This is a genomic window from Bacteroides sp. ET71 (genome assembly GCF_023336905.1).
Classification (GTDB): Bacteria; Bacteroidota; Bacteroidia; order Bacteroidales; family Bacteroidaceae; genus Bacteroides.
Map to the genome: position 1 here is coordinate 114,652 of NZ_JAMBLS010000003.1, position 57,671 is coordinate 172,322.

Consider the following 57,671-nt stretch of genomic DNA (forward strand, 5'->3'; position numbering starts at 1 on the left):
GCCCGACGGCGACCTGCTCTCGACATACAACACTTCGAGCCAGTTCTACACTTTCCGCGCCCAGACGCAGTACAACCGCGAGTTCGGCGCGCACGCCATCGACGTGCTGGCAGGCTTCGAGTATCGCCAGACACACACCACGACGGACAACGACCTGAAGTATGGTTATGACCACCAGACGCAGACCAACCTCAATTTGCAGACGGACTGGGCTTTCATCAACAATCCCTACACCGGGGTGCTTGGCTCGGACTATGGCGTCTACGGCGCGCCCAGCGACTTCGACACGAGCGACGTGTTGCACCGCTACTACTCGTACTACTTCACGGCCAACTACGTGTACGACAGCCGTTACAGCCTGTTCGGCTCGTACCGCGTGGACAAGACCGACCTGTTCGGTACCGACCCGAAGTTCCGCGGACGCCCGCTCTGGTCGGTAGGTGCCAGTTGGAATGTCCACAACGAGGCGTTCCTGAAGCCCATCGACTGGATAAATGTCCTGAAGTTGCGCGCCAGCTTCGGCCTGACGGGTAACATCGACTCCAGCGTGTCGTCCTACCTGACGGCGAGCCTCGACACCAACCGCTACAACGGCGCACTGACCGGCTCGCTCCTGACGCCGCCCAACGACCAGCTTCGTTGGGAAAAGACCGCTACGTGGAACGTCGGCCTGGACTTCGCCGTGATGAACTACCGTCTGCATGGTTCGCTGGACGTCTATCGAAAGAAAGGCAGCGACCTGCTGACCAACACCGATCTCGACCCTACGACGGGCTGGACGTCGCTGACCATCAACAACGGGAAGATGACGAACACGGGCGTCGAACTTCAACTGCAAGGAGAAATCCTCCGGGCGCACAAGAGGCAGGACTGGGGCGTGAACCTCGGATTCAACCTGGCCTACAACAAGAACAAGGTGACGAAGGTGTCGCACTACCCGGAGTCGGGCTCGGAATACCTCAGCATGTCACTGCACGAAGGCTATCCGCTCAACTCGCTCTTCTCCATCGACTACGCGGGACTGATTGAAAAGGACGGCACGTACTTCGTGGGCTGGAGGGACAAGGACGGCGAAGTGCACACGGAATCCATCGGCAGCGGTGTGTTCACGGTGGAAGACGCTGTGTTCTCCGGCTCGTACACGCCGACCATCAGCGGCGCCATCACGCCGGAGATCACTTGGAACGGGTTCAGCCTCTCCGCGATGTTTAACTTCTACGGCGGACACTACATGCGGACGGACAACGACGTGTGGACGGCCACCATCGGCAATTCGGCGGGCTACAAGGGCGCTTTCGGCGACGCCTCCGTGCCCAAGGACTACCTGCGTTACTGGCAGGGGGATACGGACGTGCCGGCCAACGGATACCTGGCGATTCATTATAACGACATGGACGACGCTGTCTACCGCCACACCAACGTGGAGCACGCCGGATACGTCAAGCTGCGGAACATCGTGCTGGGCTACGACTTCAGCAAGCGCGTCTGCCGTGCCATCGGGCTGAACGACCTGCGCCTGCGCTTCCAGGTGAACAACGTATGCACGTGGGCGCGCAACAGCAAGGGGCTGGACCCCGAGGCGGTGAACCCGGTGACGGGCGCCAACTACAACCGCGTGCCACGCAGCTACACGATGAGTCTTTTCTTTAACCTCTAAAACGTATGACACAGATGAAAGCGAAAAACATATTCCACTCCCTGCTGCTGGCGGCCGCCATGTGCTGCACCGCCTGCGACGACAAACTGGACATCGTGCCCCTGGGCAAGACGACGCTCGACACGGTGGACGACCTGGAAACGTTGCTCAACCAGACGCCCCTACTGTACATGGAAGACAATGAATTCGAAATACTCTGCAACAACCAGTACTGCAAATGGGAGGGCCTGCCGGAGTATCTGAGCAACCCGAACAGCATCATCTACGCCCTCGTCACCTACGACGAGACGGTGGACCGGGCAAACCTGGTCACTTCGAGCAGCATGTACGAAAGCCTGTACAGCAGCATCAACTACATGAACGTGGTCATCTCCAAAGCGCCCGATGCCGGGGGCGACGACGCCAAACGCCGGCAAATCATCGCCGAGGCGCGCGTGCTGCGGGCCTGGTACCACTTCCTGCTGGTCAACATGTACGCCAAACAGTATGACGAGTCGATCGCCGGCGAGCTGGGCGGCGTGCCCTACGTGGACAACACCGACGTGAGCGAGCAGAAAACCAAGCGGACGGTGGCCGAGGTGTACGAACGGATACTGGCCGACTGCAGCGACGAGGTGCTGGCCGACCTGGTGCAGAGCCACGTGAGCGACCCCTGCCGCTTCGGCCTGGACTTCGGTTATGGCGTGCGCGCCCGGGTGCTCTTCCAGATGAAGCGTTATGACGAAGCCTTGCAGTATGCCACGAGGGCCCTCCAGGTGAACAACACGATAGAAGACCGCAGCACGGTGGCCACCACCGGCGTGTGGACGCTGAACGAGACGGCGCAGAACAACTACTACGCCATCTGGAGCGACAACTCGAACCTGGGTGACTTCTACGGCGTGACCGTCACGCCCGAGGTGGCCGCCCTCATCAGCCCCGACGACTACGTGAACAAGTACTACAACGTGTCCGGCGTCCGGGCTTGGGACACGCCCTATCCGGTGCTGCCCGACGGCTGCCTCCAGTGCCAGGTGAGCGACATCAAGTACAACCTGTTCGGCATACGGTCGGAAACGATGTACTACCTCGCCGCCGAGTGCCAAATCCGGGGCGGGAACATCGCCGCCGGGCTGCAACAGGTGGACCTCGTGCAGACGCTGCGCATCGAAAACTACCAACCGCTGGCCGCCCAAGCCTCGACATTGACCGAACGCGAGGCCATGAAGCTGCTGCAAGACGCGAAGCGCGTGGAGTTCCTCGGCTGCTTCGACAACTTCTGCGACCGCAAGCGGTGGAACTCTGAGGCGGACTATGCCGAAACCATCACCCGCGACCTTGGCCCGGACTACGGCGGCACGTACTCGCTCCGGCCGGACTCGCCCCTGTGGGTATGGCCGTTCCCACAAAACGCCGTGCTGCACAACTCGTCGCTGACGCAGAACTATTAAGCACACCCCCCTCCGACACGGCCGTCCCTACGGCGGACAAGAGCCGCGGCCGTGTCGGACGCTAACCAACCAAACGCCGGACCGTAGCCCGTACGGTGGTGTGCCGGCGGCGGTCCGGCCCGGCTTATCTTCCCTGAAAACCAACCTTCAAGCATCGCATTTATGTACACCCGATTCATCCTCAGCTTCCTGCTCGGGCTGGCGCTGGGCCTGCGCTCGGCCGCCCAGATTCAGGAGCCCGTGAAGTTCAAGCACGAATGGAAACAACTGTCGGCCACCGAGGCCGAAATCGTCTTCACCGCCACCGTCGACCCCGGCTGGCACGTCTACTCCACCGACCTGCCCGACGGCGGGCCCATTGCCGCCACGTTCAACACCGACCGCCTGGAGGGCGCGGAGACGGCCGGTGCGCTGGAGCCGCGCGGCAAGGTGGTGGAGAAGATGGACCCGCTGTTTCAGATGGAAGTGAAATATTTCGAAGGGCGCACCGCCTGCTTCGCCCAACGCATCCGTCTGACAGGCGGCGCCTACGAGGTGACCGGCTACCTGCAATACGGCGCATGCAACGACGAGAACTGCCTGCCGCCCACCAACGTCGAGTTCAGCTACCGGGGCACAGGACCCGCAGGCAGCGCAGCCGCCGCCTCGACCGGCACGCCGACCGGCAGCACCCCGGCATCGGCCGCCGCCCCCGCCACCGCAACGGACAGCGGCACGGACCGCCCGGCCTACTGGGAACCCGTGGCCGACCGGTTGCAAAACTTCGGCGATACGGGCAGCACGCAGTCGCACTCATGGCTCTACATTTTCCTGGCCGGCTTCGTGTGGGGATTGCTGGCGTTGTTCACCCCGTGCGTATGGCCCATTATCCCGATGACGGTCAGCTTCTTCCTGAAGCGGTCGAAAGACCGGCGGAAAGGCGTGCGCGACGCCTTCACCTACGGGGCCAGCATCGTGGTCATCTACGTGTCGCTGGGCCTGGCCATCACGCTGCTGTTCGGCGCCAGCGCGCTGAACGACCTGTCCACCAGCGCCGTTTTCAACATCCTGTTCTGCCTGCTCTTGGTGGTATTCGCCGCCTCGTTCTTCGGCGCGTTCGAAATCACCCTGCCCTCGCGCTGGAGCAACGCCGTCGACAGCAAGGCCGACCGCACCACCGGGCTGCTCAGCATCTTCCTGATGGCCTTCACCCTGTCGCTCGTGTCGTTCTCGTGCACGGGTCCCATCATAGGCTTCCTCCTGGTGGAAGTATCCACCACCGGCAGCGTAGTGGCACCCGCGCTGGGCATGTTGGGATTCGCGCTCGCCCTGGCCCTGCCCTTCACCCTGTTCGCGCTGTTCCCCTCGTGGCTCAAGTCGATGCCCCGGTCCGGCGGGTGGATGAACGCGATAAAGGTCACGCTCGGATTCCTCGAACTGGCCTTCGCGCTAAAATTCCTTTCGGTAGCCGACCTGGCCTACGGCTGGCATCTGCTGGACCGCGAGACCTTCCTGGCGTTGTGGATTGTGCTGTTCGGACTGCTCGGCCTTTACCTGCTTGGGAAGCTGAAGTTCCCGCACGACGACGACGAGACGCGCGTCAGCGTTCCCCGCTTCTTCCTGGCACTGGCGTCGCTGGCCTTCGCCGTCTACATGGTGCCCGGCCTGTGGGGCGCTCCGCTGAAGGCTGTCAGTGCCTTTGCCCCACCCCTGCAGACACAAGATTTCAACCTGTATGACGACGAAGTGCGCGCCCGCTTCCACGACTACGACCAAGGCATGGCCTACGCCCGCCAGCAAGGCAAGCCCGTGATGGTGGATTTCACCGGCTACGGTTGCGTGAACTGCCGCAAAATGGAGCTGGCGGTGTGGACCGACCCGCAGGTGCGCCAACTGCTGAACGAAGATTATGTGCTGATTACGCTCTACGTGGACGAGAAGACGCCGCTGCCCGCCCCCATCCGGGTCGAAGAAAACGGAACGACACGCACCCTGCGCACCGTGGGCGACAAGTGGAGCTACCTGCAACGCACCAAGTTCGGGGCGAACGCTCAACCCTTCTACGTCCTGCTCGACAACGAAGGACAGCCGCTCAACCACTCCTATTCGTACGACGAAGATGTGGACAAGTACGTCGAGTTTCTCGAAACAGGGCTCAGGAACTTCAAAAATGAAGAATGAAGAATTAAGAATGAAGAAATTCCGAGCATAAGGGGCGGACGGCCTGTATTCCTCATCCCATCCCCTGCCACGCCCTGTCATCCTGAGCGAAGCGCAGCGAAGTCGAAGGATCTCCCTAAAGGCACAAAAAGCCTTAATAAGATGTCGCGACTACGCTGCGCTGCGCTCGACAAGACAGAAAAACGAATCCCCACACCTGCCACGCCCTGTCATCCTGAGCGAAGCGCAGCGAAGTCGAAGGATCCCACTAAAGGCACAGAAAAACTTAGTAAGATGTCTCGACTACGCTGCGCTCCGCTCGACAAGACAGAAAAACGAATCCTCATCACCTCCACATACTGTCATCCTGAGCGGAGCGCAGCGAAGTCGAAGGATCTCCCTAAAGGCACAGAAATCCTTAATAAGATGTCTTGACTACGCTGCGTTCCGCTCGACAGGACAGAAAAAACAATCCCCGCCACCGCCACGCCCTGTCATCCTGAGCGGAGCGCAGCGAAGTCGAAGGATCTCCCTAAAGACACAGAAATCCTTAATAAGATGTCTTGACTACGCTGCGTTCCGCCCAGCAAGACAGTACAACGAAATTCTTCATTTTTCGTTCTTCATTCTTCATTTAACCGACCTTCATCCCGTCCACCAGATGAACGGTACGGTCGGTCATCCGCGCCAAGCCCTCATCGTGCGTGACAATCACGAACGTCTGCCCCAACTCGCGGCGCAGGTCGAAGAACAGTTGGTGAAGCTCCTCCTTGTGGCGCGTGTCCAGGCTGCCCGACGGCTCGTCGGCCAACACGACCGACGGACGGTTTATCAACGCTCTGGCCACTGCCACGCGCTGCTTCTCGCCCCCGGACAATTCGTTAGGCTTGTGCTCCGCCCGCTCGGCCAGGCCCAGCAGAGCCAACATCTCGCGCGCCGCCTGCGTGGCCTCCCGACGCGGACGACCGGCGATGAGCGCCGGAATCAACACGTTCTCCAACGCCGTAAACTCCGGCAACAGTTGGTGGAACTGGAAGACAAAGCCGATGTGCCGGTTGCGGAAGGCAGCCAGCTCGCGCTCGTTCAGCCGCCCCACCTGCGTGCCGTCTATGGTGACCGTCCCCGTGTCAGGCCGGTCCAACGTCCCCATGATTTGCAGGAGCGTGGTCTTGCCCGCCCCGCTGGGGCCCACGATGCTGAGCACCTCGCCGCGCTCCACATCCAGGCTGATGCCCCGCAGCACTTGCAGGGAGCCGAAACTTTTGGTTATATCTCGTAGTTGTATCATACGCGCTTACAATCTCTGAATGACATACTCGGCCAGGTAGCACCCGAACACCGCCGGCAAGTAACTGACAGTGCCGCACGTGCTCTTCTTGTTGCGCTCTCCTGTTACGGTGCAGACGGCGTCAGGGTTCGCCTGCTCGGTGCTGAACACGACAGGCACCTTGTGGCGCACGCCCATCCGGCGGAGCCTGGTGCGGACAGCCTTGCTCAGCCCGCAGTGATACGTGTCCCACACGTCGGCGAAACGCACCTGCGTGATGTCCGTCTTAGCCCCGGCTCCCATGCTGCAGACGATGGGCACCTTGCGGCGCACAGCCTCGGCTATCAAGCGGCACTTGGGCGCCAAGGTGTCGATGGCATCGACCACGAAGTCCGGCCGCGTCTCGTCCAGCAGGGGGGGGACGTCGTCTTCCTGCAAATAGACAGGACGGACGTCCAGACGGAGGTCGGGGTTGATGTCGCGGAAGCGCTCGGCCAGTACCTCGGCCTTGGCCCGGCCCAGGGTCGAACGGAGGGCGGGCAGTTGTCGGTTGAGGTTGGTGGGTTGCACGGTGTCGGCATCGACCAGGGTCAGGCGGCCCACGCCGGCGCGGCACAGCATCTCGGCCGCGTAGGCGCCCACGCCGCCCACGCCCACCACCAGGACGTGCGCCCGGCAGAGGCGTTCCATCTTTTCATCGCCCAGCAAGAGGCGCGTGCGTTGCATCCAGTCTTGTTCCATGACGTTAGTTTTCTTCTTTTTTGAACCACTTGTAGAACCAGCGTCCCACTTGCTCGTAGTGCTGGCTCTCGTTGTTGCCCTGCGGGTTGGCGAAAGAGATGGCATCCTGCGGCTCGCCAATCTGGTCGGGATAGAGCACGATGACGCTGTTGTTGGTGAAGTATTTCCCCAGTTGTCCGGGCAGCTTCTCGAACGCGCTGTCGTAAGAGATGGAGCCCCGTCGGGCAGTGACCACCACCAGCAGATGGTCGTAGTTGACCTGGCCGGTCAGCAGAAGCAAGTCGTCCCAACTGTCCAGGCGCGAGAACTCCGTCATCGTGCCGGTGTACTTCTTCTTCACGAGGGCTTGCAGCAAGGCAGTGGTCTGTTCGTTGGCAAAGAAGTGGACGCGGCAGTTCAGCGAAGCGCCCATGCGGCAGAAGTGCTCCACCCATTTCTGGAAACCCGCCTCGTATTCCGCCTTGGGCGGGACGGCCACGATGATGCGCCGCAACGTGTTCAGCGGGATGAGGAAACGGGCCACCATCACCTCGCGGTGCAGGCCCTTCAGCAAGCTTTCGGTCAGTTTGCCGAAGTAAGAGTCGACGAGGTTCACCTTATAATGAAGTCCGATGATGACGTCTGTCACGTCATACTCGCGCGCGGTGTGGATGATGCCCGCGGCAATGTTGAGGTCGTAGCGGCTGATGCAGCGCAGCGACAATCCTGCGGCGGCAGCCGTCTTGGCCGCCCGTTCCAGGTAACGTTTGCCCTGCTGCTCGAGGCGGTCGGAGTCGCTGTGGTCGTTGATGACGTTCAGGGCCACGAGGTTGTTCTTCTGCTTGGGGTCGCGGATGAGCAGGGAGAGGGACATCAGGTAGTCTATGGTGGCGGGATTGGCCACGGGGATGAGAATCTTCTCGGGCAGGCGCGAAGGGTCTTCCTCTTCGGGATGCGCCTCGCCCATGGCGATTTTGCGCGCTGCCCGTTCCGTGGTGAACGAACTGACGACGCACGTGACAAGGATGAGCAGCACGGTACCGTTGAGCACGTCTTCGTTCAGCAGGCGTTCGCCGTTGGGCTGGATGAGGTTATAGCCCACCAGGACGGCGGCCAGCGTGGCAGCCGCCTGGGCATTGCTCAGTCCGAACATCAGCTCGCGCTCCAGTACGGACATGCGGTATATCTTCTGCGTCAGCCACGAGGCTATCCACTTGCCCGTCAGTGCCACCACTATCATGACAGCGGCCACCTTCAGCGCATCGCCCCCGCCGAAGATGACGTGGACGTCTATCAGCATCCCGACGCCGATGAGGAAATAGGGGATGAAAAGCGCGTTGCCCACGAACTCCAGGTGCCCCATCAGCGGGGAGACGTGGGGGATGAGACGGTTCAGGACCAGACCCACGAGGAAGGCGCCGAGGATGCCTTCCATGCCGATGAACTCCATCAGCCCCGCACCAAGGAACACCAGGGCGAGGACGAAGATGAACTGCATGACGTTGTCGTCGTACCTGCGGAAGAACCAGCGGGCGATGCGCGGGAAGAGGTACATGATGCCCACGCCGAGCACGACGACCTTCAGCACCAGCCAGAGCCAGAACCATCCGCCTCCCTCGCCCCGGAACAGTCCGCTGATGACGGCCAGCACCAGCAGTGTGAGCGTGTCTGTGACGGCTGTGCCGCCCACCGCGATGCTGACGGACCGCTGCCGCGAAATGCCGTAGCGGATGACGATGGGGTAGGCCACGAGCGTGTGCGAGGCATACATGCTGGCCAGCAGTACGGAGGTCAGCAGGGTGTATTTCAGCAGGAGCATGTTGGTGACGAGGCCGATGCCGATGGGGATAACGAAAGCCAGGAGGCCGAGCATCACTGCCTTGCCGCGGTTCTTCTTGAAGTCGGACATGTTCATTTCGAGGCCGGCCAGGAACATAATGTAGTAGACGCCCACCTTGCCGAACAGTTCGAAACTGCTGTCCCTGGCCAGGATGTTGAACCCGTGCTCGCCGATGACCAGCCCGGCCAGAATCATGCCGATGATGTGCGGGATGCGCAGTTTGGTCAGCAGGATGGGGGCGAACAGGATGATGAGCAGCACCAGGAGGAAAATCCAGGTTGGGTCGGTGACGGGTAGCTGGAGACTGAAATGAAACAAGTCCATCGGGCGGCGGTTTTTCGGGTTTCAAACTGCAAAATAACGAAAAACTTTTCATTCGGCAAACCGACGTAGCACATTTTGTTATACATTTGCAGCCGGAAAGGCGCGAAGCCTTCCGCGTGAACTTATTAATATCAACCCTCAACAAAAGAAAGAAGAAAGAAGATGAAAGTAGCGATTGTGGGAGCAAGCGGAGCCGTGGGACAGGAGTTCCTGCGGGTGCTCGACGAAAGGAATTTTCCGTTGGACGAACTCGTTCTTTTTGGTTCGCCGCGCAGCGCGGGGACGAAATACACGTTCCGTGGTAAAGACATCGAAGTGAAACTCCTGCAACACAACGACGACTTCCGCGGCGTGGACATCGCCTTCACGTCGGCCGGAGCCGGCACTTCCAAAGAATATGCCGAAGACATCACCCGCTTCGGCGCGGTGATGATAGACAACTCCAGCGCTTTCCGCATGGACGACGACGTGCCCCTGGTCGTGCCCGAGGTGAACGCCGCCGACGCCAAGCAGCGCCCCCGCGGCATCATCGCCAACCCCAACTGCACCACCATCCAGATGGTGGTGGCACTGAAAGCCATCGAGGGCCTGAGCCACATACGGCGCGTGCACGTGTCGACCTACCAGGCGGCGAGCGGTGCCGGAGCGGCCGCCATGCAAGAGCTGTACGAACAGTACCGCCAGGTGCTGGCCGGCGAGCCTGTGAAGGTGGAGAAATTCGCTTACCAACTGGCCTTCAACCTGATTCCGCAGATAGACGTGTTCACCGACAACGGCTATACGAAGGAAGAGATGAAGATGTTTAACGAAACGCGCAAAATCATGCACAGCGACGTGCGCGTCAGCGCCACCTGCGTGCGCGTGCCCGCCCTGCGCTCGCACTCGGAGAGCATCTGGGTGGAGACCGAGCGCCCCATCTCGGTGGAAGAAGCCCGCGAAGCGTTCGCCCGAGGCGAGGGCCTCGTGCTGATGGACAACCCGGCGGAGAAGGAGTATCCGATGCCCCTGTTCCTGGCCGGCAAAGACCCCGTCTACGTGGGCCGCATCCGCCGCGACCTGGCCAACGACAACGGACTGACGTTCTGGATTGTGGGCGACCAAATCAAGAAGGGTGCGGCGCTGAACGCCGTGCAGATTGCGGAATACCTCGTTCGCGAAGGCGACATTTAAGATAAATTCCCCCGTCCCCCCGACGCAGACAGGGCAGCAGTGCGGCTCCCCGCCGCAAACCTGACCCGGTCTGCGTCTTTTTTGTGCCCTCTTTCTGCCGGACGACGGCCGCGCCTGCTCCGCACACCGGCCGCGCCCGCTCCGGACAGGAAGCGGCAGCCGACGGAAGAAACAACGCCTCCCCTATCCTTCAGGGGCACTGTCATTCTGAGCGGAGCGAAGCGCAGTCGAAGAATCTCACGACAGGCAGAAAGGACACAACGGAAACGCCGGAAAGACATTAGGGAGATGTTTCGACTGCGCTACGCTCCGCTCAACATGACAGGAAGAGGCGCGCGGAAGGAGAAGAACCGATTCCCAACCGCACTTTTATCGACTTTCGAAAGAAATTTATCGTTTTTCGATAAAAAATTGCCGTTTTTCTTGATAGTTTCAAAAACTTCGCTTTTCTTTGCAGCGTGGATGCCGCACGGCCGGCGGACAGACCGCGAAAAAGAAACGAACATATCAAAAGGATTCGGTTATGAAAAGAACATTCTTAAGCATCACGACGCTGGTAGTCTCCCTCTCCGTGACGCTGAGTTTACTGATTGGCCTGGCCATCCCCGCCTGAGGGAAGGCCCGGACGAAACACTAAAACGCATGTACAATGAAAGCAAGCATTAAACTATTCTTTATCTACATCGTGCTGAACCTGCTGGGCAGCCTGGCCGCCGTGCCCTTGGTGCTGGTGTGGCAGTTTGTCACGACAGGCACGGTGGATGCCGAGACCGCCGGCGCACAGACATTCGTGCCCGGCTCGTTATTGTTCATGTTCTTCACCGTGTGGTATTTGTGGAAGCAGCGTTACCTGGACGATTACCGCCAGTACGTCCCCACGTCGGCGGGCTACCTGGCGTGGACAGCCCTGCTGGTGCTGACGGTCGGCATCGTGATGGAATGGGTGATGGGTCTCCTGAGCTTCCTGCCCGACTGGTTCGAACAGGACTTCGACCAGATGCGGGACAACTGGGTGGGCATCCTCTACATCTGCCTGCTGGGGCCGGTGCTGGAAGAGCTGGTATTCCGCGGCGCCATCATGCGCGAACTGCTGCGCCGCAACCGCCCGTGGGTGGCCATCGCCGCCTCCGCCCTGCTCTTCGGCCTCATCCACTTCAACCCCGTGCAGACGGTCAACGCCATCCCGCTGGGCATCCTCCTGGCATGGCTCTACTGGCGGACGCGCAGCCTGGTGCCGGGCATCGTGTACCACGTGTTGCACAACAGCCTCGCCACGTGGCTCACGCTGCGCTACCCCGACGTCGAGACCCTGCGCGACCTCTGGGGGCCGGACGTGCACACCGCCGTGCTCTGCGGCTCGGCAGTCGTCGTCCTCGCAGCCCTGTGGCGGCTGAGCCGATACCCGGCCACGGGCGAGGCGGGATGGCTGCCTACGACGAAAGAAACGGATAAGACAACAGATTGAACTCACGTAAACAAAACACTGAACATGAAGAAAAGACTGAACCTGCTGTGCGCCATCGTCCTGCTCGTCCTGGGCTGGTCGGTGGTGGAGACCGGCTACTACATGGTAAGGGGCGCGACCGAAGGCTTCCGCCAGGGATGGAACTACGCCGAGGCCGAGGAGAAAGCGAAAGAAACGGGCGAGCCGATGCCCGAAAACCTGCGCGAGATGCAGCACTCGAAGTATATCTCGCTCCTGCCCCCGATGCTCAGCGAGCCGGGTGGCAAGATGCTGCCCGACTCCGTCTACAACGAGCGCACCCACACCTACATCCCCGCCGCCTACGCCAGCCTGACGGTCAGCATCGATTCGGGCAGCCCCTGGACACGCGCCCTGCTGGGGATGCTCGTCCTCATCGCCAACATCTGGGCCCTGGTGGTGTTCATCCGCCTGGTCATCTCGATAAACAAGTCCGACATCTTCTGCTGGCGCAACGTCCGCCGCCTGCGCCGCCTGGGCGTGCTCCTGGTCGTGGCCTGGACCTGCGCCTGGCTGTCGGAGTGGCTTGAACTGCAAGCGTTGCGCCAGGCCCTGTCCATCCCCCACTACGAACTGGCCATGACCGACGCCGTCGACCGCATCAGCCTCCTGCTGGGCCTGTGCGCCCTCATCGTGGGCGAGGTCTTCGCCATCGGCCTGAGGATGAAGGAAGAACAAGACTTAACCATCTAACCCCGTAAGGAAAGGAAGAAAAAGACATGCCGATAGTAGTAAACCTGGACATCATGATGGCACGGCGCAAGATGACGCTGGGCGAGCTGGCCGAACGCATCGACATCACGCCCGCCAACCTTTCCATCCTCAAGACGGGGAAGGCAAAGGCCATACGTTTCTCCACGCTGGAAGCCATCTGCAAAGTGCTCGACTGCCAGCCGGGCGACCTGCTGGAATACCAACCCGGGTGAACGCGACGCCCCGAAACGCAACGCAACACCCCGAATTGCCATATGCACTTTGCAGATAGTGTTACCGATGTATAAAAGTGCTTCCGATTAAAGAAAAATTTCCCTAATCCGGTTGCCCGCAAGCAGAAAAATATTACCTTTGCAGGCGAAAACCGAAGGGCACGGAAATCCCGTCCGAAGAAGAAGGAAATCCCGTCCGAAGAAGAAGGAACTCCCGTCCGAACACGGAGCAACTCCCGTCCGAAGCGGAAAGAAATACAGATAATAAACCAAAGTACCAATTTAATAACTTAAAGAAAATGGCTAATTTAGATTTAAGCAAGTATGGTATCGTAGACGTGAAGGAAATCCTTCACAACCCGTCCTACGAAGTTTTGTTTGAAGAAGAGACCAAAGCCGGCCTGGAAGGCTACGAAAAAGGTCAAGTAACCGAACTCGGCGCAGTGAACGTAATGACCGGTATCTACACAGGTCGTTCGCCCAAAGACAAATTCTTTGTTTACAACGAAGCCAGCAAAGACACCGTATGGTGGACCAGCGATGAATATAAGAACGACAACAAGCCCTGCTCCGAAGAAGCTTGGGCCGACCTGAAGGCAAAAGCCGTTAAGCAACTGAGCGGCAAGCGCCTGTTCGTTATGGACACATTCTGCGGCGCTAACCCCGCAACCCGCCTGAAAGTGCGCTTCATCATGGAAGTGGCTTGGCAAGCACACTTCGTGAAGAACATGTTCATCCGCCCCACCGAGGAAGAACTGGCCAACTACGGCGAACCCGACTTCGTATCCTTCAACGCTGCCAAGGCAAAGGTTGACAACTACAAGGAACTGGGCCTCAACTCCGAGACAGCTACCGTGTTCAACCTGAAGACCAACGAACAGGTCATCCTGAACACCTGGTACGGCGGCGAGATGAAGAAAGGCATCTTCTCCATCATGAACTACCTGAACCCGCTGCGCGGCATCGCTTCCATGCACTGCTCGGCCAACACCAACATGGAAGGCACCGACACGGCCATCTTCTTCGGCCTGTCCGGCACAGGTAAGACGACGCTGTCCACCGACCCGAAACGCCTGCTCATCGGCGACGACGAACACGGCTGGGACGACGAAGGCGTATTCAACTACGAAGGCGGCTGCTATGCCAAGGTTATCAACCTCGACAAAGAAAGCGAGCCCGATATCTACAACGCCATCAAGCGCGACGCACTGCTGGAGAACGTTACGGTGGATGCCAACGGAAAGATTGACTTTGCGGACAAGAGCGTAACGGAGAACACGCGCGTATCCTACCCCATCTACCACATCAACAACATCGTGAAGCCCGTATCCAAAGGCCCTCACGCTCATCAGGTAATCTTCCTGTCTGCTGATGCCTTCGGCGTACTGCCTCCCGTATCTATCCTCGATGCAGAACAGGCCAAGTACTACTTCCTGTCCGGCTTCACGGCTAAGTTGGCCGGTACAGAGCGCGGCATCACGGAGCCGACTCCGACGTTCTCCGCTTGCTTCGGCGCAGCCTTCCTGAGCCTGCACCCGACGAAGTATGCCGAAGAGCTGGTTAAGAAGATGAACAAGGTGGGTGCCAAGGCATACCTGGTGAACACCGGCTGGAACGGAACGGGCAAGCGCATCTCCATCCGCGACACGCGCGGCATCATCGACGCTATCCTGGACGGTTCCATCGACAAGGCTCCGACGAAGACCATCCCGTACTTCAACTTCGTAGTGCCCACCGAACTGCCGGGCGTTGACCCGAAAATCCTCGACCCGCGCGACACGTACGATTGCGCCTGCAAGTGGGAGGAGAAGGCAAAAGACCTGGCCGGACGCTTCATCAAGAACTTCGCCAAGTTCGAAGGCAACGAAGCAGGCAAGGCTCTCGTGGCTGCCGGTCCGAAGCTCTAAGCAAAGCCCAGACAATCTATATGCAAGAAAGGGGTCCCGCCTGGCGGAATCCCTTTCTTTTTTGGACGGATGCGAGACTTTCATTATATTTGCAAGCGTAACAGTTAAATACAACAACCCATGAAGAAAACCATCTTAGGCGCAATGCTGGCAGCCGCCTCCCTACTCTGCCTGGGCGGATGCGGACAGCACAGCCGCGTGGACGAGCTGAAAGACTTCGTCGAAAAAGTGCAGAAAGAAGGCAGCGACTACACCGAAGAACAGTGGCAGGAGGTGAACGCCGAGTTCAGCAAGCTGCTGGACAAACTGAACGACTACAAAGACCTCTCGCCCGAAGAGGTGAAGGAGATTGCCAAATACCAGGCCGAATATGCCACGGCCGCATTCAAGGAACATGCCGGCAAGTTCATGCAAGAGGCCGACAAGACCTTGGAACAGGCCGGTGCCGCCCTGGAAGGGGCGCTGGAAGGCCTGACAGACGACGACGAAACGGAAGACTCGGAAGACTGACCCTCGCAAAAACAGAACTTACTTAAAAGACAGGAAAAGATGAAGACAGTGAAGACCCTCGTCGGCGGCCTGTGCCTGTGCGCAGCCGTCGGCAGTTGCACCCCCGCGGCGCAACAATCCGGACAGACGGCCCAGGAAACGCCGTCGAAATCGGAAGTAGTGATAGAAAACATGATGACGCGCCGCAGCATCCGCCAGTACAAGCCCCAGGCGGTCGGCCGCGACACGATGCAGACGATTCTGAACTGCGGCATCCATGCGCCCAACGGACAGAACAAACAGTCGTGGGAAGTGCGCGTGGTGGACAACCCGGAGTTCATCGACGGACTGACGGAAGTGTTCAAGAAGAAAAACCCGCAGATGGCCGCCGACCCGTCGTTCAAGAACATGTTCCGCAACGCGCCTACCGTGGCGTTCATTGCCCACGACACGTCGTACGACATGTCTCAGATAGACTGCGGCCTGCTGGGAGCGAACATGGTCTTGTCCGCCTGGTCGATGGGCGTCGGCTCGTGCTGCCTGGGCAGCCCCGTACGCTTCATGAAGACCGACAAGGACGCGGCGCCCTACCTCGCGAAGCTGGGCTTCAGCCAGGGTTACGAGCTGCTCTACTGCATCGCCTTCGGCTATCCCGCCGAAACGCCTGCCGCCAAGCCCCGCAACGCGGAGAAGGTGAAGTTCGTGGACTGAAGCGAAATGGTAAAAGTACAGAAAAGGCTTACTCCCGACGACGGGGGCAAGCCTTTCTTATTATATAGAGGGACGGCGGTCAGAGGTATTGGGCTTTCATTGCTCCCTGCGGAATAATGATTCGATATGGGCCAAGGCACCCGCTCTGAACTCATCGAAGGAGATGGCCCTTTCCAAGTCCTCGTCCGGTTCCAGGATATATTCGGGCGGGATGTCCGCCAGGACGTCGTCGGCGGGGATGACGAGGTATTGCTTCCCTCCGCTGCGTTGCAGCATCAGTTCCTCCCCGGCATCCACTTGGTCGAGGTAGCGTTGCGGATTGTCCCGGAACTCGCCGGCAGTGATTTTCAGCATAGCCATACGTTTTTAGTGTCAGTCAATCTGTTGCGTACAAAGATAAGCGGTTTTCCGCAGAAAAGCAAGCGCCACCGGGCAAAAGGCAAAAAGAGAGCGCGACTGGCTCGGCTCCCGCCGGTGCGGCTTCTTGAAGCCCACCCACGACCTCCGCGCCACCCGCGCCTGTCTGCGAGACACTTCCGTCTCGTCCTCTCGTTTTGCCCTCCTCGGGGGCATCAAGCGGCGGCCACCGCCAGACGGTAGTAGACGCCTTCGTTTTCACTGACCTGCTCGATTTTCTTTTCACGAAGGAGCTGAAGCAGTGCCATGCACAGGTCGGTGCTGGCCAGGTTGCAACGCTTCTCCAGTTCGCCGAAAGTACAATGGGTGTAACGCAGCAGGATGTCGTACACCTTTCGGCTGTTGGTTTTGATTGCTTGAATATTAAACTTCATAAAGTAAATGTTTACTTGTAACGTTGGTTTAGGTTTACTGTCACAAAGTAAATCATTTTTTCCGGAAAAGCAATAGTCCGCACCCCCTTTTAGGTGTTCATTTGCGGTTCTTTGGCCTTCTTTAACGTATCTATCGACAAGCGTCCGGACTCAGGCCGTGACGGGCGGCTGCGCGCCGTCCTGGGCCACGATGAGCAGCGTGTCGCCGGGCAGTAGCTGCAGGTCGCCGTTGGGCACCAGGAAGCGGTCGTCGCGCTTCACCAGCATCACCAGCACGCCCCGGGGGAAGGGGATGTCGCGTATATGGTCGCCCTGTGCCAACATCTTCTTGGTGCAGCGCAGCTCGTGGAGGCTGCTGTCCATCGTGTCCGGGAACTCGATGCCGAAGAAGTCCGGTTTCTCCTCCACCGGGTCGCACAGGTCGAGCCGCCGGGCCGCCCAGGGCAGGGTCATGCCTTGGGCCACGAGCGAGATGAGGGTGACGAAGAAGACGATGTTGAATATCTGCTCGCCGCCGGGCACCTGCGCCACGACGGGATAGGTGGCGAACAGGATGGGGGCCGCGCCACGCAGGCCGACCCACGAGACAAACAGCTTGGACTTGCGCCCGATGCGGCGGCCGAAGGGCAGCAGGCTGAGCCAGACGCTGGCGGGACGGGCCACGAACATCATGAAGAGGCTGACCAGCACGGCGGTGACCGTGACGCCCAGCATCTCGTGCGGGTTGACCAGCAGGCCCAGGACGAGGAACATGACCACCTGAAGCAGCCAGGTGACGCCGTTGAGGAAGGTACAGGTCTCTTTCTTGTGTACCAGGCGGCTGTTGCCGATGACCAGGCCGGCCAGGTAGACGGCGAGGTAGCCGTTGCCTTTCAGCAGGAACGTGCCGCAGTAGATGATAAAGGCGAAGCTGACCATGAGGACAGGATACAGTTCTTCGTTCTTCAGGTCGATGCGGTTGACCAGCCAGACGGCTGCCTTGCCCAGCAGGAAGCCGGCCGCCGCGCCCACGGCAAACTGGAGGACGAGCGAGAGGGCGATGTCGCCTGCCGAGAACCCGCCCGACTGGACGACTTGGATGAGGACGATGGTCAGCAGGTAGGCCATGGGGTCGTTACTGCCGCTCTCCAGCTCCAGCATCGGACGCAGGTTGTGGCGCAGGTTAATGCGCTGCGTGCGCAGGATGTTGAACACCGAGGCCGAGTCGGTGGACGACATCGTGGCGGCCAGCAGCAGCGAGCCCAGCAGGCTGAAGCCTATCTCGGTGTGTTGCCAGCCGGAGATGAGGTAGATAAACAGTCCGGTCAGCGCCGTAGTGCACAAGACACCCACCGTGGACAGCATGACGCCCGGCAGCGCCACGGGGCGGATTTCGGACAGCTTCGTGTCCATGCCGCCGCTGAACAGGATGACGCACAAGGCGACGGTCCCCACGGCCTGCGCCTGCCCGGCGTTGTCGAACTGTATGCCCAGCCCGTCGGTGCCGAACAGCATGCCTGCCACGAGGAACATCAACAAAGTCGGGATACCGAAACGGTACCCCGTCCTGCAAATCACGATGCTGCCGAAGATAAGCAACGAGCCTACCAGCAGCCCAATCTCCAACGATATGTTCATGGCCGTTCCGGACGCGCGCTTACAGGTAATACTCTACGTGCACCGTCAGCGTACCGCCGTGCGTCTGCCCGTTCTCGCCGAAATCCACCTTGTCTTCGCGTGCCAGCCAGCCCACGGCCGCATAAAAGTCGGGGGTCGACAGGCCGGAAGCCTCCTGCAGCTTCTCCAAGTCCCACACGTGGTTGTTCTGCTGGGCAGCCATCAGGCGCCACAGCACGCCGGCGTTTTCTCCAATCTGAATTTTGTCCATAGTTGTCAATGCGTTTACGTGTTGTTAAAAACTAATTGCTCCGGACAAAGTAAAGGATTTCCGCCGAGAATCAAGTTGTCTGAAATGCTACAAAACCATTGCGTTTCACTTCTTTTAACCTTTCTTCCCGTCGGCCTGCGCCGCCCGGCCACTCCGCACAAGGGGCGTGCCTGTTGTCCGGACGGGGAACGGCTCTTGCGCGTCGGGGCGGCACGCCCCTCTGCGGGTCATTCTCCGGGCTTCTCCGCCTTCTCCGGCCGGGGGCGCGGGGAGCGTGCCTGCAACTCCTTCCAGCGGGCAAACTGCTCGTCGGTCAGGATTTTCTTCATCTTCTTCTCCCGCTTCCGGGCCTGCTCCGCCAGTTGTTCGGCACGGTCGGCGTGGTCAGCGGGCGGCATGGGCGGCCGTCCCTCCCCCATCATGGGCGGGAATCCCCCTTCGGGTATCGGCGGACGCCGGCCCTCGCCGGGCGGCATGGGCATCCCGGAAGGAGGAGCGGGGAAATGCGCCTCCAGACGCTCTTTCTGCGCCTTCAGGTTCAGTTTGTACACCTTCTTGTACTGTTTCTCCGTCAGTTGCAACTCCTCTTTCAGACGGTCGGTCTCGGCCCGCGCCGCCTCTTCGGGGTTAGGAACTTCTGCCAGACGCGGATGGCGCCCGTGCAGCGAATCGGGAGGCAGCGGCCTTCCGGGCCCTTCCTCCTGTGCGGCAGCCTGTCCCCAGCAGAGGCAGGCGGCCGCGGCTAAAAGCAACAATTTCTTCATGGTTATCACAGATTGATGTTCACCGCAAAGGTAAAGGCCGAGGGGGCGGCAGGCAAATGAAATCGACGGGCAGGGGGATTTTGTGGACGAAGAAGGCGTAAAAAAAGCATATCCGCCCCGGCCCTTGTCGGCCAACGGCGGATATGCCCGATGTATGTGAAACGCGACGCCCGCCCCCCGTCAGTCCTTGCGGTTGGCGCGCTTGCGTTCGTTCTCGTCCAGAATCACCTTGCGCATGCGCATCGACTTGGGGGTGACTTCGACGTATTCATCGCCCTTGATGTATTCCAGCGCCTCTTCCAGCGAGAATTGCACGGGGGGGATGAGACGCGCCTTCTCGTCGGAGCCGCTGGCGCGCATGTTGGTCAGCTTCTTCGACTTGGTGACGTTGACCACCAAGTCATTCTCGTGGCTGTGCTCGCCCACCACCTGGCCGGCGTACACCTCTTCTTGCGGGAAGATGAAGAAGCGGCCGCGGTCTTGCAGCTTGTCAATGGCGTAGGCGAACGCCGTGCCGGTCTCCATCGCTATCATCGAACCGTTCGTGCGCCTCTCTATCTCACCCTTGTAGGGCTGATACTCCTTGAAGCGGTGCGCCATAATGGCCTCGCCCGCGCTGGCGGTCAGCACGTTGGTGCGCAGGCCGATGATGCCGCGCGACGGCATGTCGAACTCCAGGTTGACGCGGTCCCCGCCGGCGGTCTCCATCTTCTGCATCTCGCCCTTGCGGCGCGTGACCATGTCGATAATCTTGCTCGCATATTCCTCGGGCACGTTGATGGTCAGCTCCTCGACCGGTTCGCAGCGCACGCCGTCTATCTCCTTGAAGATGACCTGCGGCTGCCCCACCTGCAGTTCGTAGCCCTCGCGGCGCATGGTTTCGATGAGGACGGAGAGGTGCAGCACGCCTCGGCCCGAGACCACCCACTTGCCGTCTTCCTCGCTCTTGCGCACGCGCAGGGCCAGGTTCTTGTCGAGCTCCTTCATCAACCGGTCCTGAATGTGGCGCGAGGTGACGTACTTGCCCTCGCGGCCGAAGAAGGGAGAGTCGTTTATTGTGAACAGCATGCTCATGGTCGGCTCGTCTATGGCGATGGGGGGCAGCGGCTCAGGGTTGTCGTAGTCGCACACGGTGTCGCCAATCTCGAATCCCTCGATGCCCACCAGCGCGCAGATGTCGCCGGACGAGACTTCGGGCACGCGCTTGCGGCCCATGCCCTCGAAGGTGTGCAGTTCCTTGATTTTGGTCTTCAGGATGGTGCCGTCACGCTTGGCCAGGGATACGTTCATGCCCTCGCGCAGCGTGCCGCGGTGCACGCGCCCCACGGCGATGCGGCCTGTATAAGATGAGAAGTCGAGCGACGTCACCAGCATCTGCGGCGTTCCCTCCAGTTGCTCGGGGGCGGGGATGTTTTCCAGGATGCAGTCCAGCAGGGCGGTGATGTCGGTCGTCGGCTTCCGCCAGTCGGTGCTCATCCAGTTATTCTTGGCCGAGCCGTAGATGACGGGGAAGTCCAGTTGCTCTTCCGTTGCATTGAGGCTGAACATCAGGTCGAACACCATCTCGTAGACTTCTTCCGGCCGGCAGTTCGGCTTGTCCACTTTGTTCACCACCACGATAGGCTTCAGCCCAATCTGCAAGGCCTTCTGCAAGACGAAGCGCGTCTGCGGCATGGGTCCCTCGAAGGCGTCGACCAGCAGCAGGCAGCCGTCGGCCATGTTGAGCACGCGCTCCACTTCTCCTCCGAAGTCACTGTGTCCCGGCGTGTCGATGATGTTGATTTTCGTTCCTTTGTACGTGATGGATACGTTTTTCGAGAGGATGGTGATGCCCCTTTCGCGCTCCAGGTCGTTGTTATCCAGCATTAATTCACCCGTGCTCTGGTTGTCGCGAAACAGGTGTCCGGCCAAGAGCATCTTATCTACCAGCGTTGTCTTGCCATGGTCCACGTGGGCTATGATGGCAATGTTTCTAATGTTCTGCATACTATACCTATTGTTTCCGGGCGCAAAGATACGGGTTATTCGGCAGATATCCTACATTTTTCTGCCAGTTCCTCCATCAGCCGGATGTCCATCGTCGCCTCGCCTTGCATGAGATAGTCGTCGCGCCGGCGGCAGACGTCGGCCAGGATGCTGTTTGCGCGGGCCTCGTCGGCGTCCAGGCAGCGGGCCACGGCGAAGAGGATGCGCTGCTTCGCACTGCTCGTGCGGCTGTGGGCCGTGACGTAGGTCTTCAGTTGCTCCGTCCAGAGGGAGCGGGCGCGGTCTGTCCGGCCCAGCATGAGGAGGGTGAAGATGAGTTCGGCCTCGGTCTCCAGGCGAATCAGGCCGAGCAACTGGTCGCGGTGGGCATAGACGCCGTCCAGCAAGGTGCAGGCCTCGTCCCAACGGCCGCTGTCTTGCAGGCGGGAGGCTTGCATCAGGGGTATGGAGACTTGCATCAGGTCCGAATAGTCGATGGCTGTGTCGGACGACGGGAACCATTCGTCCGGGAGAGAGCGGGGGCTCGTGCCCGTCTGGATGAGGGCGGCGGCGGTGAGTTGTATCCACATGTAGCGGAGGTCGGCAGGGCGGCGGCGGAGCAGGACGATGTTGCAGGCGTCGTTGCACAAGCCGCCCATCTTGGCAGGGATGCCGTTGAGCGCGGCCAGCAGCAGCCCCATCAGCCCGAACAGCAACAGGAAGAGCCGGAGCCAGAAGGGCATCCCGTCCACCCAGGCCCAGAGGCCGAGGGCAAGGAGCGCCGAGAGCAGGTTGGCGGCAACCCCGCCGGCGTAGTACCAGAAGTAGGGCACTCGGTCGTCGGGACCGCCCGGGGGTGCGAGGAGGCATTGCCCGCCCGTCCCCGCCAGCTTGTAACGCTTCAGGCGCAAGCGCCCGTCTTGGCGGACGAGGGTCAGGCTGAACACGCGGAAAGAGAGGAAGCGGTAGCCCGACAGCAGGCCGCACACCAGGTGGCCGGCCTCGTGCAGCAGCACTTGCAGGAAGAGGCAGAAGAACATCAGCAGCACACCCGCCAGGGCACAGGCCGCTATCGTCAGTACGCCCATCCGGGCCACTCCGCGGCCGAACTCGGCCAACGATATTTCTCCGAACAGGGCGACAGACGCCACAACCAGCACCGCACCGATAAGGGCGCCGACCAGGAAAGGGAGCAAGTGTTTCAAAACTTTCTTCATGGGTGACATTCGTTAGGTGCCTGAAGATGCTTCACCAGCCAGCGGTCGATGTTGCGCGTCTCGCTGCTGAAGTTGACGCCCACGCAGAAGACCCGGCGCGTGTCCGCGACGAAGGGGCGGGCATAGTGTTTGTCCTCAATCTGCCGCAGGGCCTCTTCGGCGGTGCCGTCCAGCTTGAACTCCATGACGTAGACGAAGCGGTCGGTCTGCAGCACCAGGTCGATGCGCCCCTCTGAGGTGTGGTACTCCACCTGCACGTAGAAGCCTATCAGCTTGAAAACGATGAAAAGGATGTTCTGGTAGTGTAGCTCGCGGTCGCGTGCCAACTCGTAGGGCGTATCGGCAAAGAAGCTTTGCAGGCGGAGAAAGAAGGCGTCGATGTCTCCCCCCTCTACCTCGTGCACGAACTGGCCTATTTGGAAGCGCCCCTCGGCCTCGTTGACGTGGGCGTAGTTGGGCAGCAGGAAGTTGACGAACCCTTCTTCCACCTCCCGGTTGGGGAAGCCCAGTTGGTAGAGGCCGAAGCGGCTGTCGTAGCCTTTCAGGGTGAGGTAGCCCGCCTGGTAGAGCATGGCGATGGACGAGAGGTTGCTGGGCACGGCGTTGTTCAGGACCTCGACCGTGGTCTGCACGTGTGCCATGCGATACAGGTCGTAGCGTTCGCGCTGCAACAGTTCTACCAGGAAGGTGGGCGTGCCCGTCTCGAACCAATAGCTGCCGAACTCCATCCGGGCAAACGTGCAGAGCAGGCTGAAGGGATTGTACAGTCCGGGCGACAGGCGGCTGAAGTGGTAGCCGTCGTACATCTCGCGCAGCTTGTCGCAGGTTTCCTCGTAGGTCAGGCCCGTGGCGGCGGCCAGTTGGTGAAGCTCGGGGTCGAGATGGCGGCGGATTTCCTCCTCGGTGATGCCGCACAGGGTGGCGAAGCGGTTGTCCATCGAGATGTCCATCAGGTTGTTCAGGTCGCTGAAGACGCTGACCTTGCTGAACTTCGACACGCCGGTCAGGAGAGTGAAGCGGATGTAGGGGTCGCAGCTCTTCACCACGCCGTAGAAGGCCTTCAGCGTGGCCCGGTAGTCGTCGGCCAGCGTCTTGTTGCCGATGGCCTGCAGCAAGGGCTTGTCGTATTCGTCTATCAGGATGACGACTTGGCGGCCGGTCGTCTCGAAGGCGCGCCTGATGACGCCTTGGAAGCGCAAGCCTGCTCCCGTCTCGGAAGGGTTAGCCCCGTAAAGCTTCTCCCAACGGCACAACGTGTCGTTCAGTATCTCATCCAGTGAAGTTTCGTATTCATACTTTTGTGTGTTCAGGTCGAGGTGCAGCACGGGATATTCCTTCCACTCCTGCTCCAGCTGCTCCATGGCCAGCCCCTTGAACAAGTCTTTCCGCCCCTGGAAATAGGCCTCCAGCGTGGAGACCAACAGGCTCTTGCCGAAACGGCGCGGGCGGCCGAGGAAGTAATATTGCCCTCCTTGAACCAGTTGATACACCAATTCAGTCTTATCAATATAGAAATAGTCACCTTCACGAACTTTTTCAAAGCTCTGTATGCCTATCGGGTATTTCTTCTCCATAGTCCTTCTCGTTTGAATCCACAGGCAAAGATAACGTTTTGCGGCCTAAAAGCAAGGTACACACGCGGTTTTTTCCGCCGCCGGGCGAAATTCTTGCGCCAAAGCATTGCAGTATGAAAGATAATGCGTACCTTTGCGCCCCGTAAAGAGACTATATTAACTATTTATTCATTTAACACTATGTATTTAGACGCTGCTAAAAAGCAAGAAATCTTCAGCAAGTACGGAAAGTCTAACACTGATACTGGTTCCGCCGAGTCCCAGATTGCTTTGTTTTCCTACCGTATTGCCCGTCTGACTGAGCACCTGAAGCTCAACAGAAAAGATTATAGCACTGAAAGAGCTCTGACTATGCTGGTAGGTAAGCGCCGCGCCCTGTTGGACTATCTGAAGGACCGCGACATCGAACGCTACCGCGACATCGTGAAGGAGCTGGGCTTGCGCAAGTAAACCACTTGCCCGCACGAGGAAAAAGAAGAGGGTGTGTCCGCCGGGACGCACCCTCTTCTTTTTCTCCCCCGGACCTCACAGGCCGGCGGCGTGCTGCGCGGCCTCGGCTTCGGCATACATGCGGTCTATCTCGTCCTTGAAATGCTCGCTGACCACCGACCGCCGCAGCTTGAGCGTATTGGTCAGCTCGCCCTGCTCCATGCTGAAGGGACGGGACAGGAGCGTGAAGCGCTTCACCTGCTCGTAGTGGGCAAACTGCTGTTGCAGCGTGGCGATGCGGGCCTGAAAGAGCGCGATGATTTTGGGATGGCGCAGCAGCTCATCCAGCGAACTGTAGGTGATGCCCTTGCGCGCGGCATACTCCTTGACGTACTCGTAGACGGGGACTATCAGGGCGGAGACGAACTTGCGCCGGTCGGCGATGATGGCAATCTGGTCGATATAACGGTCGATGGCCAGGCGGGTCTCCAGCGCCTGGGGCGAGATGTACTTGCCGTTCGAAGTCTTGAACAGCTCCTTGATGCGCCCGGTCAGGAACAGGAAGCCGTCGCGCAGGTAGCCCGCATCGCCCGTGTGGAACCAGCCGTCCGCATCGAAAGCCGCGGCGGTGGAGACGGGTTTCTTGTAATAGCCGTCGGTGATGCTGCGGCCCCGCAGCAGGATTTCCTGGTTGTCGGCAATGCGCACCTCCAGCCCCGGGATGACGCGCCCCACCGAGCCTATGCAGAACCCCTTGACGGGGAAGAGCGAGACGGTGGCCGTCGATTCCGTCAGGCCGTAGCCCACCATCATGTTCAGCCCCACGGAGTGTGCGAAGCGGCAGATTTCGTCGCTCACGGCAGCGCCGGCCGTCGGGAAGAAGTTGCCGTTCTCCAGCCCGATGGTCTTCTTCAACAAGGCGTAGACGGTCTTCTCGTAAAACTTATACTTCATGCGCAGCATCAGCGGGGGCGTCTTGCCCTCGTTCACGTAGTCCACGTTGTGCAGTTCGCCCGTCTTCAGCGCGTCCATCATCAGGGCCCGGCGCAGGGGACTTTCGCGGGCGATGCGCTCGTGCACGCCCTGGTAGACCTTCTCCCAGAATCGCGGGACACTGCACATCACCGTGGGCCTCACCTCGCGAAGCGACTGCTGCACGTCGGCCGGCCGCAGGTTGACACAGACCAGGACACCGCGGCGCAGGCAGAAGTAAGTCCACGCCTTCTCGAAGATGTGCGTCAGCGGCAGGAAGTCGAGCGACACGTCGCGGTCGGTCAAGACGCTGAGCAGCTTGTCGTGCGTGCGGAAGATTTCGTCGTAGTTGCTGTGGCGTAGCATCACGCCCTTGGGTTCGCCGGTGGTGCCCGACGTGTAGAGTATGTTCACCAGGTCGTGCTCATCGCCCCGGGCCGTGCGCGCGTCGACCTCGGCCTGGTGCGGGCATCCCTGGCCCAACTGCAAGAACTCGTCCCAATAGACCGACGTCTGGTCGCGCGGGTCGCGCCGCACCGAGCGGTCGAAGATAATCATCTGGAGCAGCGACTCGCAATAGCCGAACACGGAGAAAGCGGCGTCGTACTGAAACTGTTCGCCCACAAAGAGATAGCGTATGGCGGCGTCGCCCACGATGTACTGCACCTGCAAGGCCGAGCTGGTGGCGTAGAGCGGGATGGTGACGGCGCGGTTGGCAAAGGCGGCGAAGTCCACCGCCAGACATTCAGGCTTGTTTTGCGAGAAGATGCCCACGTTCTCCCCCTCCTGCACGCCGAGCGCCACGAGTGCGCTGGCCGCCGTGCGCACGGTCCGTTCGAAGTCCTTCCACGACACGGGCACCCACGTCCCCGTGCCATAATCCCTGTATTTCAGTGCCGTCCTATCGCCATATTTGGCCGCCTGCCGCTGCACCAGTACCGCCATTTCCTGTTGAGCCATGATGATGTGCTTTTTAGTGAGACGTCACAAAGTTATACATTTTTTTAGAAAAAACAATACTTGGGGCGCTTATTTTCTCGGCACGCGTCCGCCGCCCACCCAGGACGCACACGAGCCATGCTTCCGGCGGACAACGGACACGGCCCGGGCGCACATCGGGCAGGAGAAACAAAAAAGACGCGGCCTCCCATACGAGGAAACCGCGCCCAAAGACTGTCCTTCCCGGTCTAAGCAGCCGGCAAGAGGGTCATTTGCTCTGTTTGCGCCACATATCGTTCAGTTTCGCAGCCTCCAGCTTCTTGAGAGATTGGGGCGACAGCGGAGCGGGCTTGAAGCTGCCGGCCTTTATCTGGCGATTGACAGCCGAAACGGAGATGCCTTCGTCCAGTGTAAAACGGATGACCTGGGTCATGTCGCCTTCACCCGCACCTACGGGGTAGACGCCCGATGCCGGATTCGAACCCAACTCATTGTTCACTTCATTGCCCTTGTAGCGGGCTACGACCGACCAACTGGTGGCAATCGAAGGCTCGCAGTTGGCATACATATCGACGATGACCGTGTACGTGCCAGCCTGTATCAGTTCGGCCGGAATGTAAATGTTTTCATTGTTCAGGTTGTCAATATCGCATGCGGCGTTCGAGTCATGGTCCAAACCGTAGCTCACCGTATGCCCGTCGGCCGTCTCCACCGTCCCGCCGGGTTCACCGTAATAGATGTGTTCGCCGCTGGGCATAATGAGGTGCAGGTCCACGTCCTTGGCGTTGCTGAAGGTCAGGTTGATGTTCAGGTCACCCGACTGGCTCTCAACATAGGTAATCTCCGTCTCGTAGGGCTCGGTGATGTCCCCGCTCTCATCCTCACCACTGATCAGCATGGTGATGTCCGAGCTGTAAGTGGTACTGTAGTTGACGGGGATAATGTACGTATTGCTCCCTCCGTCGGACTCTGCCCGATTGACCGGTGCATCAGGCACGTATTCCCAATAGCCTTCCACACCCTGCACGCCGATGAAGAAACGGTTGTATCTGACATCGGAGACAATGGTGATGAAGTTCATGCCTCCACTCAGGGCGCGGTCGTTAACCGTAACGCCTTGGAGCGTAGCCGTCGAAGTGGCCGCAGGGAACTGCCCCGACTGGTATTGGGCGTTTTCAATCGAGAAATACTGCTGTTCCAGTTCGCTCTTACCCGGATTACCTCCGTCGTCGTCGCTGCACGATGCCAGTGCGCTCCCCAGCAGGAGCAGGCACCACATAAACACTTGCTTTTTCATTTTCTTGTTCGCTTTAAGTTAAACATAAATTTATGGTTGTACCAAGTTAATCTCCATTTCATGCGGGACGCCATCGGCAGATGCCGAAGACAAGCCACGCACATTTGGCGCACCAACCACCGTGCAACCGGTGAAGCTGCTTCCGTCATGATGGTAAGAAGCATAGGCGCTGCTCTGACAAGAAGTGCCATGAGTGCTGTCACTGCCCGTCAAGTAGACGCGATAGTCGCCGTTGAAGTTCTTCTCATCGTAGTAATAATTGACCGTCAGCACATTGGCTCCATCTACCGGGTCGATGGAATAGTCCGGCAGATTCCAGCCGTTCCAGCCGTTTCCTTGCGCTTCCGGACTGACACTCAGCCAGTAGCCGCCCTTTGCGGTGAAATAGAACTTGAAGGTCGACTTATAGTCATACGTACGTCCCTGATAAACCGTGTTCGTCTCCGTGCCTTGGAAGACGCAATCGGTCAACACAAGCGACGAAGTGGTGGGATAGTTCAGAGCGAACTCCAGCGTTTGGCCGAACGAAGGATTCTCGTCGTCGGCATAGTGCACGTATCCGCCGAAGCGGGCTGTGGCTTCCGGCTCGTTCTTGGCATAGGCAAACCTTGTGTCCGTATAGGGCGACTGGTTTCCGTTCAAGGAGACCAGCACGCGCTGGCCATATTCATCCTCGTAGTAGTATCCCCAGTCGGTGATTTCGCGCTCGCCCTCGTCTGTAAGTTCAGCCGTCACGGCACAATCATACTTGAAGGAATAGTTTCGCCCGTTGAAAGAATAATGGTCGGGATAATAGGAAGCATCGGTCACTTCCACGCCAGTCACCTCTACGGGGAAGGAGGAGGAGAAGTTGATGCCTCCTTCTTCATAGCTGTTGCCCAGCAGTTCGATGTAGGGCACGGCAGTGTATTCGGTGTCCCGCTCCAAGTCGGCCAGGGTGAAGTCGAAGTCCGTAGGGCCTTCCGGCGTGATACTGGCATCGTAGGGCACGGACATGACTTCTTCTTCGTCTTTATAGACGCGCAGGCCGGGGGTGATGTCCATGAAGCGCATCAGCACCCCGCGTTCTTCCAGGCTGTATCCGGCGTCGAACAGCAAGTCTATCGTCCCAGTGCGTTCGCGGACAAAGAGGGAGTTCTCTGCCAGTTTGGGCAGCAGTGGGAAGGAAGTGTTCCAAAGGTTCCAGGAGCGCATATTGATTTCTTCGTCGGCAATCTCGACTCCCACCAATGCTGCGCGGAAAATGCCGCTCAGGTCTGCCACCAAATCGATGTCGAGGGACGAGCCTTTGGAAAACAGCTCCGGATCATCCAAATTAAAGTCGAAAGAAGGCCCGAAGGAAAGCTCCGGACGCAGACCGATGGCGATATCGCGTGTATAAAGTCCTATGCCAAGCTCGGCTCGAAGCACCAAGGCAGCACTTCCTTGCGCGTTTATTTCCAGGTTTTTCAGCAAATCATTTGCAGCCGGACGGGTGGTGTTCTCCCGGAAAAAGCCGTCTGTCACGTCGTCGCGTTTAAATCCGAACTTAAGCCCGAACTGTTTGGAGACTCCGGTATGTATGTCGCCCTCAAATTCAGCAGTCACGTCGAGGCCGACGTCCACATACGGGCGCAACACGACGGGGCCGATGTAAGCCACTCCCTGTATCAGATTTTCTTTCTGAAAGATGGTCTTTTCATACTCCACCTTCTCACTGGTGCCACAACCGATGTTGGCTTCGAAACCGCCCATCGTTTCCAGCGAGCACTCGTAGGTATTGTCCAGCATGGAATAATTAATCGTGGCAATCAGCCCCAACGAAAGCGTGCCCGACGTATAGAAGCCGTTCTCCTGACCCGCCCTTACCGGTATCTGCAACACGTTGGGGGAACCGATGGTAGCTTTCGTGTCGGCTTCATAGTCTGGGTTGTCCCATTCCTCGTAGGGCACGACCCGGGCCTCGTGGAAGTTGCCTTCATCGTCGTAAAACCCGTCTATCGTGTCCAGCAATGCCTGCGTGTACGTAAACTCCAGTTCCTTGAAAATCTGGTCCAACGGGGCAGCCGTGGTGACGCAACGGTAAGCGTCGCCCGCGTCGGTCACGGATACGACACTGCCGCCCAGGCCGTAGGGCAGCATCTCGGTCTGCCGACTGGACAAGATGTCGCCCACTTCGGGCAACACTTCGTCCGGCGTGCTTTTCGAGAAATAAAGGATGCTGTCTTCTTCCACCCGGACAATGTAGCCGCTCTTCGCAGGTGTCAGCACCTGCACGTCTTCCTGGTACTGGTAGGTGATGCTGTAAGAATCCGTTTCTTCCTTCACCGGCTCTTCCATGCCTTCCACGGGGTCTTCCTGAAACCCGCCTGTTTCGTCGTCCGAACACGACCACAAGAGGCAAGCTGCCAACAGTGCGATAAAATACGATTTGCGCATAATGAATAGATTTAATATAGATTAGACATACGAGAACACCCCAACAAGCGCCACGACCAGAAACAGTGCAGCGGTTACCAGAAAATGCCGGTCGAAAGGAGTGCCGTGACACCGGTAGAAGTCTTTCTTCATTTCTTCTATCTTCCTTTTTTGATGCTCACGAGTATTCATATTTGCGAGATTTACAGTGCAAAATGTCACAGACAAAGATAAGAAAATCCGACAAAAAGACAAAAACGCTCTCCGGGCAAGATGCTACCATGCAGCAAATGAAGAAGACTGTTCTGCTAAAAAAAGCGACTATGCTTACCGATATTTTTCCGCCCAGGACGTACACGAGCCATGCTTCCGGCGGACAACGGACACGGCCCGGGCGCACATCGGCCAAACAAAACCCGCGCCCCGTGACAGAATCTGCCGCGAAATGTGTATTTTTGCGCCGGAAAGACTGACATCAACCAAGCTGAAGATATGGAAACTCTGATACTTCCACCTGCCCTGCACGCGGGAGACCGCGTGGTCATCCTCTCGCCGTCGAGCAAAATCGACTGCCACTTCCTGCAAGGCGCCGCCGAACGGCTGCGCTCGTGGGGACTCGAACCCGTCATGGCTCCGCATGCCGAGAGCGCCTGCGGCACGTATGCAGGCACGGTGGACGAACGCCTGGCCGACCTGCAAGGGGCGATGGACGACCCCGACGTGCGTGCCATCTTGTGCAGCCGCGGAGGCTACGGAGCCGTCCACCTGCTGGAAAGGCTGGACTTCACGCGACTGGCACGCAGCCCGAAGTGGCTCATCGGATTCAGCGACATCACCGCCCTGCACGCCGCCTGGCAACGCGCCGGATTCGCCTCGCTGCACGCACCCATGGCCCGCCACCTGACCGTGGAGCCTGCCGACGACGAGGCCACGCGCGCCCTGCACGACCTGCTGATGGGCACCACGCCCGGCGGAAAGGCCCCCGCCATCGCCTGCACACCGCACCGCCTGAACCGGCAGGGCACGGCCGAAGGCACACTGCGCGGCGGCAACCTGTCGGTCTTCTACGGACTGCGCGGCACGCCGTGGGACTTTCCGGCCGAAGGCACGCTGCTCTTCCTCGAAGACGTGGGCGAACGCCCGCACGCCGTCGAACGGATGCTCTACAACCTGCGGCTGGGCGGCGTGCTCCAACGGCTGGCGGGCCTCATCGTGGGGCAGTTCACCGAATACGAAGAGAACCTCTCGCTGGGCAAACCGCTCTACGACGCCCTGGCCGACGTGCTGGACGGATGCACCTGCCCCGTCTGCTTCGACTTCCCCGTGGGGCACGTCACGCGCAACCTCCCCCTGATTTGCGGCGCACACGCCCGCCTGGAGGTAGGCTCGGCAGAAGTAAAACTGACATTTGACCAAGAAACCAAAATATAGAGACATGAAAAAGAAGCATCCCCTCATCGCCGCTGTCCTGCTGACGGCTCTTGCCATCATGGCCTGCGGCAACCACCGCAAACAGGCGGACCAGGCCGCGACAACGGCCGCCGCCGAAGCGCAAGACACCGTCACACCGCCCACTTTCTGCGCCGACAGCGCCTACCGCTACGTCCGTGAACAGGTAGATTTCGGCCCCCGCGTGCCCAACACACAGGCGCACCGCGACTGCGGCGACTACCTCATCGGCAAGCTACGGCAGTTCGGAGCCACCGTCCAGGTGCAGGAAGCCGACCTCGTGGCCTACGACAACACCATCCTCAAGGCACGCAACATCATCGGCTCCTATCAGCCCGAGAACCGCCGCCGCGTCCTGCTCTGCGCCCACTGGGACAGCCGCCCCTATGCCGACGCCGAGCGCAACAAGAAACGGCAGCGCGAACCCATCCTGGGCGCCAACGACGGAGCCAGCGGCGTGGGCGTACTGCTCGAACTGGCACGCCTCATCCAGCAACGGCAACCCGCCATCGGCATCGACATCATCTTCTTCGACGCCGAAGACTACGGCATGCCCACCTTCCACCGCGGACAGTACAAACCCGACACCTGGTGCCTGGGCTCGCAATACTGGGGACGCGTGCCCCACACGCAGGGCTACAACGCACGCTACGGCATCCTGCTCGACATGGTGGGCGGACGCGGGGCGACGTTCTACCGCGAGCTCTTCTCGCAACGCACGGCCCCCGCGCAGGTGAAGAAAATCTGGGACACGGCCGCACGGCTGGGCTTCCAGGACTTCTTCCCGCAGGCAGACGGCACGGAAGTGACCGACGACCATATCTACGTCTACAACCTCACCCGCATCCCCTGCGTCGACATTATCAACTACGACCCCCAGGGCGACACGGGCTTCGGCGACTTCTGGCACACGCACGATGACAACATGGACATCATCGACCGCGCCACGCTGAACGCCGTGGGCACCACCGTCGCCACGGTCATCTACAACGAGAAATAACTCTTCACCCATCATTCTTCATTAAATCATTCTTCATTAAAATGACTATCAACGATACACAAGACGAAATCATCGCCGAGTTCAGCGACTTCGACGATTGGATGGACCGCTACCAACTGCTGATAGACCTGGGCAGCGAGCAACAACCCCTGGACGAACGATACAAGACGGACCAGAACCTGATAGAAGGTTGCCAGAGCCGCGTGTGGCTGCAAGCCGACGACGTGGACGGGCGCCTGGTGTTCCGCGCCGAGAGCGACGCCCTGATAGTGAAAGGCATCGTCGCCCTGCTCGTCCGCGTACTGTCCGGCCACACGCCCGACGAAATCCTCTCGGCCGATCTCTACTTCATCGACCGCATCGGCCTGCGCGAGCACCTCTCGCCCACCCGCAGCAACGGCCTGCTCGCCATGGTGAAGCAGATGCGCATGTATGCCCTGGCCTTCAAGGCGAAAGAGGGGAAATGAACGCTAAAACGATTACACGGTTATGAAAGTCATCAACCTGTCCGAAACGGACACCATACTGAACCAATTTGTGGCCGAACTGCGCGACGTGCGCATCCAGGGCGACCGCATGCGCTTCCGCCGCAACATCGAGCGCATCGGCGAACTGATGGCCTACGAGATGAGCCGCACGCTCTGCTATTCAGCCAAAAACATAGAAACGCCGCTGGGCACGGCCGAGGCGCGCACGCCCGACGACGAACTGGTCGTGGCCACCGTGTTCCGCGCGGGACTGCCGCTGCACCAGGGCTTCCTGAACGTGTTCGACCGCGCGGGCAACGCCTTCGTGTCGGCCTACCGCTACTACAAGGACGAGGCGCACCGCGAGGTGGACGTGCACGTGGAGTACATCGCCACGCCCGACCTGTCGCGCAAGACCGTCCTGCTGGTCGACCCCATGCTGGCCACGGGCGAGAGCCTGGAGATGGCGTGGAAGGCGTTTCTGACCAAGGGCACCCCGCGAAGGCTGCTCATCGCCTGCGTCATCGCTTCCAGGCAAGGGGTGGAGCACCTGAGGCGGCTCTTCCCGCAGGACGACGTGACGCTGTGGTGCGCGGCCATCGACCCGGAGCTGAACGAGCACAAGTACATCGTGCCGGGGCTGGGCGATGCGGGCGACCTGGCCTATGGCGAAAAGCTGTGAGTCAGGAGATTTCGGGCAGGCTGTTGCCGTTTATTTTCCGGTAGAGGTCGAGGGCAAAGACGTCGGTCATCCCCGAGATGTAGTCCAAGACGGCCTGCACGCGCTCGTACAGCCCCTCGGCGCGGATGGCGTACTGGCTGGAGACGCGGTTGATGAGCAACTGCGAATAGGCCTTCTGCGGGGCGCGCACGGCGTCGAGCATCAGTTCGAGCAGGGTGCTGATGATGCGGAAACCGGCCAGCTCGATGTCCAGCACATCTTTCGAGCGGTAGATGCGCTCGCACGCCAGCTCCGAGCAGCGGGCGTAGGCCTGGGCCGGGCGCGGGGAGATGTGGCGGATGAGGGGCCCGTCGAACGTGCCTCCGAGCAGCGCCTCTTCGTTGTCCACGAAAGCGCGGGTGCACTCGCCGATGAGCAGGCCGATGACGCTGGAGCGCAGGTAGGCAATCTGCTCGTTGCGGTCGGCCACGATGCGCAGCGTGTCCAGCCGGCGTTGGCGGCGCTCGTCGTCGAAGAACGACAACAGCAGCTCGCGCGTCTCGTCCAGCGTCAGCAGCTTCAGCTTATAAGCGTCTTCGATGTCCATAATCTGATAGCAGATGTCGTCTGCCGCCTCCACCAGATAGACCAGCGGATGGCGGGCGTAGCGCAGGGGGCTGTCTTGCAGGCGGCGCATCCCCAGCTCGTCGGCAATGCGCCGGAAGGTGTCTTCCTCCGTGGTAAAGAATCCGAACTTCGACTTCGTCCCCGCCAACGACGAGGCATAAGGATATTTCACAATGCTGGCCAGCGTCGTATAGGTCAGCACGAAGCCACCCTGCCGCCGTCCCTCAAACTGATGGGTCAAGAGACGGAAGGCGTTGGCATTGCCCTCGAAGTGCGTCAGGTCTTCCCACTGCTCCGCCGTCAGGCACGAGCCGTCGGGCTGCGGATGGCACAGCGACTGCCCCCGCCCTTCGGAGAAGAAGGTCGAGATGGCCCGCTCGCCCGAATGGCCGAAGGGCGGATTGCCCAGGTCGTGTGCCAGGCAGGCGGCGGAAACGACGGCGCCAATCTCGGGCACATACGTCGCGGCCAGCTCCGGATGGCGGCCGACCAGCAGGCGTGCCACGTCGTTGCCCAGCGAACGGCCCACGCACGACACCTCCAGGCTGTGCGTCAGCCGGTTGTGCACAAAGACGCTGCCCGGCAGGGGAAACACCTGCGTCTTGTTCTGCAAGCGGCGGAAGGGGGCGGAGAAGACCAGGCGGTCGTAGTCGCGCTGAAATTCCGAACGGTTCTCGGGGTGGTCGCGGTGATACTGCTCCAAGCCCAGACGCTTGGCCGAAAGTAGGGTATGCCAATCCATAACAGGTCTCTAAAAGGGTCTCTAATCAGATACTTTGTTATTATTTAACTGCAAATGTATCACTATTCTGCCACAAAATCCGTACTTTCGCCGGAAAAATATCCGGCCACGGGCTGATTCCAGGCCACAACCCCTCCCCGCGGCTGGCCATTCATCTAAAAACGAAACAGATATGCTGACCATCCCCATCATCAACCGTTCGAAGCACCCGCTTCCCGCCTACGCCACCCCCCTGTCTGCCGGCATGGACCTGCGCGCCGACCTGACGGAACCCATCACCCTGGCCCCCCTGCAACGCTGCCTCGTGCCCACCGGCCTCTACATCGCCCTGCCCCCGGGCTACGAAGCGCAGGTACGGCCACGCAGCGGGCTGGCGCTGAAGCAGGGCATCACCGTGCTCAACGCGCCCGGCACCATCGATGCCGACTACCGGGGCGAGATACGCGTCATACTGGTCAACCTGTCGGACACGCCCTTCGTCATCCAAGACGGTGAACGCATCGCGCAGATGGTCATCGCCCGCCACGAACAGGCCCTGTGGCAACCCGCACAGACGCTGGACGAGACCGAACGGGGCGAAGGAGGATTCGGACACACCGGGAAACAATGAACCTGCAACCCTGCAAACGTATGAAAAGAAAGATGCTACTCCTGGCCGCCATCATCGGCTGCCTGGCCTTCGGGCGGGCAACAGCCGCAACCGCCACGGGCGACAGCCTGCGTGCCGACGAACAACGGCGCTTCGACTACTACTTCCTCGAATCCATCCGCCAGAAAGGCCAAGGCAAGCTCGACGCGGCCTTCGACCTGCTGCAACACTGCCTCAGCATACAGCCCCGCTCGGCCGCCGCACTCTACGAACTGGCGCAATACTACGTCTACCTCAAGCAAGACAGCCTGGCCGTCAGCACCATGGAACAAGCCCACGCCTACGCCCCCGACAACTACTGGTATGCCCAAGGACTGGCCAACCTCTACCAGCAACAAGGCAGCACGGACAAAACCATCGCCCTGCTGGAAGAAATGACCCGCCAGTTTCCCGACAAGCTCGACCCCCTCTATAACCTGCTGGACCTCTACAGCCGCACACAGGCATACGACCAGGAACTGGACGCGCTCGACCGGCTGGAACAACGCACCGGCAAGACCGAAGAACTGACCATGGAGAAGTTCCGCATCTACCTCCGGAAGAAAGACCACAAACACGCCTTCCGCGAGATAGAAAGCTTGGTCAAGGAATACCCCATGGACACCCGCTACCAAGTAATCCTGGGCGACGCCTACCTGCAAAACGGCCGCAAGAAAGAAGCCTACAACCTCTACCGGCAGGTGCTGGACACGGAACCCGACAACGCCATGGCACTCTACTCGCTGGCCAACTACTACCAAGAGACAGGACAAGACGAACGCTACCGGCAACAGATTGACACACTGCTGATGAACCGCCGCGTGCCCTCGGAAACCAAACTGCTCGTCATGCGCCAGCTCATCGTCGAAAACGAACAGGCCGGAACCGACAGCACCCGCATCACCCGGCTCTTCGACCGCATACTCCAACAAGAACCCGATGACACACAACTGCCCCTGCTCTACGTGCAATACCTCTACGCGAAGAACAAACAGCAACAAGCCCTGCCCGTGCTGCAACACGTGCTCGACACCGACCCCACGAACACCGCCGCCCGCATGACCCTGCTGGGCGAGGCCATCCGGACCGAAAACACCGCAGACGTGCGCCGACTCTGCGAAGGAGGCATCGTGGCCAGCCCCGAACGGCCCGAGTTCTACCTCTACCTGGCCATCGCCTACAACCAGGAAGAACGCTACGCCGACGTCATCGACCTCTGCCGCAAGGCCCTGAAACAAGCCGCCGAGGGAACGAAGAAAGAAGTACTCTCAGACTTCCTCACCATCATGGGCGACGCACACTACGCCCTCAAGCAACCCAGCCAAGCCTACGCCGCCTACGACTCAGCCCTGGTCTACTATCCCGACAACATCCCAGCCCTGAACAACTACGCCTACTACCTCTCGCTCGAACGCCGAGACCTGGACCGCGCCGAAGAAATGAGCTACAAGACCATCAAAGCCGAGCCCGAAAACCCCACCTACCTCGACACCTACGCCTGGATACTCTTCGAAAAAGGACGCTACGACGAGGCACGCATCTACATAGACAACGCCCTGCTGAGCGAACAGAAAGACGCCATCAGCGCCGGCATCGTGGAACACGCAGGCGACATCTACTATATGACAGGCGACACCGAACGAGCCCTCGCCTTCTGGCAAAAGGCACAAACGATGGGCATCAACAACGAAACACTGAAACGAAAGATAAGCAAAAAGAAATACATCCCCTATGACAACCACGAAGATGGAGAAAAAGCCACAAACGCCGCACACCCGGCACAACCGTAACGCAGCCCGCACAGCCCTGGCCCTGGCCGTCATCCTGATGCTCTGCCTGGCCGGATGCCGCACGTCGAAACAAACCGCCCGCGAGACAGCCGCGCAAAGCACCTGCCTGTCGGCCAAAGTCAAGCTCACCGTGCCCAGCAAGCAATCCGTGCTCACCGTCAACGGCACCCTGAAGCTGCGCCGGGGCGAACGCGCCCAACTGTCCTTCCTCATGCCCATCCTCCGCACCGAGGTGGCCCGCGTCGAAGTGACACCCGACGACATCCTGCTCGTCGACCGCATGGGCCGGCGCTACGTCCGCGCCACCCGCGACGAACTGAAAACCATACTGCCCCGCAAAGCCGACTTCGCCCACCTGGAAAAACTCATCTGCGACGCCGCACGACCCGGAGGCAAAACCGTCGTCACAGCCGAAGAACTGGGCCTGACGGACATCGAGCGGGGCAAAATCGAGCTGAGTGACTTCAGCACACGGCCCTTCGACCTCGAGCCCACACGCCTGTCCGACCGCTACCAGCAAGTCTCCTGGCACGAACTACTGCACCTGCTCATGAGCCTATGACACGGCTGACGCTCCTCCTCATCCTCCTGCTCCTGCTGCCAGCGGCCGACCTGCTGGCCCAGACCGACAACCCCGCCATCGGCCAACTGCGCCAACGCCGGGCCGGGCTGCAACAACGCATCACCCAATCCGAAGCCCTGCTGAAAACCACCACCGACGACGCCCGCAGCCAGCTCGACGCACTGGCCGCACTGAACAGCCAGGTGGAAGAACGAAAACGATACATCCAAGCCCTCGGACGCGAGCTGGACACCCTGGACAACGAGCTGCGCCGGCTGGAGCAACGCATCGGACGGCTGAAGAACGAACTGAAACAGAAACAAGAACGCTATGCCGCCTCCGTGCGCTACCTGCAACAACACCGCCCCAGCATCCAGGAGAAGCTGCTCTTTATCTTCTCGGCCGACGGACCCGGCCAGATGTACCGCCGCCTGCGCTACGTGCGCGAATATGCCGACTACCAGCGGCGACAGGGCGAAGACATCGCCCGGCAGCGCAAGCAGATTGACCAGCGCCACGCCCAGATGCTGAAACTGCGCGGAACCAAAGGGGCCTTGCTGAAAGACCGAGAACAGGAAATGCGCACCCTGCAAGCCAAGGAACAGGAGAAGACGGAACTGGTCGGGAAGCTGCAACGCAAGCAGCGCGAACTGCAACGCGAGCTGGCCCGCCAACGCCGAGAGGCACAGCAACTGAACGAACGCATCGACCGCCTCATCGCCGAAGAGATAGAGAAAGCACGCCAACGCGCCCTGGCCGAAGAGAAAAAACGCAAGGCCGAAGCCGAACGACGGCGCAAGCAGCAGGCCGACAAGCCCGGCACCCCGGCGCAGAAGCCGGAAAAACAATACGTCACAGACCGCTCCGACCAACGGCTGACAGGCTCCTTCGCCTCCAACCGCGGCCGCCTGCCCGTCCCCATCAGCGGGCCCTACGTGCTCACCGGGCACTACGGCCGATACTCGGTCATGCGCAACGTCGTGCTGGACAACAAGGGCATCGACCTCCAGGGGCAGCCGGGCGCACAGGCACGCGCCGTGTTCGACGGACGGGTGGCAGCCGTCTTCCAACTGAACGGACTGACCAACGTGCTGGTGCGCCACGGCGAATACATCTCGGTCTACTGCAACCTGGCACAAGCCGTGGTAAAGGCGGGCGACGAGGTGAAGGCACGCCAACCGCTGGGCGACGTCTTCAGCGACGGAGCCAACGGCGGACGCACCGTGCTGCACTTCCAACTGCGGCGCGAGAAGCAGAAACTCAACCCCGAGCAGTGGCTGGCGCTGTGACCGGCGATGGTCCTGTTCTGCCCGGCAGGACGACCGACTTTATTCTTAAATAGTCTTACCGCACAGCCGGAAGAGCAGAAAGATTTCTTAACTTTGTTCTGTACTTTTCTTTTTGCCTGGATGCCTAAAGAAAAGATACCAAAAGAAAAAAATCAAGCGCACGAGCCTTCCCCGCACGTCTGTCCGGCATCATCCAGCGGGCGTGAAGCGGAGAGCGGTTGCGGGAGCCTTTCTTTTGGGTATCTTTTTCTTTCGGCGGCCCGAAAGAAAAAGTACAGTATCCAGAGCCTGTGCGCTAATCGCTTCCTGTCATGTTGAGCAAGCGCAGCGCAGTCGAAACATCTCACTTCTACATCGTGAGATCCCTCGGCTTCGCTCGGGATGACAGAGGAAAAGAACCATTGAACAGGTTCTTCAAAAGAACCATAACTTTACGCTAAAACCCGCGTTATGAAACATCTGCTTCGAAAGCCGTCCGCCCAACGCCTGTCCCGCCGCCTCCTGCTGTTGCTGATGCTGGCGGCAACGTCGGCCACCCATCTCTTCGCCCAGCAGGAAGACAGCCTGCGCGTACGCCCCGACACGCTCCGCACCCGCCTCTACCACCCGGGCCCGGCCGTGGCGTTCGACAGCCTGTCGACGGTCAACAGCGAACTGCCCGCCCTGCGCCGGTTGCCGGTGGACGCGCCGTCGTCGTCGCGCCGCCTGCCCGTGATGCCCGCCCTGCCCTATCACGTCAACCCCTCGCTGCTCCACAAGGGCGACTACTCCACCGGCGGGGCCATGTGGCTGCTGGAGCCGGGCTACATCGTCGGTCGGGGCGAACAGCGCAGCGTGCCCGGCATCGGACGGTTCAACGCGGCGGCTCTGGGCTGGCAGGGCAGGCTGAACGACCGGCTGACGCTGCAGGTGATGGCCGACGCGGTGAAGATGAACACGGCGCGCTTCACGGGCCAGTCGTTCGGCCTGTCGGCACAGATGGTGTACGAGGCGCAAGACAGGCTCTACTTCCGCACGTTCGGCGGCGTGGGCTTCGGCGACTTCACGGCCCGGCCCGACTATGGCTTCGGAGGTACCGTGGGCATGGGCTTCACCGACCGCTTCGGCGTGGAGGTGGGCGTGCAGACGTTCTACAACAGCCTGACGAGGCGGTGGGAGACGCTGCCCATCGTAGCGCCCTACTATAAATTCAACAAGTTCAAGCTCCAGATGGATTTCGGGCCCATCCTGTTCGAGTTGATACGCGGGGCGATACAGAAGCATCGCGGGGGCGGAGGCGGAAGCGGCGGACCGACCATCATGCCGGACGTGCCGGGCTTCCACGGGTTCGGGCCGAAGTAGTTAGTTGACAAGGGGACAAGTTAACGAGGCTACAAGGACGAGGGAACGAGACTGCAAGGACGATGACAAAAGACAAGGGAACGAATCGGCTAAATCCTCGTCAACTCGTTCCCTTGTCAACTTGTCAACTCGTCAACTAAAAGCCTTGTAGCCTCGTTAACTTGTCCCCTTGTCAACTAACACCCCGTCAACCGACGGCGTTCATCGCGCTGGCGCCCAGTGCCCCGGCGATGGCCGAGAGGATGGCGATGGCTACTTTCAAAATCTTATCCCAAAGGTTCTTCTTTTGTGTGTTCATACGTTTCTGTTTTTTGAGTTAAAGCAATCTGTTAAGGTATTTATTCAGTGGACGAGTTGACGAGGGGACGAGTTAACTTGTAGCCTCGTCAACTTGTCCCCTCGTCAACTCAACAGCTAAATGATTATCCGAAGGTGCCCTGTCCGCTGTCGTCTTCCTCCTCGCCTCCGGGCTGGGTGGCGTCAGGGTCTGCCGGGACGGCTTCGAAGCGCACGCACTTGGCGCCTTGCACCAGCGAGCGGGTGGCCAACGTCCCGTCGGCGTGGCGCGTGCCGGTGGGCAGGAAGCGCACCTTCAGTTGCGACTGGGTGGCGGAGACGTCGGCCTCGTTCTCCACGCCCCCGTTCAGCGTGTTCAGCGTGAATCGGAACGAACCGAATCCGTCGAGCATGACACTCTCCGAGGCCTGGAGATGGCGGGTGACGACGGTCACGAGGTTGTCGATGACATTCTTCACATCGCCCGTGGTGAGTGACGACAATTCGGAGATTTCGCGGGCAATCTGGTCGGTTCCCACGCTGCCCGTCAGGACGACACGTGGGTAGTACAACTTTTTTCCGCTTCTGTTTGCAAATTGCGACTGATAAGTCTGGTAAATTACTGGCATAGTCTAAAAAAGTTTTTGAGTTTACTAATAGGTTTGTTTTCTCTTTGTGTCGTTTAGGCCTTATCGACAGTGCAAAGGTAGACATTCTTTTCAAAACAGATACGCGTTTCGGACAAAACCGTTCCACACCATGCATTTTTTTTCTGATTGCGATGCGCAAGAGGCACTGCCCGCCTTCTCTGTCATGTTGAGCGGAGCGAAGCGGAGTCGAAACATCCCACTATGAGAACACACGTCCTTAGGGAGATCCTTCGACTGCGCCCTGCGGGCTCCGCTCAGGATGACAGAAAGAGAACGTTACCCTACCCTCTCTATCATGTTACCCCGCTTCCCCTGTCATGTTACCCCACCCTCTCTGTCATGTTGAGCGGAGCGAAGCGGAGTCGAAACATCCCACTATGAGCACACACGCCCTTAGGGAGATCCTTCGACTGCGCCCTGCGGGCTCCGCTCAGGATGACAGGAAGAGAACGTTACCCGACCCTCTCTATCATGTTACCCCGCTTCCCCTGTCATGTTACCCCACCCTCTCTGTCATGTTGAGCGGAGCGAAGCGAAGTCGAAACATCTCACTATGAGAGCACACGCCCTTAGGGAGATCCTTCGACTGCGCCCTGCGGGCTCCGCTCAGGATGACAGGAAGAGAACGTTACCCTACCCTCTCTATCATGTTACCCCACTTCCCCTGTCATGTTACCCCACTCTCCCTGTCATGTTGAGCGGAGCGAAGCGAAGTCGAAACATCTCACTATGAGAGCACACGCCCTTAGGGAGATCCTTCGACTGCGCCCTGCGGGCTCCGCTCAGGATGACAGGGAAAAACACTCAGGGTGACAGAAAAGAACACGCTGAATGACAGGAAGAAACGCCCGCATCACCCGCTGCCCACGCCCACCTTCTTCGGATGGCACAGGCTGAGCAGGAACCGCCCGGGCTCGCGGATGCGCCCACGGCCAGCACGGAGCTGTACGAAGCCCTGCCAGACGGGATGGCCGATGAGCCCGAAGTTGCTCAGGCAGATGATGGCATACTGCTCGCGGGGCGTGATGCGGAACTGGTCCATCGTCAGCCGCAGGCCGTCGAGATTGCGCGGCAAGCCGTCGGGCGGGGGCACGAGGCGGCCGATAGCGTCGTGCGTCCACTCGTACGGAGCGCCGCCCGGCTTTTTCACCCCCACATCCCCCTCCTCCTCCGCAGGCATCCGGCCGGCGGCAGGGGTTCCCCCGGTTTGGGGGGAACCGTTGGGGAGGAGGTCTGCTTTGCTCTGCTTTTCTATGCTTTCCTTTTCTTTGCTTTGTGTACTTTGGGGCGTAAAATCGACGTTTTCGGGCGTTTTTTGCACGATTTGCGTACTTTTTGTACCTAAATCCTGCACTTTCGTCCCCTCCCCGTCGGCCGGAGCTGCAGCGTTTTCCTCCTCCTCGTCGGGCGGCAAGAGGCAGTAGCGCTCGTCGATGAGCGCCCGCTTGCGGGGCCGTTTGATGAAGAGGAACTGCCGCTGAATCTCCTCCGACGTCAGTATGCCATGCTCGCGGAACATGCCTTCGTCAAACAGCCCCACCTCGACCGCCGTCTGGAGCACGCGGCGCACGTCGGCGGCCTCGAGGCTGAACAGCCCGTCGGACAGGTCTTCGCACAGGTCGTCGTCCAGGCGCACGAAGTAGCCCTCGTCGTCGTAGATAATCGACAACGCCCCCAGCAAGGCAGCCAGCGCCGCGTCGCCCTCGCGCTTCAGCAGGCGTCGCACGGAGCGCGACTGCAAGAAGTCGGTGTTCATGGGGAAGTAGTCCAGCCCCCGTTTCTTGATTCGTGCCATACGCTCCGCCTTACACCGTCCAATCCCTCGTTTCCTGTTCCCACTCCTGCTCGTGCACCCGTCGCAGGCGCCGTTCCATGCTGTCGCGCACCACCTGCCTGGCCCGGCGTATCAGCTCGAGGCGCACGTTGCGGTCGGCCACGCGGAAGATGTCCGCACGCCCTCCGTCCTCCGCCCGGCGGCCGGAAACCAGCTTGCGGCGCAGGCGCATGGCCCGCCGGTGGCAGTCCTTGCAACGATGTTCGGGCGTGCCGCCACGGCGGCGCAAATAAAACTGATCGGGGGGGCAGCAGGCGTCCGCAGCAACGGCAGACGCAGAGAGACGGGGCATCGCCCGCCGTGTTTTCCTGATTAAAACCTTTCGCTTCCATAGGCATTTTCCGTAAAAAGATAAAGTTTTTGAGTTAGCTTCGTGTTTTCATTACGCCTACAAATATAAAGACTTTCTTCCGCAACGAAAAATATTTCCGGAAGATTTTCGCATCAAAAACAACAAGGTGCTGGAAACGAAACGGATAAACGCCCCTGCCGACCGCTCCGCACGCCGGAGACGCCCCGCACGCACACCGGACGGCGCCGCCACCCGCAACGACGGCACACACACCCGTCCGGCCCGGACGCAGCAACGCCCCGGCAGCGGCAGCGGGACAAAAAAAAGAGGATGCACCACCAGGATGCACCCCCTACAACAATTTATGAAAAAAGGAGAAATCTAAGCGTCACTCCGTCACAATGCTATCGACGATAAAGTCGAACGCCAGGGTCGAATAGCCCGGTATGCCGTTGCTGTCCGAACTGCCGTAGCCCGACTGCCAGGGGATGTAGACCATCCAGCGCTCGCCCGTGCGGCAGTGTTGCAGCACCCAGGTGAAGCCGCTCACGATGCCGGTGAGGGTAAAGGTCGCGGGCTGGTCGAAATCCGTGTACCAGCGCCCTGTGAAGTCCTCCGGCTCCAGCACATCCGTGGCGCCCCATCCGTCGAAGTTGCCGTCGAACGATACATTGTTTATCAGCGTGCCGTAGTAGTAGATGCTGACCTGGTCCGTGTACAGCACACGTTCGCCGTCAGGATTGTCCACCAGCTTCTTGCAGTAGACATACTGCTGGCCGCCGGTATTGCCCCCGTCCTGCACCAGCAGGGCGTAAAGCTTGCCCAGCTCCATGCCGTCGGTCCCGATGTCGGTGATGGCACGCGTGGGCGGGTTCTGCCAAGTCAGGAAGTTGTCGCCGGCCACCGTGCGCAGGGAGTCGACGAAAGCCTCGTTGCGTGCCTGCCAGTTGTCGTAGGCCGAAGCTTCCTGCGTTTCGTCGCAGGAGGCCAGGCCCAGCGCACAAGCTGCCAGGCAGAGGGGAAGGCGGAAAAATGTCATCAATCTTCTCATGACCGTCCTCCCCCTTAGAGTGTCTTCAGCAGCGAAGTGATGCTGACGCGGTCGGCAATCAGGCGGTCCAGGTCGGCAATGGGCACACGTTCCTGCTGCATGGTGTCGCGGTCGCGCAGCGTGACACAGTTGTCGCTGAGCGTCTCGTGGTCGACGGTGACGCAGTAGGGGGTGCCGATGGCATCCTGGCGGCGGTAGCGCTTGCCGATGCTGTCTTTTTCGTCATACTGGCAGTGGAAGTGGAACTTCAGCCCTTCGATAATCTCGCGTGCCTTTTCGGGCAGCCCGTCTTTCTTCACCAGGGGCATGACGGCCAGCTTCACCGGCGCCAGGGCGGCGGGCAGGCGGAGCACGACGCGCGTCTCGCCGTTCTCCAGCTTCTCTTCGCAATAGGATGCGGACATGACGCTGAGAAACATGCGGTCCACGCCGATACTGGTTTCGATGACGTAGGGCGTGTAGCTCTCGTTGGTCTCGGGGTCAAAGTATTTGATGTTCTTTCCGGAGAATTTCTCGTGTTGCGACAGGTCGAAGTTCGTGCGGCTGTGGATGCCTTCCACTTCCTTGAAGCCGAAGGGCATGAGGAACTCGATGTCGGTGGCGGCGTTGGCATAGTGGGCCAGCTTCTCGTGGTCGTGGAAGCGGTAGTGGTCGTCGCCGAAGCCCAGGGCCTTGTGCCACTTCAGGCGCGTTTCCTTCCATTTCTTGAACCATTCCAGCTCGGTGCCGGGCTTGACGAAGAACTGCATCTCCATCTGTTCGAACTCACGCATGCGGAAGATGAACTGGCGGGCGACAATCTCGTTGCGGAAGGCCTTGCCTATCTGTGCGATGCCGAAGGGTATCTTCATGCGGCCGGTCTTCTGCACGTTCAGGTAGTTGACGAAGATGCCCTGGGCAGTCTCGGGGCGCAGGTACACTTTCATCGAGCCTTCGGCCGTCGAGCCCATCTCGGTGCTGAACATGAGGTTGAACTGGCGCACTTCGGTCCAGTTCTTCGTGCCGCTGATGGGGCAGACGATTTCCTCGTCCAAGATAATCTGGCGCAGCTCGTTCAGGTCCGGTCCGGCGTTCATGGCGCGGGTGTAGCGCTCGTGCAGGGCGTCGCGCTTCTGCTGGTGCTCCAGCACGCGGGCGTTGGTCGAGCGGAACTCCTGCTCGTTGAAGGCGTCGCCATACTTTTTGGCAGCCTTGGCCACTTCCTTCGCAATCTTCTCGTCGTACTTGGCTATCTGGTCCTCGATGAGCACGTCCGCACGGTAGCGCTTCTTCGAGTCGCGGTTGTCTATCAAGGGATCGTTGAAGGCGTCGACATGGCCGCTGGCCTTCCAAATGGTGGGGTGCATGAAGATGGCCGAATCGATGCCGACGATGTTCTCGTGCAGCAGAACCATGCTTTGCCACCAATATTGTTTGATGTTGTTCTTCAGTTCCACGCCGTTCTGGCCGTAGTCGTACACGGCTCCCAGTCCGTCGTATATCTCGCTGCTCGGAAACACGAATCCATACTCCTTGCAGTGCGAGACGAGTTTCTTAAAAACGTCTTCTTGTGCCATTTTCTTTTCTGTATTGTTTTGGAAAAACGTCGCAAAGATAGGGATTTCTGACGGACTAAGTTCGGTATGCGGATGAAATTTACAGAAAAATAACGGCGAAACAGAAAAGTAACAGGCTGGTAACAGGCTTGAAACATGAACAGCGGAAATTTGCAGCCGGAAAAAGAGTAACTATGGTTCACTATTTAATAAAGAGAAGCAATATGAAAGATTCGACCAAGCAGCGCCTGTTGTGGCTGTTGCTGTGCATCGCACTGCCCCTGGCTTCGTGCAGCAAGGATGACGGCACGGCTGCCGCCGCAGAGAGTTTTAATGTGGAGATTGAGTGTCCCTCGCTCATCGAGGTGAGCGAAGGGGGCGAGTACACGTTCCGGGTGACGGGCGGCGACGGCCTGCTCGGCTCGGACACATTCATTTTCGAGGCGGGGACGGGCGTCTCGTACGTGGCTGCCATCACCGAGGTGGCCGAAAGCAGCGCCACCGTGAGCATCCCCACCGGATGCGGGAGCGGCGACTACCGCCTCTACCTCAAGCGCGAGGAGCGCAGGAAGCTTATCGGACAGACTTACCTGAGCATTACCGACGGGCTGGACTTCACGCCCGACGCCGGGACGACGGTCTACGGCGTGGTGTCGACCCAGGACGGGCCGGTGGCCGGGGTCGTAGTGTCGGACGGCACGGAAGTAACGGTCACGGACGACCAGGGCATCTACCAGCTAAGCTCGGACAAGGAATCGGGCTACGTATTCCTCTCCGTGCCGTCGGGCTACGAGGTGCCGGCAGATGGCGTGCTCCCGCAGTTCTGCAAGCGGCTGAAGGGTGACGCGTCGACCGCCGAGCGCGCGGACTTCACGCTGACCCAGGTGGACGGGCAGGACGAATACAAGGTGTTCATGCTCGGCGACATGCACCTGGCCAACCGCACGGGCGACCTGCAACAGTTCGTAGACTTCACCGACGACCTCAACGCCTACCGCCAGCGCCATCCGGGCGAGAAGATGTATGCCATCACCCTCGGCGACATGACCTGGGACTTGTACTGGTATTCCAACGACTACGCACTGGAAGATTACCTACGCACCATAAACAGCCTGGTGGACGACCTGCAAATCTTCCACACCCTGGGCAACCACGACTACGACTATAAGGCAACGAGCGACCGCGACGCCGCACAGCCTTACACGAGCCTCATCGCGCCGCCCTATTATTCGTTTAACATCGGCCAGGTGCACTACGTGGTGCTGGACGACATCGACTGCGACAACTACGACGGCACCACCTCGCGCGACTACCTGAAGCGCGTGTCCACCGGACAGCTCGAATGGCTGGCGCGCGACCTGGCATACGTCGACAAGGACACCCCGCTCGTGGTCATCCTGCACGCGCAAGTCTTCTACCCCGACGAGACGGAGGGATTCCGCCTGGACCACGACGCGGCCAACACGCAGCAACTGCTCAACGCGCTGGACGGCTACCGGGTGCACTTCGTGACGGGACACACGCACCTGAACTTCAACGTCACCCCGACAGACGACGTCACCGGCGGACGCGACATCCACGAGCACAACACCGGCGCCATCTGCGGCTCCTGGTGGTGGTCGGGCCATCTGACACCCGGCATACACCTCTGCCCCGACGGCACGCCGGGCGGATACGCCGTGTGGGACGTGGCCGGGAAAGACCTGCAATACATCTACAAAGCCACAGGCAGCGACGAAGACTATCAGTTCCGCTCGTACGACCTGAACAACGTCAGCTTCTCGCTGGCCGACGTGCCGCAGATGCCCGCCAGCGTCCCGGCCAACGTGCGCAACAAGTACATGCAATACGTCGACGCCTACCCCGCCAACAGCGACAACGAGGTGCTCATCAACGTGTGGAACTGGAACCCCTCGTGGACCATCACCGTGACCGACGAGCAGGGCCGCCGCCTGACGCCCGAAGCCGTCTGGGCCTACGACCCCCTGCACGTGGCCGCCCTGACCGTCAAGCGATTCAACTCGTCCAGCCTCTCGTCCGTGCCCAACTTCATCACCGAGCGCTTCCCCCACTTCTTCAAGGTGAAGGCCGCCGATGCGGACACCGACCTGACCATCACCGTGTGCGACGAGTTCGGCCACGAATGGACCGAGCAGATGGAGCGCCCCAAAGCCTTCAGCACCGACGCCTACCTGCGCTGACCCACCGGGCCTGACGCCCGCGGCGCACCACGGGCAACGCCCCTGCGGACGAGGGCCACGGCCACCGTCCGCACCAGCCGATGCCCACCGAACGAACCAACATTAACTTAATTCATATGAAGACAATCCAATCCTATGTATTCCTCCTGTTGCTGCTCATCGCCGGCAGTCTCCAGACGCTGAGCGCGCAGAACAGGACCGTAGCGGGCAAGGTGCTCGACGCCCTGCAAGAACCGCTGCCCGGCGTGTCCGTCCGAGTGGAGGGCACCACCCAGGGAACCATCACCGACATCGACGGCATGTTCCGCATCTCCGTCCCCGCGGGCGAAACCTCACTCGTATTCTCCTACGTAGGCTTCCTGACCGAACGGGTCAAGGTGAAGCCTGCCGACAACCACCTGACCGTCTACCTGCAAGAAGACGCCATCATGCTGGACGAAGCGGTCGTCGTGGGCTATGGCACCCAGAAGAAAGTCAACCTCACGGGCGCCATCACCACCGTCGACAGCAAGCAGTTGGAGAACCGCTCGTCACACTCGCTGACCAACATGCTGCAAGGTGCCGTGCCGGGACTGAACATCACCACCTCGTCCGGCGTGCCCGGCAGCTCGCCCGCCATCAACGTGCGCGGCGTCACCTCCATCAACAGCGCCGGCCCCCTGGTGCTCATCGACGGCTCCATCGGCGACCTGGAACTCATCAACCCCAACGACGTAGAATCCATCTCCGTCATTAAAGACGCCTCTGCAGCGGCCGTCTACGGTGCACGCGCCGCCTTCGGCGTCATCCTCGTCACCACCAAGTCCGGAGCCGCCACCGAAGGCAAAGCCACCGTGCGATACAGCGGACGCGTGGGCTGGCAGGCGCCCACCACTTCTACCGACTACGAAGACACCGGCTACTGGTCGGTCTACACCATCAACAAGTTCTGGAAAGCCGACAACGGCGGCCTGTACGTCGACTACACCGACTATGACATGCAGCAGCTCCTGGCCCGCGTCAACGACAAGACCGAGAACCCCGACCGCCCCTGGGTGGTGGAAGACACGCGCAACGGGCGCAAGCAATGGGTCTACTACGGCAACTACGACTGGTGGCACATGCTGTACAACGACAAGCGTCCCACGCAGCAGCACAGCATCTCGCTCAGCGGAGGCACGAAAGACGTGAAGTACCTCATCTCCGGCGCCTATGACTACCAGAAAGGCATCCTCCGCCAGAACCCCGACATCTACCGCAAGTACAACCTCCGCTCGAAGATAGACTTCCGCATCAACAAGTGGGCCACGCTGAGCAACAACACTTCGTTCTACGGCTCGCGTTATACCTTCCAGGGCGACGGCAGCGTGGAGAACACCCTCGCTTACAGCGCCCGCCACGCCCTGGCCTGCTTCCCGATGAAGAACCCAGACGGCTCGTGGCTGTACAGCACGCCTTACCTGAACTACAAGGTGGGCAACGGACGGCACATCCTGCTGGGCGAAGGCTCGCACCGCAACGTGGACCGCACCACCGACTTCGCCAACACCACGCGCCTGGTCATCACCCCCTACAAGGGCATCAGCCTGACCGCAGACTTCACCTACCGGCTCTACCAGACGCGCAACACCAGCCGCTCCAACCCCTTCTACTATCGCGAGTATCCTGACGGCGAACTGCTCAGCTACGCCACCGGCGCAGGAGCCAACCGCCTGGACGAATCGGTCAACACGCGCAATTACTATTCGACCAACGTCTACGCCAACTACGACCACACCTTCCGCGAGGCACACCACCTGTCCGGCGTCGTCGGCTTCAACTACGAGACGATGCGCCTGAAGAACATCAGCGCCTACGGCGAAAACCTGGCCTCGTCGACGCTCGACGACCTCGACCTGGTGGGACAGAACGCCGAGGGCGAAGTCATCACCGGCGTAGGCGGCGGACAGAACGAATACGCCCTGGCCGGCTTCTTCGGCCGCGTCAACTACGACTACAAGGGACGCTATCTGTTCGAGGTCAGCGGCCGCTACGACGGCTCCTCGCGCTTTGCCGCAGGCAGCCGCTGGGGCTTCTTCCCCTCCGGCTCGGTGGGCTGGCGCATCTCCGAAGAACCGTTCTTCAAGCCGCTCTCGCGCTACGTGGACAACCTGAAGCTCCGCGCCTCGTTCGGTAGCCTGGGCAACCAGAACGTGTCGTCCTACTACACCTACATGCGCCTCATCAGCGTGAACGACTTCGCCGGTTACTCCTTCGGCGAGGGCAGCTCCATGGCGAAATACTCCACCCTGAGCGCGCCCGTCGCGTCCGACCTGACGTGGGAGACGGCGCAGCAGTGGGACTTCGGCTTCGACTTAACCATGCTGAAGAACCGTCTGAACATCACCATCGACGGATACGTAAGAAACACACTGAACATGCTGACCGACGGCATCGAGCTGCCGGCTGTCTACGGAGCCAGCGTGCCCGACATGAACACGGCCGACCTGCAGACGAAAGGTTACGAAATCGCCGTGAGCTGGCGCGACCAGTTCGAGCTGGCCAGCCGCCCCGTGGAGTACAGCATCGGCTTCAACGTGAGCAACTACAAGAGCTACATCACCAAGTACGACAACCAGGATAAGACGTTCGCCAAGGACTATTATGAAGGGATGCGCCTGGGTGAAATCTGGGGCTTCGTCACCGACGGACTGTTCCAGACCACGGAAGAAGCGCAGGAATACGTGTCGCAGGTGGACATGAGCTACATCAACAAACGCGTCACCGGCGGCTGGCAGGCAGGCGACCTGAAGTTCCTCGACCTGAACGACAACGGAAAGCTGGACATCGGCAGCAACACCGTGGACAACCCGGGCGACCGCCGCATCCTGGGCAACTCGCTGCCCAGCCTGTCGTACGGCATCAACGCATCGCTGCGCTGGTTCGGCTTCGACGCATCGGTCTTCTTCCAGGGCACGGGCAACCACTACTGGTATCCCACGGGACAGGCCATGCAGTTCTGGGGCCCGTACTCATACCCCTACCTGTCGTTCCTGCAAGAAGACTTCCTGGACGAAGTGTGGTCGGAAGACAACCGCGACGCCTACTTCACGCGGCCGATGGCTTACTCGGCCACGTCGGGCCCGCTCAGCCACGTGAACGACCGCTACCTGCAGAACATCCGCTACCTGCGCCTGAAGAACCTGACCGTGGGCTACACGCTGCCCGTGGCGCTGACGAAGAAAATCGGCGTCGAGCAGGCACGCATCTACTTCTCGGGCGAGAACCTCTGCTACTGGTCGCCGCTGAAGAAGCACACGCGTTACATCGACCCCGAAGCCGCCATCGACCGCAGCGACGCTTACAACAACGCCTACTATCCCTGGCAGAAGACGTTCATGTTCGGCATAGACGTGACATTTTAACCCTCATCCCTAACAAGACTCTAACGAAACGAAGATATGAAACGAACATTCATAGCAGCAGTGGCCCTGACCATGGGGCTCGCCTCGTGCGACAACCTGCTCGACCTGGACCCGAAGAGCGATATCTCGCAGACCGACTACTTCCAGACGGAGAGCGACCTCCAACTCTTCAGCAACTCCTTCTACAACAACCTGCTGGACAAGTCGCCCTACGACGACCAGAGCGACCTGTACGTGCAGCAGACCTTGTCCGACGAAATCCTTGGCGGAACGAACCGCATCCCCCCCGCATCGGGCGGAGGATGGACGTGGACCGACCTGCGCAAGATGAACACCTTGCTGGCCTACGTCAACCAGTGTGACGACAAGGCGGCCGTCATCAAATACACCGCCCTGACCCGCTTCTTCCGCGCCTTCTTCTACTTCGAAAAGGTGAAACGCTTCGGCGACGTGCCCTGGTACGACGTCGAGCTGGGCTCGGCCGACGAATCGCTCTACAAGCCCCGCGACTCGCGCGAGCTGGTCATGACGCACATGATTGAGGACATCGACTACGCCATCGAAAACCTCCCCTCGAAAGCCGAAGAGACCAGCAGCCCCTTCCGCGTGAACCGCTACGCAGCCATGGCGCTGAAAGCGCAATTCTGCCTCTACGAAGGCACTTACCGGAAGTACCACGGCGTATCGCTCGAAGGCCACGACTACACCTACTACCTGGAGCAAGCAGCCGCAGCGGCCAAGCAACTGATGGACGACGGGCAGTACAGTCTGTACAACACCGGACACCCCGAGAGCGACTACCTGACGCTCTTTGCCGAAGAAGATGCTAACCCGGACGAATACATCCTGGCCATCAAGTTCGACTACGGCCTGAACATCTACCACAACGCGACGGCACACACCCTGGTGCCCACGCAAGGCAGGCCCGGACTGACACGCAAGATGGTCAACACCTACCTCATGGCCGACGGCACACCCTTCACCGACCAGCCCGGATGGCAGGAGATGACCTTCCTCGAAGAAACCCAGAACCGCGACCCGCGCCTGGCGCAGAGCATCCGCACACCGGGCTACACGCGCATCGGCGAGACCGAAGTGCTGGCCCCCGACCTGTCGGTCAGCGTCACCGGTTACCAGCCCATCAAGTTCGTGCAAGAGCCCACGGCCTCCGGCGGCAACGTCGACCGCAACGACCGCTCCACCTGCGACCTGCCCGTCTACCGCTACGCCGAAGTGCTGCTGAACTATGCCGAAGCCAAGGCCGAACTGGGCACGCTGACCCAAGACGACCTGGAAGAGTCCATCAACCTCATCCGCCAACGCGCCGGCATGCCCGACCTCGACCTGGCCTATGCCAACGCCCACCCCGACCGTTACCTCTCCGACCCCGAGACGGGCTATGACAACGTGACGGGACAGAACCAGGGCGTCATCCTCGAGATACGCCGCGAACGCGCCATCGAACTGAACCAGGAAGGCTTCCGCTTCGACGACCTCGTGCGCTGGAAGGCAGGCAAGTGCATCGACCAGGCACTGACAGGCATGTACTTCCCCGGAGCCGGAGAATATGACCTGAGCGGCGACGGAAAGCCCGACGTCATACTCTACAACAGCGGCACGGCACGCCCCGCCGACCAGACAGGGGTGCTGATTTACGAAATAGGCAACGAAATCCTGCTCAGCGACGGAGACCAGGGCTACGTGGACTACCACCAGAACATCGCCCGCGCCGGCTTCAACGAAGAGCGAGACTACCTCTACCCCATCCCGACCAACGAGCGTTCGCTCAACCCGAACCTCACGCAAAACCCGGGCTGGGACGACGGACTGGATTTCTGACCCACACCGGCCCGCCGTCCGCACCAGAGACGGCCCCTCCGGACAAGAGGCACACCCCTTGCGGACGGCAGCCATCCCGACAGGACGACGGGCCCCGACAAACCCTGAACCAAACAACCTCTAAAAACGAAAAAACAACATGAAACTGAAGAATTACATAACAGCCTCGGCCCTCGTGCTGGCCACCCTGCTGTGCGGAAGCTGCGACGACGACGAGCAGACCGTGGCCAAAGCCGTGCTGGCCAGCGCCTCGGCCCTGAACTTCGAGGCAGAAAACGCATCCCAGCAAATCATCACTGTCTATTCCGACGCCCAATGGGTGATGGACGAACTGCCCGAATGGATTAGCGTGACGCCCGTCACCGGACAAGGCACCACGGAAGTCACCGTGTCCGTCACCGACAACCTGCGCGAAGGCACCGTCGACAATCCCCGCGAGGCCACCATCGTCTTCCGAGGCAACACACTGGCCAGCCGTGCCGAAGTGACCGTCTCGCAAGACGGAGACAAGTACCGCGACTGCCAGGAATACACCGTCGACCAACTGCCCGCCCTGGCCGACGAGACCGTGGTCATCGTGCCCGAAGCCCTCGTGACAGCCGTCAGCACCTCGGGCTGCATCGTCAGCAGCGACACCTACGACACCCACATCTTCCTCGAGACCACCGCCACTGTCAGCGTGGGCGACCGCGTCTACATCCAAGGCTCGAAAGACACCGACAGCCGCTCGCTGACCTACGTGGCCTGCGATGACGTGAGCATCCTCACCAGCGGCAACCCCGTCCAATACCCCGAAGCGACCGACATCACCGCCAACCTCGACAGCTACAACGCCACCAGCCGCGAATGGCTGTCCGTCACCGGAGTGCTCAACGGCAGCACCCTCACCGTGGAAGACGCGTCCAACTCCGTCTCCATCATCGACGCACCCGCCTCGCTCGGCCTGGACGAGCTCAACGGCCACCGGGTGACCCTCCGGGGCTACTTCGACGGCGTGGAAGCCCCCGTGCTGCGCCTCATCGTCGCCGAAGTGGACGACCTGGGCCTGGTCGAGCAGATATACTTCAGCGATGACTTTGAGTGGCTGCAACCGTGGGCAGAGAACAGCGGCGCCGGACAGACCGTAGAAAACGACGGCACGGGCGACGCCCCCCAAATCTATTCGGCCAAGAACGCCGACGGACAGACGGCCGCCGAAGCCCTCGTGCTGCACGGCTACGGCCTGGAACAGACGCCGGGCAACGCCATCTACCTGCAGAAGAACTACCTGAAGTTCGGCAAGACCGACTACCAGGCTGGCCTGACACTGCCGGCCCTCACAGAAGTGCCCGCCGGCACGAGCCTGAAGTTGACATTCGACTGGGCACCGATGGTGGGCGGCACGCGCAAGTTCGACCCCGTGCAAGTAATAGTCTCTGTCACCACCAACGGCAACACCGTCGAGATGGAGCCTATCGGCCACAGCTTCGTCGACACACAGGACAAGCTGGAGTGGCTGCACGCCGAGGTGGTGATTGACGGGGCAGACATCACGCCCGAAAGCCTCATCAGCATCAAGTCCAACGACTGGGGTGCCAACGAGGACAACACCGGCAGCAAGGTTTACCGCCGCTGGTTCATCGACAACATCAAGCTGATGCGGGCAGAGTAAGACAAGCTACGAGTGACAAGAGACAAGTTACGAGTGACAAGAGATAAGTCACGAGTGACCATGAATAAGAAAGAGCGCGATGCCCGGGCATCGCGCTCTTCTTTTTTCCATCGGTCTGCCGGTCTTCCCGGTCAGCCCTCCTGCTCTTCCTTCACCGCAAAGCCCAGCTTCTTCAGCCCGGCCTGCACGTCGGGGTGACTCATGAACAGCCGCCAGAGCAGGCCGCTGCGGTGGTTCTCAATCATCACGGCGATGGGGCCCTGGTCGATGGCCAGGTAGCGCTTGGGATACCATCCGTCGGTCTCGCTGAAAGCGTCGTAGAAGCCGTAAGGGCCCAGCACCGAGTCGCCCATCTGGTAGAGGTGGCGCATCATGCGCAGCGACTCTTCGGGGGTGTAGACGATGGACGACAGGGCGGCCGTGGGCGAGATGACACCCAGGTCGGCCTGCTCGTTGGGGGCATGGGCCGAATAGCCCTTGACGGAATAGCTGGCCGTCAGTCCCCAGCAGTCGGGGCCGTAACCCTTCCAGCCCTTGGGGTTGCGCACGCACCAGTCGTGGTGCACCAGGGTGAGGTTGCGCATCTCGTCGAAGTAGTTGGTGCAATACTTGTCGGACAAGCCCCGGGGGTTCAGGCCGAGCCACGAATAGTGTGCCCAGAACAGCGGTCCGGCCTCGGTGCCCTGGTAGCGCAGTTGCAGGCGATGGCCCTCGACGTCGTGGGGCGCGACGATGGCGCCGCCTTCGGCCCAGCCCTGGTGGTAGACCTCGGCAGGAACGCCGTGGGTGGGCGACGAGGCAGCAAGCACATACATCACGAGACACTCGTTATACCCACGGACGGGGAAGTTCATCTGCCAGGCATATTCCGGGCTCCAATGCCAGTAGAGCACGTTCTGGCCGTCGCGCCGGTGCCAGTCCCACTCCACTTCGCGCCACAGTTTGTCGATGCGGGCGGCCAGTGCCTTCTCCTGCTCGCCTCCCTGCTGCACGTAGTACTGGTGCACACAGAGCAAGGCTTGCATCAGAAAGGCCGTTTCCACCAGGTCGCCCCCGTTGTCCTTCTGCCCGAAAGGTTTCACGCGGCCCGTGTCTCCCTGCCACCAGTGGGGGTAGACGCCATGGAAGCGGTCGCAGGTCTCGAGGAAGGAGACGATGCGCTCCATGCGCTCCAGGCCTTGCTGGCGGGTGACGTATCCCCGGTCTATGCCGGCCAGGATGGCCATGATGCCGAAGCCGCTGCCTCCGCTGGTGACGACGTTCTGGTCGCTCTGCGGATAGTCACCGTCCAGGTGGATGCGTTCGCGGGCCAGGCCGCTGTGGGGTTCGGCTCCGTCCCAGAAATAGTTGAAGGTCAGTCGCTCGATGGTGTCCATCAGTTGCTCGTCGGTCAGCTCGGGGGCTGCGGCGGCATTGTCTTTCTTGGGCTTGCACTGGGTGAAGGCCAAGAGCAGGCACAGGGCCAGCAGTAAGTGAGTCGGTTTCATTTTGTTCGACAGGTTTATTGCGGATTAGTAAATGTCAGTTCGGCCATCACCGGGCAATGGTCGGAGTAGTAGCCCGTGGTGGGCACGTCGCTCAGCACGCGGCAGCGGGCGGCGTGCAGTTGGGGCGTGGCAAAGACGAAGTCGATGAGGTAACGCTCGGCACGGGGCAGGCGGCCGAAGTCGTGGAAAGACCAGGAGGGCCCGCAGGTCACGTCGGCCGAGGTCCAGGCGTTCTGCAATCCGCCTTGGGTCAGCACTTGCGCCGGTTCGTCGTCGGGCAGGCAGTTGAAGTCGCCGGTGACGATGGCGGGCATCGCCGGGGCGATGGCTTTCAGGCTGTCCACAATGAGGCGCATCCCCTCGCGGCGGGCTTCGGCGCTCACATGGTCCAGGTGCGTATTGAAATAAGCCACCTCGCGGCCGTTCTGCCTGTCCTTCAGCAAGGCCCAGGTGCAGATGCGGTTGCACGCGGCCCCCCAGCCTTTGACGCCAAACTCATTGGGCGTGGGGCTGAGCGAGAAGTTGCCCGAACGCAGCAGTTCGAAGCGGTCGGTGCGGAAGAAGATGGGGCTGAACTCGCCTTCGGCCTTGCCGTCTTCGCGACCCACGCCGAGGGCGGTGTACTGCGGCAGCATCTCTTT

49 protein-coding genes (2 of these 49 only partly in view) are annotated in these 57,671 nt (G+C 60.3%); 25 read left to right on the top strand and 24 right to left on the bottom strand.

Annotated elements, in window-relative coordinates; all coding sequences use genetic code 11:
• The 3 genes from M3090_RS03020 to M3090_RS03030 form a co-directional block, all read left to right on the top strand.
• Positions 1–1,657 carry the final stretch of a SusC/RagA family TonB-linked outer membrane protein gene (locus M3090_RS03020; RefSeq protein ID WP_249053913.1) on the top strand. The gene continues 1,787 nt to the left of window position 1, outside the view, so the window shows 1,657 of its 3,444 coding nt (coding positions 1,788–3,444); the start codon falls outside the window, past its left edge; its stop codon occupies positions 1,655–1,657.
• 5 nt (positions 1,658–1,662) lie between these two features.
• A complete protein-coding gene (locus tag M3090_RS03025; protein ID WP_249053914.1) occupies positions 1,663–3,087 on the top strand; it encodes a RagB/SusD family nutrient uptake outer membrane protein in 1,425 nt (474 codons plus the stop codon).
• Positions 3,088–3,249: 162 nt separating this feature from the next.
• A complete protein-coding gene (locus tag M3090_RS03030; RefSeq protein ID WP_249053915.1) occupies positions 3,250–5,247 on the top strand; it encodes a protein-disulfide reductase DsbD family protein in 1,998 nt (665 codons plus the stop codon).
• A 613-nt stretch (positions 5,248–5,860) separates the two neighbouring features.
• Here M3090_RS03030 and M3090_RS03035 read toward each other — a convergent pair.
• The 3 genes from M3090_RS03035 to M3090_RS03045 are packed head-to-tail and all read right to left on the bottom strand — an operon-like array spanning position 5,861 to position 9,377.
• A complete protein-coding gene (locus M3090_RS03035; protein ID WP_249053916.1) occupies positions 5,861–6,514 on the bottom strand; it encodes an ABC transporter ATP-binding protein in 654 nt (217 codons plus the stop codon).
• Between the two features lie 6 nt (positions 6,515–6,520).
• Positions 6,521–7,234 (bottom strand): ThiF family adenylyltransferase, encoded by a 714-nt coding sequence (locus tag M3090_RS03040; protein ID WP_249053917.1) that lies wholly within the window; start codon positions 7,232–7,234, stop codon positions 6,521–6,523.
• 4 nt (positions 7,235–7,238) lie between these two features.
• Positions 7,239–9,377, bottom strand: coding sequence for a cation:proton antiporter (locus M3090_RS03045; RefSeq protein ID WP_249053918.1), 2,139 nt, complete (start codon positions 9,375–9,377; stop codon positions 7,239–7,241).
• Positions 9,378–9,539: 162 nt separating this feature from the next.
• Between M3090_RS03045 and M3090_RS03050 the strand changes: the two genes are divergently transcribed.
• The 7 genes from M3090_RS03050 to M3090_RS03080 all read left to right on the top strand — a co-directional run bounded on the left by M3090_RS03050 (position 9,540) and on the right by M3090_RS03080 (position 16,063).
• On the top strand, positions 9,540–10,547 hold the full coding sequence (locus tag M3090_RS03050) for an aspartate-semialdehyde dehydrogenase (RefSeq protein ID WP_249053919.1): 1,008 nt from the start codon (positions 9,540–9,542) through the stop codon (positions 10,545–10,547).
• Positions 10,548–11,196: 649 nt separating this feature from the next.
• A complete protein-coding gene (locus tag M3090_RS03055; protein ID WP_249053920.1) occupies positions 11,197–12,012 on the top strand; it encodes a CPBP family intramembrane glutamic endopeptidase in 816 nt (271 codons plus the stop codon).
• Positions 12,013–12,036: 24 nt separating this feature from the next.
• Entirely contained in the window at positions 12,037–12,723 is a 687-nt protein-coding gene (locus M3090_RS03060) for a DUF2975 domain-containing protein (RefSeq protein ID WP_249053921.1), read from the top strand.
• Between the two features lie 26 nt (positions 12,724–12,749).
• Positions 12,750–12,956: a helix-turn-helix domain-containing protein gene (locus M3090_RS03065; protein ID WP_249053922.1), complete on the top strand. Its 207-nt coding sequence runs from the start codon at positions 12,750–12,752 to the stop codon at positions 12,954–12,956.
• 299 nt (positions 12,957–13,255) lie between these two features.
• Positions 13,256–14,863, top strand: coding sequence for a phosphoenolpyruvate carboxykinase (ATP) (gene pckA, locus M3090_RS03070; protein ID WP_249053923.1), 1,608 nt, complete (start codon positions 13,256–13,258; stop codon positions 14,861–14,863).
• A gap of 120 nt (positions 14,864–14,983) precedes the next feature.
• Positions 14,984–15,373, top strand: coding sequence for a DUF6565 domain-containing protein (locus M3090_RS03075; RefSeq protein ID WP_249053924.1), 390 nt, complete (start codon positions 14,984–14,986; stop codon positions 15,371–15,373).
• Positions 15,374–15,412: 39 nt separating this feature from the next.
• Entirely contained in the window at positions 15,413–16,063 is a 651-nt protein-coding gene (locus M3090_RS03080) for a nitroreductase family protein (protein WP_249053925.1), read from the top strand.
• A gap of 96 nt (positions 16,064–16,159) precedes the next feature.
• On the opposite strand, the gene M3090_RS03085 is transcribed toward M3090_RS03080, so the two are convergent.
• The 8 genes from M3090_RS03085 to M3090_RS03120 all read right to left on the bottom strand — a co-directional run bounded on the left by M3090_RS03085 (position 16,160) and on the right by M3090_RS03120 (position 24,241).
• A complete protein-coding gene (locus M3090_RS03085) occupies positions 16,160–16,423 on the bottom strand; it encodes a hypothetical protein (RefSeq protein ID WP_249053926.1) in 264 nt (87 codons plus the stop codon).
• Positions 16,424–16,635: 212 nt separating this feature from the next.
• Positions 16,636–16,854 (bottom strand): winged helix-turn-helix domain-containing protein, encoded by a 219-nt coding sequence (locus M3090_RS03090; RefSeq protein WP_249053927.1) that lies wholly within the window; start codon positions 16,852–16,854, stop codon positions 16,636–16,638.
• Positions 16,855–17,004: 150 nt separating this feature from the next.
• Positions 17,005–18,471: a potassium/proton antiporter gene (locus tag M3090_RS03095; RefSeq protein WP_249053928.1), complete on the bottom strand. Its 1,467-nt coding sequence runs from the start codon at positions 18,469–18,471 to the stop codon at positions 17,005–17,007.
• 19 nt (positions 18,472–18,490) lie between these two features.
• Positions 18,491–18,721 (bottom strand): winged helix-turn-helix domain-containing protein, encoded by a 231-nt coding sequence (locus M3090_RS03100; protein WP_249053929.1) that lies wholly within the window; start codon positions 18,719–18,721, stop codon positions 18,491–18,493.
• Between the two features lie 227 nt (positions 18,722–18,948).
• On the bottom strand, positions 18,949–19,485 hold the full coding sequence (locus M3090_RS03105) for a hypothetical protein (RefSeq protein ID WP_249053930.1): 537 nt from the start codon (positions 19,483–19,485) through the stop codon (positions 18,949–18,951).
• Between the two features lie 180 nt (positions 19,486–19,665).
• Entirely contained in the window at positions 19,666–21,471 is a 1,806-nt protein-coding gene (gene typA, locus M3090_RS03110) for a translational GTPase TypA (protein WP_249053931.1), read from the bottom strand.
• Positions 21,472–21,506: 35 nt separating this feature from the next.
• Positions 21,507–22,667: a hypothetical protein gene (locus tag M3090_RS03115; protein ID WP_249053932.1), complete on the bottom strand. Its 1,161-nt coding sequence runs from the start codon at positions 22,665–22,667 to the stop codon at positions 21,507–21,509.
• Positions 22,664–24,241, bottom strand: a complete 1,578-nt coding sequence (locus tag M3090_RS03120; RefSeq protein ID WP_249053933.1) for an ATP-binding protein — start codon at positions 24,239–24,241, stop codon at positions 22,664–22,666. Before M3090_RS03120 ends, M3090_RS03115 begins: the two co-directional genes overlap by 4 nt.
• Positions 24,242–24,421: 180 nt before the next feature.
• Here M3090_RS03120 and rpsO point away from each other — a divergent pair, with 180 nt between their 5' ends.
• Positions 24,422–24,691, top strand: a complete 270-nt coding sequence (rpsO, locus tag M3090_RS03125; RefSeq protein ID WP_249053934.1) for a 30S ribosomal protein S15 — start codon at positions 24,422–24,424, stop codon at positions 24,689–24,691.
• A gap of 75 nt (positions 24,692–24,766) precedes the next feature.
• On the opposite strand, the gene M3090_RS03130 is transcribed toward rpsO, so the two are convergent.
• From M3090_RS03130 to M3090_RS03145, 4 genes are all read right to left on the bottom strand, one after another.
• The gene (locus M3090_RS03130; RefSeq protein WP_249053935.1) at positions 24,767–26,602 is read right to left on the bottom strand and encodes an AMP-dependent synthetase/ligase; all 1,836 of its coding nucleotides are present in this window, start codon (positions 26,600–26,602) and stop codon (positions 24,767–24,769) included.
• Positions 26,603–26,849: 247 nt separating this feature from the next.
• The gene (locus M3090_RS03135) at positions 26,850–27,878 is read right to left on the bottom strand and encodes a hypothetical protein (protein ID WP_249053936.1); all 1,029 of its coding nucleotides are present in this window, start codon (positions 27,876–27,878) and stop codon (positions 26,850–26,852) included.
• A gap of 30 nt (positions 27,879–27,908) precedes the next feature.
• Positions 27,909–30,296 carry a hypothetical protein gene (locus M3090_RS03140; protein ID WP_249053937.1) on the bottom strand — a complete coding sequence of 796 codons (2,388 nt, stop codon included), beginning with the start codon at positions 30,294–30,296 and terminating at the stop codon, positions 27,909–27,911.
• 21 nt (positions 30,297–30,317) lie between these two features.
• The gene (locus M3090_RS03145; RefSeq protein WP_249053938.1) at positions 30,318–30,467 is read right to left on the bottom strand and encodes a hypothetical protein; all 150 of its coding nucleotides are present in this window, start codon (positions 30,465–30,467) and stop codon (positions 30,318–30,320) included.
• Between the two features lie 300 nt (positions 30,468–30,767).
• Between M3090_RS03145 and M3090_RS03150 the strand changes: the two genes are divergently transcribed.
• The 4 genes from M3090_RS03150 to upp are packed head-to-tail and all read left to right on the top strand — an operon-like array spanning position 30,768 to position 33,873.
• Positions 30,768–31,706, top strand: coding sequence for an LD-carboxypeptidase (locus M3090_RS03150; protein ID WP_249053939.1), 939 nt, complete (start codon positions 30,768–30,770; stop codon positions 31,704–31,706).
• Positions 31,707–31,710: 4 nt separating this feature from the next.
• Positions 31,711–32,724, top strand: coding sequence for a M20 family metallopeptidase (locus tag M3090_RS03155; protein WP_249053940.1), 1,014 nt, complete (start codon positions 31,711–31,713; stop codon positions 32,722–32,724).
• 41 nt (positions 32,725–32,765) lie between these two features.
• Positions 32,766–33,191: a SufE family protein gene (locus M3090_RS03160; RefSeq protein WP_249053941.1), complete on the top strand. Its 426-nt coding sequence runs from the start codon at positions 32,766–32,768 to the stop codon at positions 33,189–33,191.
• A gap of 22 nt (positions 33,192–33,213) precedes the next feature.
• Positions 33,214–33,873: a uracil phosphoribosyltransferase gene (gene upp / locus M3090_RS03165; protein ID WP_249053942.1), complete on the top strand. Its 660-nt coding sequence runs from the start codon at positions 33,214–33,216 to the stop codon at positions 33,871–33,873.
• Position 33,874: 1 nt separating this feature from the next.
• On the opposite strand, the gene dgt is transcribed toward upp, so the two are convergent.
• Entirely contained in the window at positions 33,875–35,221 is a 1,347-nt protein-coding gene (gene dgt, locus M3090_RS03170) for a dGTP triphosphohydrolase (RefSeq protein WP_249053943.1), read from the bottom strand.
• Between the two features lie 172 nt (positions 35,222–35,393).
• Between dgt and dut the strand changes: the two genes are divergently transcribed.
• From dut to M3090_RS03195, 5 genes are all read left to right on the top strand, one after another.
• A complete protein-coding gene (dut, locus tag M3090_RS03175) occupies positions 35,394–35,831 on the top strand; it encodes a dUTP diphosphatase (protein ID WP_410553166.1) in 438 nt (145 codons plus the stop codon).
• A 20-nt stretch (positions 35,832–35,851) separates the two neighbouring features.
• Positions 35,852–37,639, top strand: a complete 1,788-nt coding sequence (locus M3090_RS03180; protein WP_249053944.1) for a tetratricopeptide repeat protein — start codon at positions 35,852–35,854, stop codon at positions 37,637–37,639.
• Positions 37,640–37,676: 37 nt separating this feature from the next.
• A complete protein-coding gene (locus M3090_RS03185) occupies positions 37,677–38,201 on the top strand; it encodes a DUF4292 domain-containing protein (RefSeq protein ID WP_249054019.1) in 525 nt (174 codons plus the stop codon).
• Complete coding sequence (locus M3090_RS03190) at positions 38,198–39,490, top strand: murein hydrolase activator EnvC family protein (RefSeq protein WP_249053945.1); 1,293 nt, start codon at positions 38,198–38,200, stop codon at positions 39,488–39,490. Before M3090_RS03185 ends, M3090_RS03190 begins: the two co-directional genes overlap by 4 nt.
• Positions 39,491–39,940: 450 nt before the next feature.
• Complete coding sequence (locus tag M3090_RS03195; RefSeq protein ID WP_249053946.1) at positions 39,941–40,831, top strand: porin family protein; 891 nt, start codon at positions 39,941–39,943, stop codon at positions 40,829–40,831.
• 187 nt (positions 40,832–41,018) lie between these two features.
• Here M3090_RS03195 and M3090_RS03200 read toward each other — a convergent pair whose 3' ends face one another.
• The 4 genes from M3090_RS03200 to M3090_RS03215 all read right to left on the bottom strand — a co-directional run bounded on the left by M3090_RS03200 (position 41,019) and on the right by M3090_RS03215 (position 43,883).
• Positions 41,019–41,129: a smalltalk protein gene (locus M3090_RS03200; protein WP_249053947.1), complete on the bottom strand. Its 111-nt coding sequence runs from the start codon at positions 41,127–41,129 to the stop codon at positions 41,019–41,021.
• A gap of 124 nt (positions 41,130–41,253) precedes the next feature.
• Positions 41,254–41,736, bottom strand: a complete 483-nt coding sequence (locus tag M3090_RS03205) for an HU family DNA-binding protein (protein WP_249053948.1) — start codon at positions 41,734–41,736, stop codon at positions 41,254–41,256.
• A gap of 874 nt (positions 41,737–42,610) precedes the next feature.
• A complete protein-coding gene (locus M3090_RS03210; RefSeq protein ID WP_249053949.1) occupies positions 42,611–43,552 on the bottom strand; it encodes a DUF4373 domain-containing protein in 942 nt (313 codons plus the stop codon).
• Positions 43,553–43,562: 10 nt separating this feature from the next.
• Positions 43,563–43,883: a hypothetical protein gene (locus M3090_RS03215; protein WP_249053950.1), complete on the bottom strand. Its 321-nt coding sequence runs from the start codon at positions 43,881–43,883 to the stop codon at positions 43,563–43,565.
• Between the two features lie 166 nt (positions 43,884–44,049).
• On the opposite strand from M3090_RS03215, the gene M3090_RS03220 reads away from it, so the two are divergent.
• Positions 44,050–44,268: a hypothetical protein gene (locus M3090_RS03220; protein WP_249053951.1), complete on the top strand. Its 219-nt coding sequence runs from the start codon at positions 44,050–44,052 to the stop codon at positions 44,266–44,268.
• A 3-nt stretch (positions 44,269–44,271) separates the two neighbouring features.
• Here M3090_RS03220 and M3090_RS03225 read toward each other — a convergent pair whose 3' ends face one another.
• Together M3090_RS03225 and M3090_RS03230 are read right to left on the bottom strand one after the other, a co-directional pair.
• On the bottom strand, positions 44,272–44,934 hold the full coding sequence (locus M3090_RS03225) for an FKBP-type peptidyl-prolyl cis-trans isomerase (protein ID WP_249053952.1): 663 nt from the start codon (positions 44,932–44,934) through the stop codon (positions 44,272–44,274).
• A gap of 14 nt (positions 44,935–44,948) precedes the next feature.
• Complete coding sequence (locus tag M3090_RS03230) at positions 44,949–46,490, bottom strand: glycine--tRNA ligase (RefSeq protein ID WP_249053953.1); 1,542 nt, start codon at positions 46,488–46,490, stop codon at positions 44,949–44,951.
• Between the two features lie 203 nt (positions 46,491–46,693).
• On the opposite strand from M3090_RS03230, the gene M3090_RS03235 reads away from it, so the two are divergent.
• The 4 genes from M3090_RS03235 (at position 46,694) to M3090_RS03250 (ending at position 55,543) form a co-directional block, all read left to right on the top strand.
• Positions 46,694–48,670 (top strand): calcineurin-like phosphoesterase C-terminal domain-containing protein, encoded by a 1,977-nt coding sequence (locus tag M3090_RS03235; RefSeq protein ID WP_249053954.1) that lies wholly within the window; start codon positions 46,694–46,696, stop codon positions 48,668–48,670.
• A gap of 116 nt (positions 48,671–48,786) precedes the next feature.
• Positions 48,787–52,053 (top strand): SusC/RagA family TonB-linked outer membrane protein, encoded by a 3,267-nt coding sequence (locus M3090_RS03240; RefSeq protein ID WP_249053955.1) that lies wholly within the window; start codon positions 48,787–48,789, stop codon positions 52,051–52,053.
• Between the two features lie 36 nt (positions 52,054–52,089).
• Complete coding sequence (locus M3090_RS03245; protein WP_249053956.1) at positions 52,090–53,892, top strand: RagB/SusD family nutrient uptake outer membrane protein; 1,803 nt, start codon at positions 52,090–52,092, stop codon at positions 53,890–53,892.
• A gap of 139 nt (positions 53,893–54,031) precedes the next feature.
• Positions 54,032–55,543 carry a BACON domain-containing protein gene (locus M3090_RS03250; RefSeq protein ID WP_249053957.1) on the top strand — a complete coding sequence of 504 codons (1,512 nt, stop codon included), beginning with the start codon at positions 54,032–54,034 and terminating at the stop codon, positions 55,541–55,543.
• 131 nt (positions 55,544–55,674) lie between these two features.
• Here the strand turns inward: M3090_RS03250 and M3090_RS03255 are convergent, their stop codons facing one another.
• Positions 55,675–57,030, bottom strand: coding sequence for a glucoamylase family protein (locus tag M3090_RS03255; protein WP_249053958.1), 1,356 nt, complete (start codon positions 57,028–57,030; stop codon positions 55,675–55,677).
• A gap of 14 nt (positions 57,031–57,044) precedes the next feature.
• Positions 57,045–57,671: the 3' portion of an endonuclease/exonuclease/phosphatase family protein gene (locus M3090_RS03260; protein ID WP_249053959.1), read on the bottom strand. It continues 240 nt past the right edge of the window; the window shows 627 of its 867 coding nt (coding positions 241–867); its start codon lies off the right edge, out of view; the stop codon is at positions 57,045–57,047.

Coding starts and splice junctions, on each gene's coding strand:
- M3090_RS03025 (WP_249053914.1), top strand. CDS start 1,663: ATGACACAGATGAAAGCGAAAAACATATTCCACTCCCTGCTGCTGGCG.
- M3090_RS03030 (WP_249053915.1), top strand. CDS start 3,250: ATGTACACCCGATTCATCCTCAGCTTCCTGCTCGGGCTGGCGCTGGGC.
- M3090_RS03035 (WP_249053916.1), bottom strand. CDS start 6,514: ATGATACAACTACGAGATATAACCAAAAGTTTCGGCTCCCTGCAAGTG.
- M3090_RS03040 (WP_249053917.1), bottom strand. CDS start 7,234: ATGGAACAAGACTGGATGCAACGCACGCGCCTCTTGCTGGGCGATGAA.
- M3090_RS03045 (WP_249053918.1), bottom strand. CDS start 9,377: ATGGACTTGTTTCATTTCAGTCTCCAGCTACCCGTCACCGACCCAACC.
- M3090_RS03050 (WP_249053919.1), top strand. CDS start 9,540: ATGAAAGTAGCGATTGTGGGAGCAAGCGGAGCCGTGGGACAGGAGTTC.
- M3090_RS03055 (WP_249053920.1), top strand. CDS start 11,197: ATGAAAGCAAGCATTAAACTATTCTTTATCTACATCGTGCTGAACCTG.
- M3090_RS03060 (WP_249053921.1), top strand. CDS start 12,037: ATGAAGAAAAGACTGAACCTGCTGTGCGCCATCGTCCTGCTCGTCCTG.
- M3090_RS03065 (WP_249053922.1), top strand. CDS start 12,750: ATGCCGATAGTAGTAAACCTGGACATCATGATGGCACGGCGCAAGATG.
- pckA (WP_249053923.1), top strand. CDS start 13,256: ATGGCTAATTTAGATTTAAGCAAGTATGGTATCGTAGACGTGAAGGAA.
- M3090_RS03075 (WP_249053924.1), top strand. CDS start 14,984: ATGAAGAAAACCATCTTAGGCGCAATGCTGGCAGCCGCCTCCCTACTC.
- M3090_RS03080 (WP_249053925.1), top strand. CDS start 15,413: ATGAAGACAGTGAAGACCCTCGTCGGCGGCCTGTGCCTGTGCGCAGCC.
- M3090_RS03085 (WP_249053926.1), bottom strand. CDS start 16,423: ATGGCTATGCTGAAAATCACTGCCGGCGAGTTCCGGGACAATCCGCAA.
- M3090_RS03090 (WP_249053927.1), bottom strand. CDS start 16,854: ATGAAGTTTAATATTCAAGCAATCAAAACCAACAGCCGAAAGGTGTAC.
- M3090_RS03095 (WP_249053928.1), bottom strand. CDS start 18,471: ATGAACATATCGTTGGAGATTGGGCTGCTGGTAGGCTCGTTGCTTATC.
- M3090_RS03100 (WP_249053929.1), bottom strand. CDS start 18,721: ATGGACAAAATTCAGATTGGAGAAAACGCCGGCGTGCTGTGGCGCCTG.
- M3090_RS03105 (WP_249053930.1), bottom strand. CDS start 19,485: ATGAAGAAATTGTTGCTTTTAGCCGCGGCCGCCTGCCTCTGCTGGGGA.
- typA (WP_249053931.1), bottom strand. CDS start 21,471: ATGCAGAACATTAGAAACATTGCCATCATAGCCCACGTGGACCATGGC.
- M3090_RS03115 (WP_249053932.1), bottom strand. CDS start 22,667: ATGAAGAAAGTTTTGAAACACTTGCTCCCTTTCCTGGTCGGCGCCCTT.
- M3090_RS03120 (WP_249053933.1), bottom strand. CDS start 24,241: ATGGAGAAGAAATACCCGATAGGCATACAGAGCTTTGAAAAAGTTCGT.
- rpsO (WP_249053934.1), top strand. CDS start 24,422: ATGTATTTAGACGCTGCTAAAAAGCAAGAAATCTTCAGCAAGTACGGA.
- M3090_RS03130 (WP_249053935.1), bottom strand. CDS start 26,602: ATGGCTCAACAGGAAATGGCGGTACTGGTGCAGCGGCAGGCGGCCAAA.
- M3090_RS03135 (WP_249053936.1), bottom strand. CDS start 27,878: ATGAAAAAGCAAGTGTTTATGTGGTGCCTGCTCCTGCTGGGGAGCGCA.
- M3090_RS03140 (WP_249053937.1), bottom strand. CDS start 30,296: ATGCGCAAATCGTATTTTATCGCACTGTTGGCAGCTTGCCTCTTGTGG.
- M3090_RS03145 (WP_249053938.1), bottom strand. CDS start 30,467: ATGAATACTCGTGAGCATCAAAAAAGGAAGATAGAAGAAATGAAGAAA.
- M3090_RS03150 (WP_249053939.1), top strand. CDS start 30,768: ATGGAAACTCTGATACTTCCACCTGCCCTGCACGCGGGAGACCGCGTG.
- M3090_RS03155 (WP_249053940.1), top strand. CDS start 31,711: ATGAAAAAGAAGCATCCCCTCATCGCCGCTGTCCTGCTGACGGCTCTT.
- M3090_RS03160 (WP_249053941.1), top strand. CDS start 32,766: ATGACTATCAACGATACACAAGACGAAATCATCGCCGAGTTCAGCGAC.
- upp (WP_249053942.1), top strand. CDS start 33,214: ATGAAAGTCATCAACCTGTCCGAAACGGACACCATACTGAACCAATTT.
- dgt (WP_249053943.1), bottom strand. CDS start 35,221: ATGGATTGGCATACCCTACTTTCGGCCAAGCGTCTGGGCTTGGAGCAG.
- dut (WP_410553166.1), top strand. CDS start 35,394: ATGCTGACCATCCCCATCATCAACCGTTCGAAGCACCCGCTTCCCGCC.
- M3090_RS03180 (WP_249053944.1), top strand. CDS start 35,852: ATGAAAAGAAAGATGCTACTCCTGGCCGCCATCATCGGCTGCCTGGCC.
- M3090_RS03185 (WP_249054019.1), top strand. CDS start 37,677: ATGCTCTGCCTGGCCGGATGCCGCACGTCGAAACAAACCGCCCGCGAG.
- M3090_RS03190 (WP_249053945.1), top strand. CDS start 38,198: ATGACACGGCTGACGCTCCTCCTCATCCTCCTGCTCCTGCTGCCAGCG.
- M3090_RS03195 (WP_249053946.1), top strand. CDS start 39,941: ATGAAACATCTGCTTCGAAAGCCGTCCGCCCAACGCCTGTCCCGCCGC.
- M3090_RS03200 (WP_249053947.1), bottom strand. CDS start 41,129: ATGAACACACAAAAGAAGAACCTTTGGGATAAGATTTTGAAAGTAGCC.
- M3090_RS03205 (WP_249053948.1), bottom strand. CDS start 41,736: ATGCCAGTAATTTACCAGACTTATCAGTCGCAATTTGCAAACAGAAGC.
- M3090_RS03210 (WP_249053949.1), bottom strand. CDS start 43,552: ATGGCACGAATCAAGAAACGGGGGCTGGACTACTTCCCCATGAACACC.
- M3090_RS03215 (WP_249053950.1), bottom strand. CDS start 43,883: ATGCCCCGTCTCTCTGCGTCTGCCGTTGCTGCGGACGCCTGCTGCCCC.
- M3090_RS03225 (WP_249053952.1), bottom strand. CDS start 44,934: ATGAGAAGATTGATGACATTTTTCCGCCTTCCCCTCTGCCTGGCAGCT.
- M3090_RS03230 (WP_249053953.1), bottom strand. CDS start 46,490: ATGGCACAAGAAGACGTTTTTAAGAAACTCGTCTCGCACTGCAAGGAG.
- M3090_RS03235 (WP_249053954.1), top strand. CDS start 46,694: ATGAAAGATTCGACCAAGCAGCGCCTGTTGTGGCTGTTGCTGTGCATC.
- M3090_RS03240 (WP_249053955.1), top strand. CDS start 48,787: ATGAAGACAATCCAATCCTATGTATTCCTCCTGTTGCTGCTCATCGCC.
- M3090_RS03245 (WP_249053956.1), top strand. CDS start 52,090: ATGAAACGAACATTCATAGCAGCAGTGGCCCTGACCATGGGGCTCGCC.
- M3090_RS03250 (WP_249053957.1), top strand. CDS start 54,032: ATGAAACTGAAGAATTACATAACAGCCTCGGCCCTCGTGCTGGCCACC.
- M3090_RS03255 (WP_249053958.1), bottom strand. CDS start 57,030: ATGAAACCGACTCACTTACTGCTGGCCCTGTGCCTGCTCTTGGCCTTC.